The organism is Variovorax sp. P1_G12, assembly GCF_056405555.1.
In genome coordinates, this window is the sequence record NZ_JBFUBW010000015.1 from 110,079 (window position 1) to 163,812 (window position 53,734).

Annotated in this window: 59 protein-coding genes and 2 pseudogenes (1 of these 61 running past the window's edge); 44 read left to right on the forward strand and 17 right to left on the reverse strand. The window is 68.0% G+C overall.

The genetic code is table 11. The annotated features are described in order from the left end of the window. The 3 genes from AC1D2O_RS18720 to AC1D2O_RS18730 all read left to right on the forward strand — a co-directional run. Positions 1-172, forward strand: partial view of an RBBP9/YdeN family alpha/beta hydrolase gene (locus AC1D2O_RS18720; RefSeq protein WP_478089591.1) — the 3' end only. 371 nt of this gene lie to the left of the window's left edge; 172 of the gene's 543 nt are visible here — the last part of the coding sequence; its start codon lies off the left edge, out of view; it ends in the stop codon at positions 170-172. Positions 173-177: 5 nt separating this feature from the next. Next, positions 178-1,119: a ParB/RepB/Spo0J family partition protein gene (locus AC1D2O_RS18725; protein ID WP_478089586.1), complete on the forward strand. Its 942-nt coding sequence runs from the start codon at positions 178-180 to the stop codon at positions 1,117-1,119. 105 nt (positions 1,120-1,224) lie between these two features. Next, a complete protein-coding gene (locus AC1D2O_RS18730) occupies positions 1,225-2,097 on the forward strand; it encodes a CsgG/HfaB family protein (protein WP_478089585.1) in 873 nt (290 codons plus the stop codon). A gap of 271 nt (positions 2,098-2,368) precedes the next feature. On the opposite strand, the gene AC1D2O_RS18735 is transcribed toward AC1D2O_RS18730, so the two are convergent. Beyond that, complete coding sequence (locus AC1D2O_RS18735) at positions 2,369-3,793, reverse strand: FAD-binding oxidoreductase (RefSeq protein WP_478157691.1); 1,425 nt, start codon at positions 3,791-3,793, stop codon at positions 2,369-2,371. A 68-nt stretch (positions 3,794-3,861) separates the two neighbouring features. Between AC1D2O_RS18735 and AC1D2O_RS18740 the strand changes: the two genes are divergently transcribed. The 3 genes from AC1D2O_RS18740 to AC1D2O_RS18750 all read left to right on the forward strand — a co-directional run bounded on the left by AC1D2O_RS18740 (position 3,862) and on the right by AC1D2O_RS18750 (position 5,396). Next, a complete protein-coding gene (locus tag AC1D2O_RS18740) occupies positions 3,862-4,443 on the forward strand; it encodes a cob(I)yrinic acid a,c-diamide adenosyltransferase (RefSeq protein ID WP_478089583.1) in 582 nt (193 codons plus the stop codon). Positions 4,444-4,464: 21 nt separating this feature from the next. Beyond that, positions 4,465-4,824 carry a hypothetical protein gene (locus AC1D2O_RS18745; protein ID WP_478089582.1) on the forward strand — a complete coding sequence of 120 codons (360 nt, stop codon included), beginning with the start codon at positions 4,465-4,467 and terminating at the stop codon, positions 4,822-4,824. 113 nt (positions 4,825-4,937) lie between these two features. Continuing rightward, a complete protein-coding gene (locus tag AC1D2O_RS18750) occupies positions 4,938-5,396 on the forward strand; it encodes an RcnB family protein (protein ID WP_478089581.1) in 459 nt (152 codons plus the stop codon). 6 nt (positions 5,397-5,402) lie between these two features. On the opposite strand, the gene AC1D2O_RS18755 is transcribed toward AC1D2O_RS18750, so the two are convergent. The 3 genes from AC1D2O_RS18755 to azu form a co-directional block, all read right to left on the reverse strand. Continuing rightward, positions 5,403-5,648 (reverse strand): hypothetical protein, encoded by a 246-nt coding sequence (locus AC1D2O_RS18755; RefSeq protein ID WP_478089580.1) that lies wholly within the window; start codon positions 5,646-5,648, stop codon positions 5,403-5,405. Between the two features lie 123 nt (positions 5,649-5,771). After that, on the reverse strand, positions 5,772-6,263 hold the full coding sequence (gene phaP / locus AC1D2O_RS18760; protein ID WP_478157692.1) for a TIGR01841 family phasin: 492 nt from the start codon (positions 6,261-6,263) through the stop codon (positions 5,772-5,774). Between the two features lie 73 nt (positions 6,264-6,336). Continuing rightward, the gene (gene azu / locus AC1D2O_RS18765) at positions 6,337-6,789 is read right to left on the reverse strand and encodes an azurin (protein WP_478089578.1); all 453 of its coding nucleotides are present in this window, start codon (positions 6,787-6,789) and stop codon (positions 6,337-6,339) included. A gap of 245 nt (positions 6,790-7,034) precedes the next feature. Between azu and AC1D2O_RS18770 the strand changes: the two genes are divergently transcribed. From AC1D2O_RS18770 to AC1D2O_RS18815, 10 genes are all read left to right on the forward strand, one after another. Beyond that, entirely contained in the window at positions 7,035-7,694 is a 660-nt protein-coding gene (locus tag AC1D2O_RS18770) for an OmpW/AlkL family protein (protein WP_478089577.1), read from the forward strand. 157 nt (positions 7,695-7,851) lie between these two features. Then, positions 7,852-10,158, forward strand: coding sequence for a heavy metal translocating P-type ATPase (locus AC1D2O_RS18775; protein ID WP_478089576.1), 2,307 nt, complete (start codon positions 7,852-7,854; stop codon positions 10,156-10,158). Further along, positions 10,158-10,295 (forward strand): cbb3-type cytochrome oxidase assembly protein CcoS, encoded by a 138-nt coding sequence (ccoS, locus tag AC1D2O_RS18780; protein WP_478089575.1) that lies wholly within the window; start codon positions 10,158-10,160, stop codon positions 10,293-10,295. The genes AC1D2O_RS18775 and ccoS overlap by 1 nt, the downstream gene beginning before the upstream one ends. 67 nt (positions 10,296-10,362) lie before the next feature. Beyond that, positions 10,363-11,802 (forward strand): cytochrome-c oxidase, cbb3-type subunit I, encoded by a 1,440-nt coding sequence (gene ccoN, locus AC1D2O_RS18785; protein WP_478157693.1) that lies wholly within the window; start codon positions 10,363-10,365, stop codon positions 11,800-11,802. 9 nt (positions 11,803-11,811) lie between these two features. Continuing rightward, complete coding sequence (gene ccoO, locus AC1D2O_RS18790; protein WP_478093653.1) at positions 11,812-12,438, forward strand: cytochrome-c oxidase, cbb3-type subunit II; 627 nt, start codon at positions 11,812-11,814, stop codon at positions 12,436-12,438. An 11-nt stretch (positions 12,439-12,449) separates the two neighbouring features. Beyond that, positions 12,450-12,596, forward strand: a complete 147-nt coding sequence (locus tag AC1D2O_RS18795) for a cbb3-type cytochrome oxidase subunit 3 (RefSeq protein WP_478093655.1) — start codon at positions 12,450-12,452, stop codon at positions 12,594-12,596. Beyond that, positions 12,593-13,510, forward strand: coding sequence for a cytochrome-c oxidase, cbb3-type subunit III (gene ccoP, locus AC1D2O_RS18800; RefSeq protein WP_478157694.1), 918 nt, complete (start codon positions 12,593-12,595; stop codon positions 13,508-13,510). The genes AC1D2O_RS18795 and ccoP overlap by 4 nt, the downstream gene beginning before the upstream one ends. A 10-nt stretch (positions 13,511-13,520) precedes the next feature. Continuing rightward, complete coding sequence (gene ccoG / locus AC1D2O_RS18805) at positions 13,521-14,960, forward strand: cytochrome c oxidase accessory protein CcoG (protein ID WP_478093658.1); 1,440 nt, start codon at positions 13,521-13,523, stop codon at positions 14,958-14,960. A gap of 17 nt (positions 14,961-14,977) precedes the next feature. Continuing rightward, positions 14,978-15,253: a FixH family protein gene (locus AC1D2O_RS18810; RefSeq protein ID WP_478093660.1), complete on the forward strand. Its 276-nt coding sequence runs from the start codon at positions 14,978-14,980 to the stop codon at positions 15,251-15,253. A gap of 4 nt (positions 15,254-15,257) precedes the next feature. Beyond that, entirely contained in the window at positions 15,258-15,503 is a 246-nt protein-coding gene (locus tag AC1D2O_RS18815; RefSeq protein WP_478093661.1) for a hypothetical protein, read from the forward strand. Here the strand turns inward: AC1D2O_RS18815 and fnr are convergent. After that, complete coding sequence (gene fnr, locus AC1D2O_RS18820; protein WP_478157695.1) at positions 15,484-16,200, reverse strand: fumarate/nitrate reduction transcriptional regulator Fnr; 717 nt, start codon at positions 16,198-16,200, stop codon at positions 15,484-15,486. The two genes, AC1D2O_RS18815 and fnr, sit on opposite strands and share 20 nt — an antisense overlap. Positions 16,201-16,324: 124 nt before the next feature. Here fnr and hemN point away from each other — a divergent pair, with 124 nt between their 5' ends. The 6 genes from hemN (at position 16,325) to ubiM (ending at position 22,641) form a co-directional block, all read left to right on the forward strand. Further along, a complete protein-coding gene (hemN, locus tag AC1D2O_RS18825) occupies positions 16,325-17,737 on the forward strand; it encodes an oxygen-independent coproporphyrinogen III oxidase (RefSeq protein ID WP_478094596.1) in 1,413 nt (470 codons plus the stop codon). A 91-nt stretch (positions 17,738-17,828) separates the two neighbouring features. Next, the gene (locus AC1D2O_RS18830; protein ID WP_478157696.1) at positions 17,829-18,539 is read left to right on the forward strand and encodes a sulfite exporter TauE/SafE family protein; all 711 of its coding nucleotides are present in this window, start codon (positions 17,829-17,831) and stop codon (positions 18,537-18,539) included. 304 nt (positions 18,540-18,843) lie between these two features. Continuing rightward, positions 18,844-19,287 carry a universal stress protein gene (locus AC1D2O_RS18835; RefSeq protein ID WP_478090187.1) on the forward strand — a complete coding sequence of 148 codons (444 nt, stop codon included), beginning with the start codon at positions 18,844-18,846 and terminating at the stop codon, positions 19,285-19,287. Between the two features lie 6 nt (positions 19,288-19,293). Then, positions 19,294-20,550: an NAD(P)H-dependent flavin oxidoreductase gene (locus AC1D2O_RS18840; protein WP_478090186.1), complete on the forward strand. Its 1,257-nt coding sequence runs from the start codon at positions 19,294-19,296 to the stop codon at positions 20,548-20,550. Then, the gene (locus AC1D2O_RS18845; protein ID WP_478090185.1) at positions 20,532-21,431 is read left to right on the forward strand and encodes an acyltransferase; all 900 of its coding nucleotides are present in this window, start codon (positions 20,532-20,534) and stop codon (positions 21,429-21,431) included. Before AC1D2O_RS18840 ends, AC1D2O_RS18845 begins: the two co-directional genes overlap by 19 nt. Then, positions 21,415-22,641 (forward strand): 5-demethoxyubiquinol-8 5-hydroxylase UbiM, encoded by a 1,227-nt coding sequence (gene ubiM, locus AC1D2O_RS18850; RefSeq protein WP_478157697.1) that lies wholly within the window; start codon positions 21,415-21,417, stop codon positions 22,639-22,641. The genes AC1D2O_RS18845 and ubiM overlap by 17 nt, the downstream gene beginning before the upstream one ends. On the opposite strand, the gene AC1D2O_RS18855 is transcribed toward ubiM, so the two are convergent. Both AC1D2O_RS18855 and AC1D2O_RS18860 read right to left on the reverse strand, forming a co-directional pair. Further along, positions 22,616-23,818, reverse strand: a complete 1,203-nt coding sequence (locus tag AC1D2O_RS18855) for an acyl-CoA dehydrogenase family protein (RefSeq protein WP_478090183.1) — start codon at positions 23,816-23,818, stop codon at positions 22,616-22,618. The genes ubiM and AC1D2O_RS18855 overlap by 26 nt on opposite strands. 40 nt (positions 23,819-23,858) lie before the next feature. After that, the gene (locus AC1D2O_RS18860) at positions 23,859-24,641 is read right to left on the reverse strand and encodes an enoyl-CoA hydratase/isomerase family protein (protein ID WP_478157698.1); all 783 of its coding nucleotides are present in this window, start codon (positions 24,639-24,641) and stop codon (positions 23,859-23,861) included. Between the two features lie 309 nt (positions 24,642-24,950). On the opposite strand from AC1D2O_RS18860, the gene AC1D2O_RS18865 reads away from it, so the two are divergent. The 16 genes from AC1D2O_RS18865 to AC1D2O_RS18940 are packed head-to-tail and all read left to right on the forward strand — an operon-like array spanning position 24,951 to position 42,691. Next, positions 24,951-25,742 (forward strand): ABC transporter ATP-binding protein, encoded by a 792-nt coding sequence (locus AC1D2O_RS18865; protein ID WP_478090181.1) that lies wholly within the window; start codon positions 24,951-24,953, stop codon positions 25,740-25,742. Next, on the forward strand, positions 25,739-26,521 hold the full coding sequence (locus tag AC1D2O_RS18870) for an ABC transporter ATP-binding protein (protein WP_478157699.1): 783 nt from the start codon (positions 25,739-25,741) through the stop codon (positions 26,519-26,521). Before AC1D2O_RS18865 ends, AC1D2O_RS18870 begins: the two co-directional genes overlap by 4 nt. Next, the gene (locus AC1D2O_RS18875) at positions 26,518-28,431 is read left to right on the forward strand and encodes an AMP-dependent synthetase/ligase (RefSeq protein WP_478157700.1); all 1,914 of its coding nucleotides are present in this window, start codon (positions 26,518-26,520) and stop codon (positions 28,429-28,431) included. Before AC1D2O_RS18870 ends, AC1D2O_RS18875 begins: the two co-directional genes overlap by 4 nt. Further along, complete coding sequence (locus tag AC1D2O_RS18880) at positions 28,431-29,303, forward strand: branched-chain amino acid ABC transporter permease (protein ID WP_478090178.1); 873 nt, start codon at positions 28,431-28,433, stop codon at positions 29,301-29,303. Before AC1D2O_RS18875 ends, AC1D2O_RS18880 begins: the two co-directional genes overlap by 1 nt. Further along, the gene (locus AC1D2O_RS18885) at positions 29,303-30,349 is read left to right on the forward strand and encodes a branched-chain amino acid ABC transporter permease (RefSeq protein WP_478090177.1); all 1,047 of its coding nucleotides are present in this window, start codon (positions 29,303-29,305) and stop codon (positions 30,347-30,349) included. The genes AC1D2O_RS18880 and AC1D2O_RS18885 overlap by 1 nt, the downstream gene beginning before the upstream one ends. 26 nt (positions 30,350-30,375) lie before the next feature. Beyond that, on the forward strand, positions 30,376-31,572 hold the full coding sequence (locus tag AC1D2O_RS18890; protein WP_478157701.1) for an ABC transporter substrate-binding protein: 1,197 nt from the start codon (positions 30,376-30,378) through the stop codon (positions 31,570-31,572). Positions 31,573-31,583: 11 nt separating this feature from the next. Continuing rightward, a complete protein-coding gene (locus tag AC1D2O_RS18895; RefSeq protein WP_478157702.1) occupies positions 31,584-32,519 on the forward strand; it encodes an SDR family oxidoreductase in 936 nt (311 codons plus the stop codon). A 2-nt stretch (positions 32,520-32,521) separates the two neighbouring features. Then, on the forward strand, positions 32,522-33,319 hold the full coding sequence (locus AC1D2O_RS18900) for an enoyl-CoA hydratase-related protein (protein WP_478089619.1): 798 nt from the start codon (positions 32,522-32,524) through the stop codon (positions 33,317-33,319). Beyond that, positions 33,316-35,121 (forward strand): acyclic terpene utilization AtuA family protein, encoded by a 1,806-nt coding sequence (locus AC1D2O_RS18905; RefSeq protein ID WP_478089616.1) that lies wholly within the window; start codon positions 33,316-33,318, stop codon positions 35,119-35,121. The genes AC1D2O_RS18900 and AC1D2O_RS18905 overlap by 4 nt, the downstream gene beginning before the upstream one ends. Further along, positions 35,118-35,981 (forward strand): TetR/AcrR family transcriptional regulator, encoded by an 864-nt coding sequence (locus AC1D2O_RS18910; RefSeq protein ID WP_478089615.1) that lies wholly within the window; start codon positions 35,118-35,120, stop codon positions 35,979-35,981. Before AC1D2O_RS18905 ends, AC1D2O_RS18910 begins: the two co-directional genes overlap by 4 nt. Further along, positions 35,978-37,450, forward strand: a complete 1,473-nt coding sequence (locus AC1D2O_RS18915; protein WP_478089614.1) for an acetyl-CoA carboxylase biotin carboxylase subunit — start codon at positions 35,978-35,980, stop codon at positions 37,448-37,450. The genes AC1D2O_RS18910 and AC1D2O_RS18915 overlap by 4 nt, the downstream gene beginning before the upstream one ends. 19 nt (positions 37,451-37,469) lie before the next feature. After that, positions 37,470-37,955, forward strand: coding sequence for an acyl-CoA carboxylase biotin carboxyl carrier protein subunit (locus tag AC1D2O_RS18920; protein WP_478089613.1), 486 nt, complete (start codon positions 37,470-37,472; stop codon positions 37,953-37,955). Next, complete coding sequence (locus AC1D2O_RS18925) at positions 37,952-39,562, forward strand: acyl-CoA carboxylase subunit beta (RefSeq protein ID WP_478089612.1); 1,611 nt, start codon at positions 37,952-37,954, stop codon at positions 39,560-39,562. Before AC1D2O_RS18920 ends, AC1D2O_RS18925 begins: the two co-directional genes overlap by 4 nt. Positions 39,563-39,595: 33 nt before the next feature. Next, positions 39,596-41,266, forward strand: coding sequence for an AMP-binding protein (locus AC1D2O_RS18930; protein WP_478157703.1), 1,671 nt, complete (start codon positions 39,596-39,598; stop codon positions 41,264-41,266). Further along, a complete protein-coding gene (locus AC1D2O_RS18935; protein WP_478089610.1) occupies positions 41,263-41,904 on the forward strand; it encodes a DsbA family protein in 642 nt (213 codons plus the stop codon). The genes AC1D2O_RS18930 and AC1D2O_RS18935 overlap by 4 nt, the downstream gene beginning before the upstream one ends. Positions 41,905-41,908: 4 nt before the next feature. Next, a complete protein-coding gene (locus tag AC1D2O_RS18940; protein WP_478089609.1) occupies positions 41,909-42,691 on the forward strand; it encodes an enoyl-CoA hydratase/isomerase family protein in 783 nt (260 codons plus the stop codon). Between the two features lie 6 nt (positions 42,692-42,697). Here the strand turns inward: AC1D2O_RS18940 and AC1D2O_RS18945 are convergent, their stop codons facing one another. From AC1D2O_RS18945 to AC1D2O_RS18955, 3 genes are all read right to left on the reverse strand, one after another. After that, positions 42,698-43,141, reverse strand: coding sequence for a bacteriohemerythrin (locus AC1D2O_RS18945; RefSeq protein WP_478089608.1), 444 nt, complete (start codon positions 43,139-43,141; stop codon positions 42,698-42,700). A gap of 107 nt (positions 43,142-43,248) precedes the next feature. After that, positions 43,249-43,560 carry a helix-turn-helix domain-containing protein gene (locus tag AC1D2O_RS18950; RefSeq protein ID WP_478089607.1) on the reverse strand — a complete coding sequence of 104 codons (312 nt, stop codon included), beginning with the start codon at positions 43,558-43,560 and terminating at the stop codon, positions 43,249-43,251. Positions 43,561-43,751: 191 nt separating this feature from the next. After that, on the reverse strand, positions 43,752-44,858 hold the full coding sequence (locus tag AC1D2O_RS18955) for a hypothetical protein (protein WP_478089606.1): 1,107 nt from the start codon (positions 44,856-44,858) through the stop codon (positions 43,752-43,754). Here AC1D2O_RS18955 and AC1D2O_RS18960 point away from each other — a divergent pair. After that, positions 44,857-45,240: a hypothetical protein gene (locus AC1D2O_RS18960; RefSeq protein ID WP_478157704.1), complete on the forward strand. Its 384-nt coding sequence runs from the start codon at positions 44,857-44,859 to the stop codon at positions 45,238-45,240. The two genes, AC1D2O_RS18955 and AC1D2O_RS18960, sit on opposite strands and share 2 nt — an antisense overlap. Before the next feature lie 52 nt (positions 45,241-45,292). Here AC1D2O_RS18960 and AC1D2O_RS18965 read toward each other — a convergent pair whose 3' ends face one another. Continuing rightward, the gene (locus AC1D2O_RS18965; protein ID WP_478089605.1) at positions 45,293-45,727 is read right to left on the reverse strand and encodes a bacteriohemerythrin; all 435 of its coding nucleotides are present in this window, start codon (positions 45,725-45,727) and stop codon (positions 45,293-45,295) included. A 95-nt stretch (positions 45,728-45,822) separates the two neighbouring features. Continuing rightward, positions 45,823-46,359, reverse strand: a complete 537-nt coding sequence (locus tag AC1D2O_RS18970) for a helix-turn-helix domain-containing protein (RefSeq protein ID WP_478157710.1) — start codon at positions 46,357-46,359, stop codon at positions 45,823-45,825. Between the two features lie 334 nt (positions 46,360-46,693). Between AC1D2O_RS18970 and AC1D2O_RS18975 the strand changes: the two genes are divergently transcribed. Beyond that, positions 46,694-47,089 (forward strand): hypothetical protein, encoded by a 396-nt coding sequence (locus tag AC1D2O_RS18975; RefSeq protein WP_478157705.1) that lies wholly within the window; start codon positions 46,694-46,696, stop codon positions 47,087-47,089. 308 nt (positions 47,090-47,397) lie between these two features. Beyond that, positions 47,398-48,063, forward strand: a complete 666-nt coding sequence (locus tag AC1D2O_RS18980) for a hypothetical protein (protein WP_477650683.1) — start codon at positions 47,398-47,400, stop codon at positions 48,061-48,063. On the opposite strand, the gene AC1D2O_RS18985 is transcribed toward AC1D2O_RS18980, so the two are convergent. Next, positions 48,041-48,964 carry a hypothetical protein gene (locus AC1D2O_RS18985; RefSeq protein ID WP_478157706.1) on the reverse strand — a complete coding sequence of 308 codons (924 nt, stop codon included), beginning with the start codon at positions 48,962-48,964 and terminating at the stop codon, positions 48,041-48,043. The two genes, AC1D2O_RS18980 and AC1D2O_RS18985, sit on opposite strands and share 23 nt — an antisense overlap. Positions 48,965-49,266: 302 nt before the next feature. On the opposite strand from AC1D2O_RS18985, the gene AC1D2O_RS18990 reads away from it, so the two are divergent. Then, positions 49,267-49,986, forward strand: a complete 720-nt coding sequence (locus AC1D2O_RS18990; RefSeq protein WP_478092442.1) for a hypothetical protein — start codon at positions 49,267-49,269, stop codon at positions 49,984-49,986. A 127-nt stretch (positions 49,987-50,113) separates the two neighbouring features. Beyond that, positions 50,114-50,420: pseudogene (locus AC1D2O_RS18995) on the forward strand (IS5/IS1182 family transposase); the annotation flags it as partial. 42 nt (positions 50,421-50,462) lie between these two features. Here AC1D2O_RS18995 and AC1D2O_RS19000 read toward each other — a convergent pair. Then, positions 50,463-50,972, reverse strand: coding sequence for a DUF1993 domain-containing protein (locus tag AC1D2O_RS19000; protein ID WP_478157711.1), 510 nt, complete (start codon positions 50,970-50,972; stop codon positions 50,463-50,465). A gap of 93 nt (positions 50,973-51,065) precedes the next feature. On the opposite strand from AC1D2O_RS19000, the pseudogene AC1D2O_RS19005 reads away from it, so the two are divergent. Then, positions 51,066-51,410, forward strand: a pseudogene (locus AC1D2O_RS19005) (transposase); the annotation flags it as partial. A gap of 192 nt (positions 51,411-51,602) precedes the next feature. Here AC1D2O_RS19005 and minE read toward each other — a convergent pair. The 3 genes from minE to minC are packed head-to-tail and all read right to left on the reverse strand — an operon-like array spanning position 51,603 to position 53,509. Further along, positions 51,603-51,875, reverse strand: coding sequence for a cell division topological specificity factor MinE (gene minE / locus AC1D2O_RS19010; RefSeq protein WP_478092445.1), 273 nt, complete (start codon positions 51,873-51,875; stop codon positions 51,603-51,605). A gap of 2 nt (positions 51,876-51,877) precedes the next feature. Next, positions 51,878-52,690, reverse strand: a complete 813-nt coding sequence (minD, locus tag AC1D2O_RS19015; protein WP_478092447.1) for a septum site-determining protein MinD — start codon at positions 52,688-52,690, stop codon at positions 51,878-51,880. A gap of 57 nt (positions 52,691-52,747) precedes the next feature. Then, entirely contained in the window at positions 52,748-53,509 is a 762-nt protein-coding gene (gene minC, locus AC1D2O_RS19020) for a septum site-determining protein MinC (protein ID WP_478092449.1), read from the reverse strand. Positions 53,510-53,734: the final 225 nt, after the last annotated feature.

A 53,734-nucleotide genomic window follows, 5' to 3' on the forward strand; every position in this document is an offset into this window, starting at 1 on the left:
CGCGGCCCAGGACGATCCCTACTGCGAGGCCACGCGCTCTCGCGAGATGGCGCGGAACTGGGGTGCCCGGTTCGTCGATGCCGGCGCCCGCGGACATCTCAACAGCGAATCCGGGCTGGGCGACTGGCCCGAAGGCCGGAATCTGCTGAATGACCTACTGAAAGAAGAATGACTTCCATGGCCACCAAAAAACCGAAGGGCCTCGGCCGCGGACTCGAAGCCCTCCTGGGCCCGACCTTCAACGGCTCGGACAGCGCGGTTCTCGATGATGCGATGCCGCCGAACCCGACCACGCTCCAGCTCGACCAGATGGTGCCCGGCGTCTACCAGCCGCGCACGCGCATGGACGAAGGCGCGCTCTACGAGTTGGCCGAGAGCATCAAGGCGCAAGGCATCATGCAGCCGATCCTGGTGCGCCGGCTGGATGCCGACGGGGCGCGCGACAAGAAGGCCGAGTTCGAGATCATCGCGGGCGAACGGCGCTTCCGGGCGGCCGGCCTGGCCGGCCTCGAAAGCGTGCCGGTGCTGGTGCGCGACGTGCCCGACGAGGCCGCCGCGGCCATGTCGCTGATCGAGAACATCCAGCGCGAGGACCTCAATCCGCTTGAAGAAGCCCAGGGCCTGCAACGATTGGTGCAAGAGTTCGGGCTCACTCACGAATCGGCTGCGCAGGCCGTCGGACGCTCCCGCAGCGCCGCCAGCAACTTGCTGCGCCTGCTGAACCTGGCCGAACCGGCCCAGGCCATGCTGATGGCGGGCGACATCGACATGGGCCATGCGCGGGCCCTGCTGTCGCTCGACAAGGGGACGCAGATCACCGCCGCCAACCAGATCGCGGCCAGGAAGATGTCGGTCCGCGAGGCCGAGGCCCTGGTCAAGAAGCTGGCGGCCGAGTTCAGCCTCACGCCCTCGCCGCGGCGCGGCGCGGCGGAAAAATCCCGCGACCTGCTGCGGGTCGAGGAGGAACTCGCCGACCTGCTGGCGGCCGAGGTCGAGGTCCGGGTCAAGAAGCGCACCAAGCGCGGCGGCAAGATCGAGGAGACCGGCGAACTCGCGATTCACTTCGGCTCGCTGGACGCGCTCAACGGCCTGATCGACCGCATCCGCCAAACGGCCTAGCGCAGCGCCGAAGCCATCCCGCTTCCGGTCGATTGATTCAACCGGTTACGGGTCCTATTCTCCTGATGCAACTTTTTAATATTAAAGTTCTAAGGGGAAATCCAAATGGGACTCTACAGACGGCCGTTGGCGGCGGTTGCCGCGGCGGCGCTGCTGCTGGCCGGGTGCGAAACCACCGACATGCAGATGGGCAGCCAGGGTGCGAAGACGGTCGCCACCGGCAGCGCGGCGGGCAGCGCCAGCGCCAACACCAGCGGCGCGCTCGAGAAATGCGCCTCGCCGCTGGGCACCGTGTCGCTGGTCGAGAACCAATCGGCCGGCTGGTACACCATCCTGCGCAATGAATACAAGCTGCCACCCACCGCCAACCTGCTGAAGCTGCTGGTCCAGCAATCGAACTGCTTCGTGGTGGTCGAGCGGGGCGCCGCCGGCATGAACGCCATGTCGCGCGAGCGCCAGCTGTCGCAATCGGGCGAGATGCGCCAGGGCAGCAACTTCGGCGCCGGCCAGATGGTGGCGTCCGACTACGGCCTCTCGCCCGAAATCGTCTTCAGCAACCAGAACGCGGGCGGCGTCGGCGGCGCCCTGGGCGGACTTGTCGGCGGCCGCTACAGCGGCGTGCTGTCCGCGGTCGGCGGCAGCATGCAGACCAAGGAGGCCAGCGCATTGCTGACGCTGATCGACAACCGTTCGGGCGTGCAGGTCGCGGCCTCCGAAGGCAGCGCCTCGAAGACCGATTTCGGCGCCTTCGGCTCGGTCTTCGGCGGCAGCGCCGGGGGCGCCCTGGGCGGCTACACCAACACGGCCCAGGGCAAGGTGATCAGCGCCGCCTTCATGGACGCCTTCAACCAGATGGTCATCTCGCTGCGCAACTACAAGGCGCAGGCGGTCCAGGGCCAGGGCCTGGGCGGCGGCGGCCGCCTGGGGGTGGATGGCGGCGCCGCGCCGTCGCAGACCTCAGCGCCGAAAAAGAAGTAGTAGCTCGCCCCCAGGTTGCCCGGCACTTCGTGTCCGGGCGCCCATCCCCTACCGGGGGCGCAGTCAGCAGCCCGGCGAAGCCGGTTCCGCGACTGCCCACGAGCAGGTGCGCTGCGCGCAGCCGAAGAACAAGGACAGCCTCTTTGCGGCCGGCCGGCGCAGCCAGGCCCGTTGGTGGAACACCGCGGAACCGGCTTCGCCGGGCCGCTGGTGTTGCCCCCGGTAGGGGGTGGGCGCCCCGACACGAAGTGCGGGGCAACCTGGGGGCGAGTCAGAGACTAAATATCTTGCCGGGGTTCATGATGTTCTTCGGGTCCAGCGCGCGCTTGATCGTGCGCATCATGTCGACCGCGCCGACACCGGCCTCGGTCACCAGGAAGTCCATCTTGTGCAGGCCGACGCCGTGCTCGCCGGTGCAGGTGCCTTCGAGGGCGAGCGCCCGGCTCACGAGGGCGTGGTTCAGCTGCTCGGCGGTCACGCGCTCCTCGGGCACGTTGGGGTCGAGCAGGTAGCCGAAGTGGAAGTTGCCGTCGCCCACATGGCCGACCAGGAAGTAAGGGATGCCGCTGGCGTCGGCCTCGGCCACGGACTCGAGCAGGCAATCGGCCAGCCGCGAAATCGGCACGCAGGTGTCGGTCGAGATCACGCGGCAGCCCGGGCGCGACTGCACCGCCGCGAAGTAGCTGTTGTGGCGCGCGGTCCAGAGGCGGGTGCGCTCCTCGGGCGTGCTGGCCCATTCGAAGGCCTTGCCGCCATGGCCGCTGGCCAACTCCTGCACCGTCTCGGCCTGCTCCTTGACGCCGGCCGGGGAGCCGTGGAACTCCATCAGCAGCATCGGTTCCTCGCGCAGGCCGAGCTTGGCGTAGGCATTGACCATGCGCACCGTGTTGACGTCGATCAGCTCGACGCGCGCGATCGGGACGCCGAGCTGGATGATCTCGATCGTGGTGCGCACCGCCGCCTCGATGCTCGGGAACGAGCAGATCGCGGCCGACACCGCCTCGGGCAGCGGGTAGATGCGAAGGGTGACCTCGGTGATCACGCCCAGCGTGCCTTCGCTGCCGACGAACAAGCGCGTCAGGTCGTAGCCGGCGGATGACTTCTTGGCCCGCGTGCCGGTGCGGATCACCTCGCCGCTGGCCGTGACCAGTTCGAGCGCCAGCACGTTCTCGCGCATGGTGCCGTAGCGCACCGCGTTCGTCCCGCTGGCGCGCGTGGCCGCCATGCCGCCGATCGAGGCGTCGGCGCCAGGGTCGATCGGGAAGAACAGGCCGGTGCTCTTGATCTCCTCGTTGAGCTGCTTGCGCGTGACGCCGGGCTGCACCGTCACCGTCAGGTCGTCGGCGTTGACGGAGAGCACGCGGTTCATGCGGCTGACGTCGATGCTGATGCCGCCCTGGACCGCGAGCAGGTGGCCTTCGAGCGAGGAGCCGACACCGAAGGGGATCACCGGCACGCTGTGCTCGCTCGCGAGCTTCACCGCGTCGGCGACCTCCTGGGTGCTCTCGGCGAAGACCACTGCGGAGGGCGGCGGCGCATCGAAGGACGATTCGTCGCGGCCATGCTGCGTGCGCACCGCCAGCGCGGTCGAGCAGCGGTCGCCGAAGCGGGCCTTCAGGGCGGCGATCAGCGCGTCAGGCACCTCGCGCAGCGCGATCTCCGGGGTCAGGTGGGAGGGGGCGGTGGGAGCATTCATGGGGCGCGGTCTCCTGAAGGGTCTAATATTCTAAGAACCCCATTCTCAACCGAACCCGAAAGCACCTCATGGGCAACCGCCTGACACAGATCGCGACGCGCACCGGCGACGACGGCAGCACCGGCCTTGGCGACAACACGCGCGTCCCCAAGGACCACCTGCGCGTGCACGCGATGGGCGACGTGGACGAGCTCAACTCGCACATCGGCGTGCTGCTCTGCGAGCCGATGCCGGCCGCCGTGCGCGAGCTGCTGGTCGATGTGCAGCACCAGCTCTTCAACCTCGGCGGCGAGCTCTCGATGCCGGGCTACACGCTGCTCAAGGCCGAGGCGCTGCTGCAGCTGGACAACGCGCTGGCCGAACACAACGCGGCGCTGCCGCGGCTGGCCGAGTTCATCCTGCCCGCGGGCACCCGCGCCGCCTCGCAGGCGCATGTCTGCCGCACGGTGGCCCGGCGCGCCGAGCGCGCGGTGGTGGCCCTGGGCGCGCAGACCGAGATCAACGCCGCGCTGCGGCACTACCTGAACCGCCTGAGCGACCTGCTGTTCGTGCTCGCGCGCGTGCTCAACCGTGTCGATGGCGGCGACGACGTCTACTGGAAGAGCGAGCGCATGGCCCGGGCCGCAGGCGAGGGCGGTCCCGCCGCCTGAAACGACAAGGAGATTCGACGAATGCCCCCGATCCGGACACGAACCACCCGCCTTGGCGCCGCCTGCGCCGTTCTGGGAGCGGCCGCCTTCTTGCTGCCCTGGGCCGCGCACGGCGCGCAGAGCCCCCCGGCGAAGCAGCAACCGGCCGGGGCGCCCGCCCACGACAGCAAGGTGCTGGGCGGCATCGAACGCGGCGCCGACGCCACAGGCCGCGGGATCGCGCGCGGTGCCGATGCGACCCGGCGCGGCGTGGACCACACGGCCGAGCGCGCCAGCGCGCCGGTGCGTCGCTGGGGCGAGGCCCTGGGCCGCAAGATCACGCCGCACGGCGGCAGCAGGCCGGCCGCCCCGGCGGTCGGCCCGCAAGGCAACTCGCCCTGACCGGCGCCGGGCCGGCTTTACCTTGCTTCACTTCGCCTCTACATGGGCGAGGGGTGCGCGACACACGCGCCTTCCACACTGGACTCCTCATCAACGCAGAAGGAGTTCCGACAATGATCAAGTCAAAGCGCATGGCCGTTGCCGCCGCAGCGCTCGCGATGGGCATGGTGGGAAGCGCCTTCGCGCAGGACACCCGTTTCGATCGCGGATCCGACCGCAATGACCGTTTCGGGCCGCAGCAACAGCAGCCGCGCCATGACGGCCCGGGCTACGACCGTGGTCGCCCCGATGACCGCTCCGACTACCGCCCCGACGACCGCCCCGACGACCGCCCCGACGACCTCCCGGGTCGCCGCTTCGACCACCGGGGCCATCCCCACCCGCAGGCCGAATGGCGCCACGGCGGCCGCGTGCCAAGCGAATACCGGGGCCGCCAGTACGTCGTGGACGACTGGCGCGGGCGCCGGCTGCAGCAGCCGCCGCGCGGCTACCAGTGGGTCGGCGTGGGCGGGGACTTCGTGCTGGCCGCGGCGGCCACCGGCCTGATCGCCCAGATCATCATCGGCCGATAGACAGGCTCAGGCGGCGGAGGGTGCGAGCTGCGCGCAGACGTTGCGGCCGGTGATCGTGAGCCGCAGCCCGCCACCGTGCCATTCGAGCCAGTTCAGTCTCACGTAGGCCTCGATGTCGCTGTCGTCGATCCGGCCGGCCTGGTGCTGCTGGAGGTGGTCGACCGTGGCGGGCAGTGCCTGCCGCAGCCGTTCGCGGGCCGCAGCTTCGCTGGCCTCCCTGGCTGAAATGCGCGTCTGAGAATTCGATGCCATGGCTGATTCGATCCAATCGCTGAGGAAACCGTACCAATGTACGCTTCCTGTCGATCGAGTCACGGACCTTTTTCTCGTTATCGCGCAGGACAAACACCGATCCCGCCGGGCGGCGTCTTCGCCCTACTTGCGCGGCTGCAGCAGCTTGCTGACCTCGTCCACGTTGTCCCGGATCCGCTGGCGCACCACGTCGAAGGCATCGGCCTGCGACTTCGCCGCCATCTCCGACAGCTCGCGGATGTCGTCCAGCGCCTGCTTGAAGGCGGCCTTGCCCATGGCATCGAGCTTGGCGAGCCCTTCGCGCGGATCGGTGCCGGGCAGACCCTTGACGGTACCCTGCCACTCCTCGATCGACGTCTTGAGCATCTCGGTCTGGCGCTGCACCACGGCCTGCAGTCCCTGGTAGGACTTCTCGTTGGCCTTCACCAGCGCCTGCAGGTCCTTGCGTCCGCTCTCGACGATCGCGCCTGCGGCGCCCGCCAGCGGAAGGTTCTGCAACCGCTCGGCCATGCCCTTGAGCGGCTTGACGAAAGCCTCCTGGACGTCGGCCGGCGTGGGGATGCCCCCCGAGCGCGTCTTCTTGGCGGCGGTGGTGCTCGACTTGCTGGTGGCCATGTGCGGTATCTCCAGATTTGAGGTTGGGGTTGCCACGATACGCCCAGTGGGGCGTTTCATGAAAGCCCTTCGCTCACTTGACGAGCTTGAGCGTGCCCTTCATGAGCGAGGAGTGCCCGGGGAAGGAGCAGAAGTAGGTGTAGCTGCCGCCGGCGGCGAGCTTCGCCGGCGAGAAGGTCACGCTGTCGCTTTCGCCGCCGCCGACGATCTTCGTGTGGGCCACGACGCGCGCATCGCCGGCCTTGACGTAGTCCTGCGGCAGGCCGGCGGCGATGCCGTCGGTGGCGACGGCCTGCACGTCGGCGGTCTTGGCCAGCACCCAGTTGTGCCCCATGGCCTGCTTGGGCATCTTGCCGCTGTGCTTGAGCTTGACCGTGAACTCCTTGCAGCTCTGGCTCACCTCGATCGCGGGCTTGTTGAATTGCATGGCGTCGTTGCCTTCGATCTCGACCGTGCATTCGGCGGCAAGCACGGGGGCGGAAGCGAAGGCCAGAACGGCGATGGCGGCGAGACGGTGACGAAGCATGGAAAGAACCTCAAGGAAAGAAACACACACACGCCGCGCACCTTGCGCAGCGCCGGCCTCATTGTCGAGCGTGGTCGACAGCGCTTGTTGACCAGGGTCAATCTCGCCGCGATGGGCCTGCACTTCGGCGCCGCGCCGCGGCGCGTGTGTTGCCCTGGGTCAAGGACACGGGGAGCGAGGCCCGCCCACACTGCCTCCAGTGCCGACACCCATGCGTCGGCCATCACAGGAGAAGCAGAAAAAACATGGTTAGCAGCAGAAATCTCACGCGCACACTGATCGGTGCCATCCTCGGCACCTTGTGCGTCTTGCCCGCGGCGGCGCAGGAGGCGCAGGGCAACTGGCTCGTCCGAGCCCGCGCAGTGCGCATCGACACGGCCAACAAGTCCGATCCGATTCCGTCGCTGGCCGTGCCGGCCGATGCGATCACGGTGAGCGACAAGACCATTCCCGAAGTCGACATCACCTACTTCTTCACGCCGAATATCGCCGCGGAGCTGGTGCTGACGGTGCCGCAAAAGCATACCGTGACCGTGCAGCAGAGCGCGCTGGGCGGGCCGGTCGACATCGGCACCTTCAAGCAACTGCCGCCGACGCTGATGGTCCAGTACCACTTCAGGCCGAACGCGACGATTCGCCCCTATGTCGGCGCCGGCCTGAACTACACGCGCATCAGCTCGGTGCGGCTGGCCGTGCCCACCGTGGGCCGCCTGGACCTCGAGAACGACAGCTTCGGGCTCGCCGTGGGCGCCGGCTTCGACATCGCGCTGGCGGAGAACGTGTTCCTGAACTTCGACGTCAAGAAGCTGCAGATCCGCTCCGACGTGAGCCATCTGGGCCAGACGCTGTCGACGGTGAAGGTCGATCCGTGGTTGTTCGGCGTGGGCGTGGGGTATCGTTTCTAACCCCCAGGTTGGCTCACTTCGTGTAGCCGCCCACCCCCTTGAAAGGGGGCGTTGCCGGCGGATCGGCGCAGCCGGATCCGCGGCAACCCACGAAGAGACCGGGCCTCCTCTTGATCTGGGTCAACTCTCGCCCGGCTGCGCTCGCTAGGCTCGGGGCATGGAAGCTGCGCTCTCTTTCGCCCCCGGCTTGCCCGCCGCGCCGCAGTCGGCCTGGTCGCTGCTGGACGATCCGGTCGAATGGCCGGCCTTCGGGCGGCCCCTGGGCGAGGGCGACGCGGCGCGCTGGGAGTCCCAGGTCGTGGTCGAGGGCATGCATTGCGCGGCCTGCGCGTTCACGGTGGAGGCGGCGCTGATGCAGGTGCCGGGCGTCGTCTCGGCCGAGGTCAATGCGGCCAGCCGCCGCGCGCGCGTGGTCTGGTCGTCGGCGGCCGTGAAACCGTCGCGCTGGTTCGAGGCCTCCGAAGCCGCGGGCTACCGCCTGGTGCCGGCCGGCGACATGCTGGCGAGCGCGCGGCGCAAGCGCGAGTCGCGCCTGGCGCTCTGGCGCTGGCTGGTGGCGGGTTTCTGCATGATGCAGGTCATGATGTATGCCTACCCGGCGTACATCGCACAGCCCGGCGACATGACGCCCGATGCCGCGCAGTTGCTGCGCTGGGCCTCGTGGGTCCTGACGCTGCCGGTGATGCTGTTTTCCTGCGGCCCCTTCTTTCGCAGCGCCTGGCGCGACCTGCGGCAGCGCCGCATCGGGATGGACCTGCCGGTCGCGCTCGGCATGGCGATCACCTTCGTGGTCAGCAGCGCGGCCACTTTCGATCCGGAGGGGCCGCTCGGCCACGAGCTGTACTTCGACTCCCTCACGATGTTCGTGTTCTTCCTGCTGACCGGCCGCTGGCTGGAGGCACGGCTGCGCGACCGCACCGCCGGCGCCCTCGATGCCCTGATGAACCGCCTGCCCGACAGCGTGCTGCGGCGCAACGCCGGCGGCTCGTTCGAGCGCGTCGCGGTCCGGCGGCTGGCGGTCGGCGACCTGCTCCGCGTGCTGCCCGGCGAGGCCTTTCCGGCCGATGGCACGGTGATGGCGGGCGACACCTCGGCCGACGAGGCGCTGATCACGGGCGAGTCCCGGCCGGTGCCGCGCCCTTGCGGCGCGGGGGTGCTGGCGGGCAGCCACAACGTCGGCGCGGTGGTGGAGGTGCGGGTCGAGGCGCTGGGGCCGGACACGCGCTTCGCCCAGATCGTGGCGCTGATGGAAAGCGCCTCGCTGCAGAAGCCCCGGCTCGCGCAACTGGCCGATCGCGCGGCCCGGCCGTTCCTGCTCGCGGTGCTGGTCGCGGCGGCCGCGGCGGCGGCCTACTGGTGGCCGGTGGATTCGGGCAAGGCGCTGATGGTCGCGGTGGCGGTGCTGATCGTGACCTGTCCCTGCGCGCTGTCGCTGGCGACGCCGGCCGCGATGCTCGCGAGCGCCGGCACGCTGGCGCGCGGCGGGGTGCTGGTGCGCAACCTGCAGGCGCTGGAGGCGCTGGCTGCGGTCGACACCGTGGTGTTCGACAAGACCGGCACGCTGACGCGCGACACGCCGCGGCTCGACCGGGTCTACAGCCGAAAGGGCGTGCGGCCGGGCGATGCGGTGGAGCTGGCGGCCGCGCTCGCCGCACAGTCGCTGCATCCGGCGTCGCGGGCGCTCGTGAAGGCCTGGCGCGAGCAGCACCGCGTGGCGCCGGACTGGCGGGTGTCGAGCCTGGCCGAACGCGCGGGGCAGGGGCTCGAAGGCCGGGTTGGTCGCGGCGCCGGTGCACCCGAGCGTGGCCTGCGCCTGGGCTCGGCCGCATTCTGCGGCGTCCAGCCGCTGCCGGTCGAGGCGGCCCAGGTGCATCTCAGCGACGACCAGGGGTGGATCGCCAGTTTCGTGCTGGCGGAGGATCTGCGCGAGGACGCCGCCGCCGCCGTCTCCGCGCTGGGTGTGCAGGGCGTGGCGGTGTGGCTGCTGTCGGGCGACAGTGCCGGCGCCGCGCGCGAGGTCGCGGCACGCGCCGGCATTGCCATGGCCTTGGGCGACTGCACGCCCGAAGACAAGCTGCGGCGGCTGAAGGATCTGCAGGCCCAGGGCCAGGCGGTCGCGATGGTGGGCGACGGCCTCAACGACGGGCCCGTGCTCGCCTATGCCCATGCCTCCTTCGCCTTCGGCCGCGCGGTGCCGCTGGCGCAGGCCCAGGCCGACTTCGTGGTGCTCGGCGATGCGCTCGGCGTCGTGCCGCGCGCCATCGCGCAGGCCCGGCGCACGCTGCGGGTGGTGCGGCAGAACCTCTGGTGGGCGGCCGGCTACAACGCGGTCTGCGTGCCGCTCGCGATCGCCGGCTGGCTGCCGCCGTGGCTCGCGGGGCTGGGCATGGCGGCGAGCTCGCTGGCGGTGGTGCTCAATGCCGCGCGGCTGGCCCGCCAGCCACTGCACCTCGAGGCGGCCTGATGGACATCCTCTTCCTGCTGATCCCGTTCTCGGTGGTGCTGGTCCTGTTCATCCTCGCCGGCCTCTGGTGGGCGGTCGACCGTGGGCAATTCGACGACATCGACAACGAGGGCGAGCGCATTCTTAAGAACGATTGATCTGAATCAACCTCGATCGCACGCCGCGCCGGGACACTGGGCCAGTTTCATAAATGAAGGCTCTGCGATGCATGCTCCGAATACTTCCGCGCCGGTCTACAGCGACACGGTGGTGCGGCAATTCGCTCTCATGTCGGTGGTCTGGGGCGTGGTCGGCATGTTGGTGGGGGTCATCATCGCCTCGCAGCTGGCCTGGCCCGAGCTCAACCTCGGCATCCCGTGGCTCAGCTACGGACGGTTGCGGCCGCTGCACACCAATGCGGTGATCTTCGCCTTCGGCGGCTGTGCGCTGATGGCGACCAGCTTCCACGTGGTGCAGCGCACCTGCCAGGTCCGGCTGTTCGCACCGGCGCTGGCCTCGTTCGTGTTCTGGGGCTGGCAGGCCGTGATCGTGGCCGCCGCCATCAGCCTGCCGATGGGCTACACCAGCGGCAAGGAATACGCCGAACTCGAATGGCCGATCGACATCCTGATCGCGCTGGTCTGGGTGGCCTACGCGATCGTGTTCTTCGGCACCGTCGGCATGCGCAAGGTTCGCCACATCTATGTCGCCAACTGGTTCTACGGCGCCTTCATCATCGCGGTGGCGCTGCTGCACATCGTCAACAGCGCGGCCATCCCCGCGGGCTGGATGAAGAGCTACTCGGCCTACGCCGGCGTGCAGGACGCGATGGTGCAGTGGTGGTACGGCCACAACGCGGTCGGCTTCTTCCTCACGGCCGGCTTCCTCGGGATGATGTACTACTACGTGCCGAAGCAGGCGGGCCGGCCGGTGTACTCGTACCGGCTGTCGATCGTGCACTTCTGGGCCCTGATCTTCACCTACATGTGGGCTGGCCCGCACCACCTGCACTACACGGCGCTGCCCGACTGGACCCAGTCGATCGGCATGGTGTTCTCGCTGATCCTGCTGGCGCCCAGCTGGGGCGGCATGATCAACGGCGTGATGACGCTGTCGGGCGCCTGGCACAAGCTGCGCACCGACCCGATCCTGCGCTTCCTGATCGTCTCGCTGTCCTTCTACGGCATGTCGACCTTCGAAGGTCCGATGATGTCGATCAAGACCGTCAACGCGCTGTCGCACTACACCGACTGGACCGTCGGCCACGTGCACGCGGGCGCGCTCGGCTGGGTCGGGCTGATCTCGATGGGCTCGCTCTACTACCTGATCCCGCGCGTGTACGGGCGCACCGAGATGTTCAGCGTGAAGGCGATCGAGCTGCACTTCTGGATGTCGACCATCGGCATCGTGCTGTACATCGCCGCGATGTGGATCGCCGGCGTGATGCAGGGCCTCATGTGGCGCGCGGTCAATCCCGACGGCACGCTGACCTACACCTTCGTCGAGAGCGTGAAGGCCACCTATCCCTACTACGTGGTGCGCATGATCGGCGGCCTGCTGTACCTGGGCGGCATGCTGGTGATGGCCTGGAACGTCTGGATGACGGTGATCTCGGGCTTCAGCAAGCCGTCGCCGATCCCGCAGACCGCCATTGCCCACGCCTGAGGAAACGCCATGAGTTCGAATACCCCCGAATCCGGCTTCTCGCACCAGAAGATCGAGACCAACAACTTCCTGATGATCGTGCTGATCCTGCTGGTGATCGCGGTCGGCGGCCTGGTCGAGATCGTGCCGCTGTTCTTCCAGAAGTCGACCACAGAGGCGGTCAAAGGCGTGGAGCCGCTGACGCCGCTGCAACTGGCGGGCCGCGACATCTACGTGCGCGAGGGCTGCTACAACTGCCACTCGCAGATGATCCGCCCGTTCCGCGCCGAGACGCTGCGCTACGGCCACTACTCGGTGGCCGGCGAATTCGTCTACGACCATCCGTTCCAGTGGGGCAGCAAGCGCACCGGCCCCGACCTGCACCGCGTGGGCGGCAAGTACAGCGACGAGTGGCATCGCATCCACCTGAACAATCCGCGCGACCTGGTGCCCGAGTCGAACATGCCGGCCTACACGTGGCTCGAGAAGGCGCCGCTCGACGGCGCCGAGTCCGCCGCCCACATGACGGCATTGCGCCGGGTCGGCGTGCCCTACACCGACGCCCAGATCGCGGCCGCGCCGGCCGAGGTCAAGGGCAAGACCGAGATGGACGCGATCGTCGCGTACCTGCAGTCGCTCGGCCTGGCACTCAAGTAAGGAGCGCAGCGATGGACACCGTCACCACCCTGCGGATCGCCGCCACGCTGGCGTCGTTCGCCACTTTCATCGGCATCCTGGTTTGGGTCTATTCGCGCCGCAACGCGAAGGCCTTCGAAGAGGCCGCAAGACTCCCCTTCGAAGAGGACCCCTCATGAGCGACTTCACCACCAACTTCTGGTCGCACTTCGTGACCGCCATCGCGCTGGGCGGCATCCTGGCCTGCGCGCTGCTGCTGTGGTGGACCGCGCGCTTCCGCGGTCCGGCCGGCGACGACAACACCACCGGCCACGTCTGGGACGAGGACCTGCGCGAAATGAACAACCCGCTGCCGCGCTGGTGGATGGGCCTGTTCGTGCTGACCATCGTTTTCGGGATCGGCTACCTGGTCGTCTTCCCGGGCCTGGGCAGCTACCGCGGCACGCTGGCCTGGACCACCGAGGGCGAGTACACGAAGGAGGTCGACAAGGCCAACGCCGAACTGGCCCCGGTCTATGCCGCCTATTCGGCGCAGCCGGTCGAGCGGCTGGCGGGCGACGCGGGCGCCATGGCGATCGGCGAGCGCCTGTTCCTCAACAACTGCGCGCAGTGCCACGGCTCGGACGCGCGCGGCAGCAAGGGATTCCCGAACCTGGCCGACGGCGATTGGCTGCATGGCGGCACGCCCGAGAAGATCCACGAGACCATCGCGCTCGGCCGCATCGGCACGATGCCGCCGATGGCCGAGGCGGTCGGCTCGGCCGAGGACGTCAAGAATCTCGCCAACTATGTGCTGAGCCTGTCGGGCAGCCCGCACGACTCGGTCCGCGCCGGCCTCGGCAAGAGCAAGTTCACGACCTGCGCGGCCTGCCACGGCATCGGCGGCGTGGGCAACACCGCGGTCGGCGCGCCGAACCTGTCCGACAAGATCTGGCTGCACGGCTACGGGCAGGAATCGATCATCGCGATGATCAACGGCGGCAAGGTCAACCAGATGCCGGCGCAGCAGGGCCGCCTGACCGAGGCCCAGATCCACGTGCTCACGGCCTACGTCTGGGGACTGTCGAACAAGCCCGCCACAGGGGCCCAGTGAGCCTGACGCCATGACCGATCGCATGCCCGCGCCGAAGCAGGCCCCTCGCACGGTGATTCCGATCGTGGCGGCCGAGAAGAGCGTCGGCCTCTACGCGGCACACGAGAAGATCTATGCGCGCAGCGTCAGCGGCTACTTCGCGCGCTGGCGCTGGGCGCTGGTGTTCGCGACGCAGCTCGTGTTCTACGGACTGCCCTGGCTCGAGTGGGGCCAGCGCCAGGCGGTGCTGTTCGACCTCGGCGCGCGGCGCTTCTTCATCTTCGGCCTGGTGCTCTATCCGCAGGACCTGATCTACCTCACGGGCCTGCTGGTGATCTCGGCCCTGTCGCTGTTCCTGTTCACCGCGGTGGCGGGCCGGCTGTGGTGCGGCTATGCCTGCCCGCAGACGGTCTACACCGAGATCTTCATGTGGGTCGAAGAGAAGATCGAAGGCAGCCGCATCGCGCGCATGCGCCTGGATCGCGGCGGCATGTCGGCCGAGAAGCTGGTCAAGAAGTGGTTCAAGCACGTGGTCTGGATCTCCATCGGCCTGTGGACCGGCTTTACCTTCGTCGGCTACTTCACGCCGATCCGCGAGCTGGGGATGTCGTTCCTGCACACGACGATGGGTTCCTGGGAAATCTTCTGGGTGCTGTTCTACGGCTTCGCGACCTACGGCAACGCCGGCTTCATGCGCGAGCAGGTGTGCAAGTACATGTGCCCCTATGCGCGCTTCCAGAGCGCGATGTTCGATCGCGACACGCTGATCGTGAGCTATGACGCCGCGCGCGGCGAGCCTCGCGGCGTGCCGGCGAAAGGGCGCGCATCGACCGCGGCGCCGCTGGGCCACTGCATCGACTGCCATCTGTGCGTGCAGGTCTGTCCGACCGGCATCGACATCCGCGAAGGCCTCCAGTACGAGTGCATCGGTTGCGGCCTCTGCGTGGATGCCTGCAACATCGTGATGGACAAGATGGACACGCCGCGCGGCCTGATCCGCTACGCCACGCAGAACGGCATGGCTGGCCGCTGGACGCCGCGGCAGGTGCTGCGGCGCGTGCTGCGGCCGCGGGTGCTGATCTACACCGGGGTGCTGGCGGCGCTGTGCATCGGCCTGCTCGCCAGCCTGGTGACGCGCACGCCGCTGAAGGTCGACGTGGTGCGCGACCGCGCGTCGCTGGCCCGCATCGTCGAAGGCGGCCAGCTCGAGAACGTCTACCGCCTGCAGATCATGAATGCCACCGAACAGGTGCAGCGCTACCGGATCGCCGCGGGCGGCCTCGAGGGGCTGAAGGTGTCCTCGGAGCCCGTGGTCGAGGTCGCGCCGGCGGAGTCGCGCTGGGTCGCGGTCCGGTTGCAGCTACCCTATGGGGCGGCAGCGGCGGGTTCGCACAAGGTGCATTTCGACGTCCGCGCCGAAAGCGGCAACGCCAGTGTCTCGGAGCCCGCGGTGTTCCTGGTACCGCGCTGATCAACCCAAGGACCAAGATGACGCACGACAACGACGCGATGAAACCCTGCCCTCCGTGGTACCGCTTCCCCCTGGTGTGGATGGTGATCGGCGGGCCGGGCGTGGTGGTGGTCGCGAGCTTCTTCACCCTGTGGCTGGCGATCTCCACGCCCGACCCGGTGGTGGACCAGGACTACTACCGCAAGGGCGTGGAGATCAACCGCACCCTGGCCGACAAGAAGCTGATGCCGGCCGTGGCCGGGCGCAACCACGCGGCGACACCGGGCAGCGCCGTGCCGCTGCCGAAGGAGTGAGTGCATGCAGACGCGCCGCTGGATGTGGATTCTCTGGCCGGCCTTCCTCCTGGCCTGCGCGCTCGAGGTGCTGGTGTTCGCCCTGGTCGACCCGGGCGACCTGAACTGGCGCGGCGAGGCGCTCGGTGCTTCGCGCCAGGCCGTCTACACGGTCGGTTTTTTCGTCTTCTGGCTGCTGGCCATGGGGGCGGGCGCACTGACCCTGCTGCTGACCCTGCCGGCGCGCGAGATCAACAGCCCGGCGGATTGACGATGCGGCGCAGCGCCTCGGGATCGACGATGCGCACGTTGCGTTGCTCGACCTCGACCATGCCGTCGGCCGCGAACTTCGACAGGGTCCGGCTCACGGTCTCGAGCTTGAGCCCGAGGTAGCTGCCGATTTCCTCGCGGGTCATGCGAAGCACCAGCTCGGAACGCGAGAAGCCGCGCGCGTGCAGGCGCTGGACCAGGTTCAGCAGGAAGGCGGCGAGCCGCTCTTCGGCCCGCATGCTGCCCAGCAGCAGCATCACGCCGTGTTCGCGCACGATCTCGCGGCTCATGATCTGGTGCACGTGGCGCTGCAGCGCGGTGATCTCGCGCGACAGCTCCTCGATGCGTTCGAAAGGCATCACGCAGACCTCGGAGTCCTCCAGCGCCACGGCGTCGCAGGTGTGCTGGTCGTTGACGATGCCGTCGAGCCCGATGATCTCTCCCGCCATCTGGAAGCCCGTGACCTGGTCGCGGCCGTCCTCGCTGGTGACGCGGGTCTTGAACACCCCGGTGCGGATCGCATAGAGCGAGGTGAAGGCCTCGCCGTTGCGAAACAGCGTCTCGCGCCGCTTGATCTTGCGCCGCGTCGCGACGATGTCGTCGATGCGCTGCAGCTCGCCCGGATTCAGGCCCACCGGCATGCAGAGCTCGCGCAGATTGCAGTTGGAACAGGCGACCTTGATATTTTCGGGTTTCATTGATGCAGTCGAGGTCATGGAGGGATTGTCCGACGGGGAGTGGGGTGGATGCTTGATGCAGGTCAATGATTGCAGATCGTGACGGCGGCATAGTGACACACCACAGCCCTTGCCGCCGCCCGCGATGCACCCCCCCTCCGCTCCCGTCCTCACGCCGGCCCTGGCGCCGCCGTCCACCGTACTGCGCCGTTTCGACTGCGCCGGCCCGCGCTACACGTCCTATCCCACGGCCGATCGCTTCGTCGACGCCTTCACGGCGGACGACTACGCGCAGGCCCTCGAGCAGCGCGGCGGGGCCGGCGCGAGCGCGCGGGCGCTGTCGCTGTACGTGCACATCCCGTTCTGCGAATCGCTCTGCTACTACTGCGCCTGCAACAAGATCGTGACCCGGCACAAGAGCAAGGGGCGCGAGTACCTGGACTACCTGTCCCGCGAGATTTCGCTGCAGGTGGAGAAGCTCGGCCGCGGCGCGGTCGTCCGCCAGCTGCACCTGGGCGGCGGCACGCCGACCTTCCTCGACGATGCCGGCCTGCGGGAACTCATGGCCATGCTTCGCGGCGCCTTCACGCTGTCGCCGGACGGGGAGCATTCGATCGAGATCGACCCGCGCACCGTCGACCGCGAGCGCCTCGTGACGCTGGCCGAACTGGGCTTCAACCGGCTGAGCTTCGGCGTCCAGGACTTCGACCCGGAAGTGCAGAAGGCGGTGCACCGGATCCAGCCCGCCCGGCAGGTGTTCGACCTGATGGCGGTGGCCCGCGGGCTGGGCTTCGATTCGGTCAACGTCGACCTGATCTACGGACTGCCGCGCCAGAGCCCCGCGTCCTTCGACCGCACGCTGGAGCAGGTCTGCGCGCTCCGGCCGGACCGGATCGCGCTCTATGCCTACGCCCACCTGCCCGAGCGCTTCAAGGCCCAGCGCCGCATCGCGACCGAAGCCCTGCCCGATGCCGGCGCCAAGGTCGAGATGCTGTCGCGCTCGATCGCCGCGCTCACCGCCGCGGGCTATGTCTACATCGGGATGGACCATTTCGCGCTGCCTGGCGATGCGCTGGCGGTCGCCCGGCGGCAGGGCCGGCTGCATCGCAACTTCCAGGGCTACAGCACGCAGCCGGACTGCGACCTGGTGGCCCTGGGCGTGTCGGCGATCGGCCGCATCGGCGCCACCTACAGCCAGAACGCGAAGACGCTCGAGGAATACTACGACCTCCTCGACCAGGGCCGCCTGCCGGTGGTGCGCGGCCTGGCGCTGACGCGCGACGACGTGCTGCGGCGCGCCGTGATCATGGCGATCATGTGCCAGGGACGGGTGGACTTCGAGGCTGTCGGCGCGGCCCACCTGATCGACTTCGAGCACCTCTTCGCGGCCGAACTGGCCGCGCTCGAACCGCTCGCGGCGCAGGGCCTGGTGACCCTGGGCGACCGCTCCATCGAGGTCACGCCCCTGGGCTGGTTCTTCGTGCGCGCGATCGCCATGGTGTTCGACCGCTACCTGCAGGCCGACCGCAATCGAACGCGCTTCTCGCGCATCGTCTGACATGAGAAGCCCCCACGCGCATCGCTTCGCGTATCGCTGCCCCCCAAGGGGGTGCTCAGCGCCCTTCGGGCGGCCGGGCGGACACTGAGCCATGCAGGCTGCGCTGGCCGCCACCGCGCTTGTGATGGGGCTGGCCGGCGGGCCGCACTGCGTCGCGATGTGCGGCGCCGCGTGTGCGGGGGTGATCCGCATCGTGCGCGCGCCCGCCGGCGGCGTCGCCGCGCTGGCGCCGGCGGGCCGCTCGCTGCCGGCCGGCGCGCTGTTCCACGCCGGGCGCGTGGCGGGCTACGCGGCGGCCGGGGCCGTGGCGGCCGCCACGGTGCAAGGCCTGGCGCTGGCGAGCGAACAGGTGGCCGCACTGCGCCCCGCTTGGATCCTGCTGCACGTGGTCGTGCTCGCCTGGGGCGTGCTGCTCGCGGCCTCGGGCCGGCAGCCGCTGTGGGCCCACCGCATCGGACGCTGGGCCTCGGCTCGCCTGCAGCCCATGACCCGCAGCGCCTTCGGGGTGCTGGCCACCGGGGCGCTCTGGGTCGCGATGCCCTGCGGCCTGCTGTATTCGGCGTTGATGCTGGCGGCCTTGAGCAACGGCGTGCTCGAGGGCGCGGCCGTGATGGCGCTGTTCGCCTCGGGCAGCGCGCTTTCGCTGCTGCTGGCGCCGTGGCTGTGGCGCCGCCTGCGCTCGGGTGCGGGCGTGGTGTCGCAGCAATGGGGCACGCGCCTGGCCGGCGCGCTGCTGGCCGCGGTCGCGTTGCAGGCGCTCTGGATGGATCTTGCGCACCAGATCGAGATCTGGTGCGCATGAATGTGGCCCCCACGCTCCCCCACTGCGTGTGGGTCGCTGCCCCCCGAGGGGGCCGCAGGCCGGCTTGGGGCGGCCCGGCGCCGGCCTGAATGGCCCCCACGCTCCCCCACTGCGTGTGAGTCGCTGCCCCCCGAGGGGGAGGTCGCAGGCCGCCCGTCTGCGCGAAGCGCGGACTTCGCCGCGCCAGCGGCCCGGCGCCGGCCTGGGCCCGCACGCCGGACATCCGACGCAAGCTTGATCCCAGTCAATCCGCGCCGCGCGGGTCTGGCCGAGACTGGAGGCCTTCCCATCTGGAGACCTCATCATGTTCAAGCGAATCCTGGTCGCGACCGACGGCTCGCCCCTTTCGGAGAAGGCGGTCGAGACCGCCATCGGCCTGGCCCGGCAGCATGGCGCCGAGCTGGTCGCCTTCACTGTGGCCCGCAGGCAACCCAAGAGCTACATGGAGGGCACGACGGTCCTTGAGGCGACCGAGAGCGAAAGCATCGAGAAGAAGCGCTTCGAACATGCCCAGGCCATGGTCGACGCGATCGGCGAGCGCGCGGGCGCGAGCGGCGTGCGCTGCGAAGCGCTCGTGGCCCATTCCAGCCAGGTTGCCGAATCGATCATCGCGGCCGCGCAGAAGCATGAGAGCGACCTGATCGTCATGGCCTCGCATGGCCGCCGGGGCATCGGACGCCTGCTGCTGGGCAGCGAGACCCAGCATGTGCTCACGCATTCCGCCTTGCCGGTGCTGGTGCTCCGATAGCGCCGCATGAGGGAAGAAGTCAACCAGGCGGATGCGGCCGCCATGGCCGATGCGTTGCGGGCGCTTGCCGCCGGATCGGGCCTGAGAAGCTGGCAACTGGCCGGCCGTGAGCTGTTGCCGGTGGTGCAGGGCGGGATGGGGGTCGGCGTCTCGGCCGGCGGCCTGGCCGGCACGGTCGCCGGCCTCGGCGGCATCGGCACCGTGTCGTCGGTCGACCTGCGGCGCCTGCACCCGGACCTGTGGGCGCAGACCTCGCACCTCGAGGCCGAGCCCGATGCCGGCCAGCGCATCGACGCCGCCAACCTCGAGGCGCTGGGCCGCGAGATCGCGCGGGCGCGCCGGCTCGCCGGCGGACGCGGCCTGATCGCCGTCAACGTGATGAAAGCCCTGACGGCCTATGAGTCGCAGGTGCGGCACGCGCTGGCTTGCGGGGCCGATGCGCTGGTGGTCGGCGCCGGCCTCCCGCTGGACCTGCCGGACCTGGCGCGAGAGCACCCGCAGGTCGCGCTGATCCCGATCCTGTCGGACGCGCGCGGCGTCCAGCTGGTCGTGCGCAAGTGGGAGAAGAAGGGGCGCCTGCCCGATGCCATCGTGATCGAGCATCCGCGCCTTGCGGGCGGCCATCTCGGCGCCGCCAAGGTGGGCGACCTGAACGACCCGCGCTTCGAATTCGATGTCGTGCTGCCGCAGGTGCAGGCCTTCTTCAAGACCGCGGGCATCGAAGGCCGCATTCCGCTCATCGCCGCTGGCGGCGTCGAGAGCCTCGACGACATCCGCCGGCTGCAGTCGCTCGGCGCCTCGGCGGTCCAGCTCGGCACCGCCTTCGCGGTCACCGCCGAATGCGATGCCGACCTGGCGTTCAAGCGCGTGCTCGCCGACGCCAGGCCCGAGGACCTGGTCGAATTCACCAGCGTGGCGGGCCTGCCTGCGCGCGCCGTGCGCACGCCCTGGCTGGCCAAGTACCTGCGGCTCGAGCCGCGGCTGATGGCCAAGGCGCACCGCGAGACCGAGTGCACCATGCGCTTCGACTGCCTGGCCCATTGCGGCCTGCGCGACGCCACGCCGGGCTGGGGCAAGTTCTGCATCGACAAGATGCTGGGCCACGCGCTCGCGGGACACACCGAGCAGGGGCTCTTCTTCCGCGGTGCGGGCCGGTTGCCCTTCGGCGACCAGATCCGGCCGGTGCGGGACCTGATGCGATGGCTTCTGGGCGGGCTGCTGCCCGCCGCCGAGCCCGGCACGCCTTGCGCGGCGGCGGCCTGATTCCGTTCTGGCGCGGGGCCTTCAACGGCCTGCTGCTCGGCCTCAACACGCTGGTGGGTGTCGCCCTCATGCTGCCGCTCGCCGCCGTCAAGCTGGCCGTGCCGGCAGCCCCGGTGCGCACGGCGTGCGACCGGGCGCTGAACGCGCTGGCCACGGGCTGGGTCGCGCTCAACAACCGCTGGATCGCGGCTGCCTGCCCGGCACCGTGGACCTTGCACGGCCTCGACGGGCTGAAGCCGGGTGGCTGGTACCTGGTGTCCTGCAATCACCAGAGCTGGGTCGATATCCTGGTGCTGCAGCGGGTCTTCCACGGCCGCATTCCCTTCCTCAAGTTCTTCCTGAAGCGCGAGCTCATCTGGGTGCCGGTGATCGGCCTGGCCTGGTGGGCGCTCGATTTCCCGTTCATGAAGCGCGGCCGAGGCCGGGGCGCGCGGCGTGGCGACCTTGCGGCCACCCGCAAGGCCTGCGAGAAATTCAGGCGCATTCCCACGGCGGTCATCAATTTCATCGAGGGCACGCGCTTCACGGCGGCCAAGCATGCCGGCCAGAACAGCCGCTACCGGCACCTGCTCGAACCGAAGATCGGCGGCCTCGGCGTGGCGCTGGAGACCATGGGCGAGCAGTTCGAATCGATGCTCGACGTCACCATCGTCTACCCCCAGGGGCCGCCCAGCTTCTGGACGCTGCTGTCCGGCCGGCTGGAGGCGGTGACCGTCGACGTGCGGCGGCGCGAGATTCCGCCGGCGCTGCTCGAAGCCGATGCCCTGGGCGACAAGGCGCATCGGCAGCGCCTGCGCCAATGGACCGAAGGGCAGTGGGCGGAGAAGGATCGGCTCATCGCCGCATTGTTGAAGGAGCAGATGCATGTCGCTGGACCCTGAAGTCCTGATCGTCGGCGCGGGCCCGACCGGCCTGGCCATGGCCATCGCGCTGGCCGATGCCGGCTTCGCTGCGACCGTGCTCGACCAGCAGTCGCGCGACGCGCTGGCCGCACCCGCGGAGGACGGCCGCGAGATCGCGCTGACGCATTCCAGCGTCGAGACCTTGCGTGCACTGGGCCTCTGGCAGCGGCTGCGGCCCGAGGAGATCGGGCGCATCCGCGAGGCCCGGGTGACCGATGGCGGCGGGCATGACGCCGCCCTGCATTTCAAGGCCCGCGACCCGCTCGGCTGGATCGTCCCCAACCATGCGCTGCGACGCGTCAGCTTCGAGGCCGCGACCGAACGGCCCGGACTGAATCTGCGCACCCGGTCGCGGCTGCTGCGCGTCATCACCTCGGCCGCGCAGGTCGAGCTGGAGCTCGAGCACGGCGAGGCGGCGCTGCCGGAGTCATTGCACGGGCAACTCCTCATCGCTGCCGACAGCCGCTTCTCGTGGGCCCGCCGCCAGCTCGGCATCGCTGCCGACATGCAGGACCTCGGCCGCACCATGATCGTCTGCCGGATGCGCCACACGCTGCCGCACCGCGACGTGGCCCATGAGTGCTTCGGCTACGAGCGCACGCTGGCCATCCTGCCGCTGGCCGGCGACATCTGCTCCGCGGTGCTGACCACCGACACTGCGGCCGCGGCGCGGCTGATGGACTTGCCCGGCGGCGAATTCGCTGCGCTTGTCGAGGCGCAGTTCGGTGGCCGGCTGGGCTCTATGAGCCTGCTCGGCGATCGCTATCCCTATCCGCTGGTCACGGCCTTCGCGCGCCGATTCAGCGCCACGCGCAGCGCGCTGATCGGCGACGCCGCGGTCGGCATGCATCCGGTCACGGCGCATGGCTACAACCTCGGGTTGCAGAGCGTCGCAACGCTGGCCCACGCGCTGTGCGATGCGCGCGCGGCCGGGCTGGACATCGGCGACGCCGGCGTGCTGGCCGGCTACGGCCGCAAGCACCGTCGCGATGCCGCCGTGATGTACCACGGCACCAACGCCGTGGCGAAGCTCTTTGCGAACGACGGCGCGCCGCAGCGGCTGGCGCGCCAGCTGATCCTGCGCGGCGCGCAGCACCTGCCGCCGCTGAAGGCCGCGATCACGGCACGGCTCACCGGACGTGGCGGGCTCCGGCTGCCGACGCTCAACGGCGCAGCAGTTCGTCGCTGATGATGATCTTGCGGACCTCCGTGGTGCCGGCGCCGATTTCGAGCAGCTTGATGGCGCGATAGAGCCGGTTGACTTCGGATTCCCAGATGTAGCCCGTGCCGCCGTGGATCTGCATCGCCTCGTTGAGCACCTTGTTCATGGTCTCCGAGGCAAACATCACGGAGGCGGCGGTGATCATGTGGATGTCGCCGCGCCCGCCGCCGCCGATCTCGAGATCGTTGGCCGCGCGCAGCGCCTGGTAGGTGAAGACGCGCATCGATTCGATCCACACGTACATGTCGGCCAGCTTGGCCCGGATCATCTGGAAGTTCGAGATCGGCTGGCCGAACTGCTGCCGGGTGCGCGCATAGTCGAGCGCCAGTTCGAGCGCGCGCTCGCAGATGCCCAGGCAGATCGGCGCGATCATGGCGCGCTCCAGGTCGAGCCCGCTCATCACCACCTGCACGCCGCGGTCCTCCTCGCCGACCCGGTTGCGCGCCGGAACGCGGCAATTCTCGAACACCAGCTCGGCCGTCTGGCTGCCGCGAAAACCCATCTTGGTGAGCTTCTGGGCCACCTTGAAGCCGGCGCTGCGGGTGTCGACGATGAAGGCCGAGATGCCCTTGGCGCCGCGCTCCTTGTTGGTCTTGGCGTAGACCAGCACCACATCGGCCACCGCGCCGTTGGTGATGAAGATCTTGCTGCCGTTGAGCAGGTAGTCGTCGCCGTCGCGCGTGGCCGTGGTGCGCATCGAGCCCAGCGCATCGGAGCCCGCGCCGGGCTCGGTCAGGCCCAGTGCGCCGATGGTCTTGCCGCTGCACAGGCCCGGCAGGTAGGCCTTGCGCTGCGCCTCGTCGGCGTTGCGGTAGATGTTGTAGAGGCACAGGTTCTCGTGCGCCACCCAGCTGAGCGCAAGCGCGTGGTTCCAGCGCGAGAACGCCTGCACCACCAGCCCGCTGGCGAAGAGATCGAGGCCGGCGCCGCCATAGACCTCGGGCACCGGGATGCCGAAGTAGCCCGTGGCGCCGATCTGCGCGAAGGCCTCGGGCGGCCACCACTCCTCGTTGTCCATGCGGCTGGACAGGGGGTAGAGCTCGTTGCGCGCGAAGCGATCGGCCTGGTCGAGGATCTGCTGCTCGTCGTCGGACAGGCCCGAGAAGCGCTGGGCGGCGCCTGGAGCGGAAGCGGTGGTGTTCATGGGTCTCCGGGGGATGGAAAGAAAAAGGACGGAAGGCGGTTCAGGCGGCGTGGCCGCCACGCTCGGCGAATGCGGCGACACGGGCGGCGAAATCGGCGCTGGCGGCGCAGCGCAGGAAGGCGGCCTTCTCGCGCGCCAGCTGCGCCTGCAGGCCTTCACGCGACTGGACGGCGGTCAGTTCCTTCAGCTCGCGCACCGATTGCGCCGGCAGGGCCGCGAGCTCGCGCGCGCAGCGCTGCGCCTGGGCGTCGGCACGCTCGGCGTCGACGATGCGGCTGATCAGCCCGAGCGCCAGCGCTTCTTCCGCATCCATCGTGCTGCGCAGCGTGAGCAGATCGAAGGCGCGCGCGGCGCCCAGGCGCTGCGTCAGGCGGAAGCTCAGGCCGCCATCGGCGGGCGCGCCGAGCTGCGCGTAGGCCGTGACGAAGCGCGTGCCGCGCGCCGCCAGCACCATGTCGCAGGCCAGCGCCAGCGAGATGCCGCCGCCGGCCACCGCGCCATGGACGCTGGCGATCACCGGGACCGCGAGGCGATTCAATGCCATCACGCTGGCGTGGAAGCTGTCGATCATGCGGGCGATGAACGCAGGCAGCTCGGACCGGTGCGCATGCATCGCGGCCACGTCGCCGCCACCGCAGAACGACCGGCCTTCGCCACGCAGCACCAGCGCCCGCACGCCCGGCGCGGCAGCCACCGTCTCGATCGCGCGATGCAGCGCCTCGGCGGCTGGATAGTCCAGCGCATTGAGCGCATCGGAGCGGTTCAGCGCGATCGTCGCGACTTCGTCGTGGAAGTCGATGCAGACGGGGTCTTGCGTGTCCATGGGTCTCCGGAGGTGTTCCACATCAAGTTGACCTTGACTCAATAAAGTCCGTTGATGCGGTGCCAATGAGACACCGGTTGGCTTCGTTTGAGAAGGGATGAAATGCTAGGTTTAACCCTAAGACAGTGAAGAGAGACGGGAGATGTTCCGGCGGAGGAATTCAAAGAACAATAAATTGAGTCAGGGTCAGAAAACTGTTGACAGGTGGAAATCGACGCCGCAATATCCGCCCCATAACCAGACGCCATGACCGGCGCGGAGACAAGCCTTGGAATCTCACCATCCCTCGTTCGGCCGGGGCCGTTGCCCATGTTGAGCATCACCAACCTGCAGGTGTTCTACGACCGTGCAGTCGAGGCCGTGCGCGACGTCTCGCTCGAACTCGACCAGGGCCGCATCGTCGCCTTGCTGGGCAGCAACGGTGCGGGCAAGTCGACCGTGCTCAAGGCGATCAGCGGCGTGCTCTATCCGGAAGACGGCGAGATCACGGGCGGTGCGATCCGCTACGACAACGCCTCGCTCGAACGCTGCGCGCCGCACGAGATCGTTCGGCGCGGGCTGGTCCAGGTGCCCGAAGGCCGAAGGCTGTTCGACACGCTCACCGTCGAGGAGAACCTGCGCATGGGCGGCTACCTGCGGCCCGGCACCGACGAATCCCAGGCGCTGGCCAACATCTACGCCCTGTTCCCTGCGATCGAAGCCCATCGGCATCGCGTGGCCGGCTACCTGTCCGGCGGACAGCAGCAGATGGTGGCGATCGGGCGCGCCCTCATGGGCGAGCCGAAGCTGCTGCTGCTCGACGAGCCGTCGCTCGGACTCGCGCCGCAGGTCATCGCGGAGATCTTCGACATCATCCGCCGCCTGCGCGACGAGCGCGGCCTGACGGTGCTGCTGGTGGAGCAGAACGCACAGCTGGCGCTCTCGCTCGCCGACTACGGCTACATCATGGAGCGCGGCCGGATCGTGCTCGACGACACGCCCGCCAAGCTGCTCGCGAACGACGACGTGAAGGAGTTCTATCTGGGCGTGCAGGCCGGCGGCCAGCGCCGCAGCATGCGCGAGATCAAGCACTACAAGCGGCGCAAGAGGTGGCTCTCGTGAGCGCGGCATTGCTCGAGCTGCAGGGCGTGGGCAAGCGCTTCGGCGGCCTCGAGGCCTTGTCGGGCATCGACCTGCGGGTGCAGCGCGGCCACATCTTCAGCGTCATCGGGCCCAACGGCGCCGGCAAGACCACGCTGTTCAACCTGATCTCGTGCCTGCTCGCGCCCAGCGCGGGGCGGATCGTCTTCGACGGCGAGGACATCGCGGGCGCGCCGGCCCACAGCCTCTCGAAGCGCGGCATCGCGCGCACCTTCCAGAACCTCGCCGTCTTCAAGCACGAGACCGTGATCGACAACATCCTGACCGGGCTGCATGCGCGGCTCACCACCGGCGTGCTGGGCGCGGCCGTGTTCTGGGGCTCCGCGCGGCGCGCCGAGATCGCCGCCCGCGAGACCGCGGAGGAGATCGTCGAGTTCCTCGAGATCGAGACCATCCGCGACCTGCCGGTCGGCACGCTGTCCTACGGCCTGCAGAAGCGGGTCGAGCTGGGCCGCGCGCTGGCGATGCAGCCGCGCCTGCTGCTGCTCGACGAAATGGTGTCGGGCATGAACCAGGAGGAGACCGAGGACATCGCCCGCTTCATCCTCGACATCCGCGAGGAGCGCAACGTCACGGTGATGATGATCGAGCACGAGATGGGCATCGTGATGGACATCTCCGACCACGTGTGCGTGCTGAACTTCGGCCGCAAGATCGCCGATGGCACCCCCGCCGAGGTGGCGGCCGACCCGGCCGTCATCGCGGCCTACCTGGGCGTTGCCGCGCCCGTCGCAGCATGAAGCCGGCGCAGACCTCCGACCACCGCGTGCTGGCCGATGCCGCACTGCCGCCCGGCGTGGCCGAGGGCCGGGCGACGATGCCGGGCCTGCTGCGCCATCGCGCGCGCCAGACGCCCGAGCGCATCGCCTTCCGCGAGAAGACGCGCGGCATCTGGCAGGGCACGACCTGGTCCGGCTACTTCGAGCACGTGCGCGCCTTCGCGCTGTTCCTGCAGCAGGCCGGCTTCGGTGCCGGCGACAAACTGGCCATTGCCTCCGACGGCACGCCCGAGTGGTTCATCGCCGATCTGGCGGCGCAATCGCTGGGTGGCGTGACGGTCGGCATCTATCCGACCAACCCCTGGCCCGAGCTGCAGTACATCGTTCGCCATTGCCGCGCCAAGGTGGCGGTGTGCGGCGACCAGGAGCAGACCGACAAGGTGCTCGAGGCGATGCGCCGCGACGGCGGCCTGCCGGACCTCGAGCGCGTGATCACGGTCGACTGGAAGGGCTTGCGCCACTACGACGAGCCGATGCTGATGCCGTTCGCGCAGGCGCTCGCCGAAGGCCGCGCACTGGCGCAGCAGGAGGGCCGCAGCGCCGCCTGGGAGGCCGTGCTCGATGCGCTCGATGCCGGCCAGGATGCGCTGATCGTCTACACCTCGGGCACCACCGGCATGCCCAAGGGCGCGCGCCTCTCGCACGCCGGCATCGTGTCCGACGCGGCGGCGCTGGGTGCGGTGCAGGGCTTCGCCGGCAGGCCGCTCACGGTGGTCTGCTACCTGCCGCTGTGCCATGTCGCCGAGCGCCTGATGTCGCCGGTGATGCAGCTGGTCTACGGCTCGATCGTCAACTTCGCCGAGTCGATCGACGCCGTCACCCACAACCTGCGCGAGATCGGCCCGAGCTTCTTCTTCGGCGTGCCGCGCATCTGGGAAAAGCTGCAGTACGAGATCCTCATCAAGTCGCGCGATGCGCGGCCGATCGCGCGGCGCGCCTTCACGAAGGCGATGGCCATCGCCACGCCGATCGCCGAACGCAGCATCGCCAACGGCGGCCGCGCGGTCAGCCGGCGCGACGCCTTCGTCGCCTGGCTGCTGCGGGTGACGGTGTTCAGCAACCTGCTGGCCGGCGTGGGGCTCGACCGCACCTGGGTCGCGATGACCGGCGGCGCGTCGATCTCGCCCTCGGTGATCCTGTTCTTCCGCGCGCTGGGCGTGCCGATCTACCAGATCTACGGCATGACCGAGACCAGCGGCGCCAGCCATTCGCAATCCGTCGCGCTGTCGCGCCTCGGCTGGTGCGGCCCGCTGCTGCCGGGGGTGGTCGAGCAGCGCGTCGCCGCCGACGGCGAGCTGCAGCTGCGCGGCGCGATCGTCTTCAACGGCTATCTGCACGACGAGGCGGCCACCCGTGCCGCCTTCGACGACGGCTGGCTGCGCACCGGCGACATCGTCGAGCTCGACGAGGCCACCGGGCAGGTGCAGATCGTGGACCGCAAGAAGGCCATCCTGATCACCAGCGGCGGCAAGAACATCACGCCCTCGCTGATCGAGAACGCCTTGAAGGAAAGCCTCTACATCAGCGAGGCCGTGCTGCTCGGCGACGGCAGGCACTTCGTCTCGGCCCTGATCCAGATCGACCTCGACACGGTCGGCAAGTGGGCGCAGGAGCGCGGCATGGCCTACACCACCTACGAGACGCTGGCGCAGCTCGAGGCGGTGCGCGAGCTCATCGCCGACGACGTCAAGCGCGTCAACGAGCGCTTCTCGCGCGTCGAGAGCATCCGCAAGTTCGCGCTGCTGAAAAAGCAGCTCGACCATGACGACGGCGAGCTCACGGCCACGATGAAGGTGCGCCGGCGGGTCATCGAGCAGAAGTTCGCGGCCGAGGTCGCGCACATCTACGGCGTCGAGAAAGTGACGGCCTGATGAACTACTTCCTGAACCTCGTCACCTCGGGCCTGGTGATCGGCGCGCTCTACGGCCTGGTCGCGATGGGCTTCGCCATTGTTTACCGCGCGACCGGCATGGTGAACTTCGCGCAGGGCGAGGTGATGATGCTGGTCGCCTACATCAGCTTCAGCCTGGCCACCATCCCGGGCATCGGCTTCGGCCCGCTGCTGGTGGCGGTGCTCGCGGTGTCGGTGCTGCTGGGCCTGGCGATCGAGCGCATCTTCATCCGCCCGATGCTCGGCGAGCCGATGTTCTCGCGCGTGATGGTGACCATCGGCCTCGCGGTCGTGATCCGCTCCACCGTGATCCTGATCTGGGGCGTCGAACCCACCGCGTTCCCGCGCCCCTTCGGCAACGCCGTGATCCGGTTCGCGGGCCTCGCGCTCTATCCGGGCCAGATCTTCGCGCTGGTCTCGCTGGCCGTGCTGTGCGGCCTGATGTGGCTCTTCTTCTCGCGCTCGCGCATCGGCATCGCGATGCGGGCGACTTCCAACAACGAGACCACCGCGCTCCTGATGGGCATCAACGTGAAACGCATCAGCGCCGTCGCCTGGGCGCTGTCGGCGGTGTTCGCGGCCTTCGCCGGCCTGGCCTTCTGCCTGATGTTCAGCCTCGAGCCCGAGATCTCGCAGATGGGCCTGCGCGGCTTTCCGGCGACCATCCTCGGCGGCCTCGACTCGGTGGTCGGCGGCGCCTTCGGCGGGCTGGTGATCGGCGTGTTCGAGAACCTCGCCGGCGGCTACCTGGGGCGCGGCCTCAAGGAGATCGCCGGCTTCGTGCTGATCATCGTGGTGCTGATGGTCAAGCCCTACGGCCTGTTCGGCCAACGTGAAATCGAAAGAGTCTGATGCGCAGCAGAACCTACCAGACCTCCTATGCCGGCCTGGTCGCCCTGGCTCCCCAGCGCGTCACCTGGTGCTGGGCGCTGGCCGGGCTCGGCCTGCTGCTGATCGCACCGGCCTGGTTCGGCGCCCACGGGCTCAACATGCTGACCAGCATCTTCGTGGTTTCGGTCGGCGTGCTCGGGCTCAACCTGCTGTCGGGCGTGGCCGGCCAGATCTCGCTCGGCCATGCCGGCTTCCTGCTGATCGGCGCCTACGCGCAGGCGATCCTGACGACCGACTACGGCGTGCCGTCGCTGCTGGCGATTCCGCTGGCGGGGCTGGTCGCGGCCCTCGCCAGCCTGATCGTCGGCGTGCCCTCGCTGCGGCTCAAGGGCCTGTACCTGGCGATCACCACGCTGGCCTTCACCTTCATCGTGCGCCACGTGGTGCTGTTCGCCGAGGGCATCACGCGCGGTTCGGCGGGCATGCCGGTCGAGCCGCTCAGCGTGCTGGGCGTGTCGTTCAAGGGCGACCAGCGCTTCTACTACGCGGCGCTGTTCTTCCTGGTGCTGGCGGTGTTCGCGACGCTGAACCTGATGCGCTCGCGGATCGGCCGCGCCTGGCTGGCCTTGCGCGACCACGACATCGCGGCGCGCGCGATGGGCATCGACCTGATGCGCTACAAGCTGCTGGCCTTCATGGTGAGCGCCTTCTACACCGGCGTCGCGGGCGCGCTGGTGGCCTTGCAGACGCGCTTCGTCAATGTCGACACCTTCAGCGTCCTGATCAGCATCGAGGCGCTGGCGATGGTGATCGTCGGCGGCATGGGCCGCATCCATGGCGCGATCCTCGGCGCGGCGCTGATCCTGCTCTTGCCCGAATTGCTGAACTTCGGCTTCGAAGCGGCGGGCGACGGCGTGCGCATGCTCATGGCCGACCGCATCTACGAGGTCAAGGGCTTGATGTACGGCGTGGTGATCCTGCTGTTCCTGCGGCTCGAGCCCGAGGGACTGGCCGGCATCTGGCGCAAGGCCAAGCGCTTCTGGGTGCAGTGGCCGCTGTCCCAATGACAACCGAATCACAACAGGAGACGACGATGGGCAAGCATGAAGGCAAGGCGATGGTGGTGCGTGCGTTGGCGGTGTTGGGCATGCTCGCGGCCGCGGCCGGCGCGCAGGCGCAGGACGTCGGCGTCACGGCCAGCGAGATCCTGATCGGCGAGGTGCAGCCGATGTCGGGCCCGGCCTCGCTGATCGGCAAGGCCGGCGCGGCGGGCTCCAAGCTCGCCATCGCCGAGATCAACGCCGCCGGCGGCATCAACGGCCGCAAGCTGCGCGCGATCTACGAAGACGACGGCTACGTGCCGGCGCGCTCGGTGTCGGCGGTCAAGAAGCTGATCGACACCGACAAGGTGTTCGGCATCACCGGCACCACCGGCAGCTCGCACATGGTGGCGATGCTGCCGGCGATCGAGGAGGCGAAGATCCCGACCATCGTCCACATGGCGCCGAATCCGGCCGTGGTGACGCCGCGGCGGCCCAGCGTCTTCATGATCGGGCCCGACTACGACTATGCGGGCTACGTGCCGGTGCGCTACATGGTCGAGAAGATGAACAAGAAGGGCGCCAAGTTCGGCATCCTCTACCAGGACGACGACTTCGGCAAAGCCCTGCTGTCGGGCTACCAGAAGGCGGTCAAGGAGTTCGGCCTCTCGAGCGTGGCCGAGATCTCGTTCAAGCGCGGCGCCAAGGACTTCTCGGCCGAGGTCCTGACACTCAAGGACAAGGGCGTCAATGCGCTCTACCTCGGCACGCTGACCACCGAGTCGGCCTCGATCATGTCGGAGCTGCGCCGCCTCGACATGGACGTGACGCTGGGGACGCTGTGGGCCGGCCAGCTGCCGGCCGCCGTCAAGCTGGCGGCGCCGTCGGGCTACCAGTACCTGATCCCCGACTACTACGCCTCCAACTACGACCCGGCGGGCGCGGCGCTGATGGGCTCGGCCAAGAAGTACCTGAGCGCCGACGACTACGCCAACTTCAACCGCTACACCGTGAGCGGCTACGTCGGCACGATGGTCTTCGCCGAGGGCGTGCGCCGCTGCGGCGCCAACGTGACGCGCGCCTGCGTGATCGCGCAGCTCGACAAGCTGCACGACTACAAGGTCGGCGGCCTGAGCGGCCCGGTCTCCTTCGACAACCCGAAGGGCCAGGCCGTGATGCCGATCAAGCTGTTCCAGACCGATCCGCAGAGCGGCACCGTGAAGTCGCTGACCGACTTCGTCGCCTACTGAGCCTTCATCCGATGCCGACTGCAGCCTCTTCTTCCGCCAGCACCGAGCGCTACCGTTCGGCCTTTCGTCCCGGCCTGTTCGACGGCCGCACGGTGGTCGTCACCGGTGGCGGCAGCGGGCTCGGCCGCTGCACCGCGCACGAGCTCGCGAGCCTCGGCGCGCACCTCGCGCTGGTCGGGCGGCAGTCGGGCAAGCTCGAGGCGGTGGCGGCCGAGATCGCCGCCATCTACCCCGAGCGCGCAGGCGACGTCACGACGCATGTCTGCGACATCCGCGACGAGGCGGCGGTCCAGGCGACGGTGGCCGAGGTCATTGCGGCGCACGGCCGGCTCGACGGGCTCTTCAATTGCGCCGGCGGGCAGTTTCCGGCCCGGCTGCGCGACATCTCGCTCAAGGGCTGGGATGCGGTGGTGCGCAACAACCTGCACGGCACCTTCCTGTTCTCGCGCGAATGCTTCGTGCAGTGGATGGAGGCGAACGGCGGCAGCATCGTCAACATGCTGGCCGACATCTGGGGCGGGCTGCCGGGCATGGGCCATTCGGGCGCGGCGCGCGGCGGCGTGTTCACGCTGACCGAGACCGCGGCCTGCGAGTGGGGGCATGCCGGCGTGCGGGTCAACGCGGTGGCGCCGGGCTGGATCGCCTCGGCCGGCATCGACACCTACGACGAGGACTACCGCAACGTGCTGCGCGGGCTCCGCAACAAGGTGCCGCTGCAGCGCTTCGGCACCGAGGCCGAACTGTCCTCGGCCGTCGTCTATCTGCTGTCGGAGGCCGCGGGCTTCATCAGCGGCGCCGTGATCCGCGTCGATGGCGGCGTGCCGACGGCACGGCCGACCTGGAAGCTGGAACCGGCGGCGCGCAGCTTCGCCTACGACGGCTTCCCGCAGTACCAGCCGCCGGCCACCTTCGACGACCTGCCGGGCGGGCACAAGGAAACCTCGTGAGCATGAGCACGAATCCGACGCCGGCACAGGTCAGGGTCGAACGGCAAGGCGCCGCCTGCCGCATCACCATCGACCGTGCCGAGGCGCACAACACGATGACCGACACGGTGATGGTCGCGCTGACCGAGGCGCTGCGCCAGGCCGAGGCGATGGAAGGCGTGCGCGCCATCGTGCTCACCGGCGCCGGCGACAAGACCTTCTGTGCCGGCGGCCAGCTCAAGCCGACTGCCGACGGCTCGCCGTTCGCGCTGGAGCCCGGCCGCTTCGACAATCCGGTGGCCGAGCTGTTCCGTGCGCTCGATCGCTGCAACCTGCCGATCATCGCGCGCGTCAATGGCGGCGCCTTCGGCGGCGGGCTGGGCCTGGTCTGCGCCTGCGACTTCGCGATCGCCGCCGAGGGCGCGATGTTCGGCACCACCGAGGCCCGCGTCGGCGTATTCCCGATGATGATCCTGCCGCTGCTGATGCGCGTGATCCCGCGCCGGCGGCTGCTCGAGATGTGCTTTCTCGCGCATCGCTTTCCGGCCGGCGATGCCGAGCGCTTCGACATCGTGAACCGCGTGGTGCCGGCCGCGGAGCTCGATGCCGCGGTCGACGAACTGGTGGCCAAGCTCGCGGCCAATTCGCCGGTCGCGCTGCGCATCGGCCGCCGCGCCATCGGCGCGGTCACCGACCTGTCGTTCAACGACGCCTTGAATCTCGCGCAGGCCATCCTGCCCGTGCTGTCGCAGAGCGAGGACACGCGCGAGGGCATGAAGGCCTTCGCCGAACGCCGCGCGCCGGAGTGGCCCGGACGATGAACACCTTGCCTGAACGCCGAACCCGCCCGCTGCGCATCGGCTGCGCCAGCGGCTTCTGGGGCGACTCCGAGAGCGGTGCCTCGCAGCTCGTGCGGCTTGGCGAGATCGACTACCTGGTCTTCGACTTCCTGGCCGAGATCACGATGTCGCTGCTGGCCCGTGCCAAGGCCAAGTCGGCCGACGCCGGCTATGCGCCGGATTTCGTGCGGGTGGTGGCGGCGCTTGCGCCCGAGCTGAAGGCGCGCGGCATCCGCGTGGTGTCGAACGCCGGCGGCGTCGATCCGGCCGCCTGCCGGCTGGCGCTGCAAAAGGAACTCGAAGCCCAGGGGATCGCGTTGCGGATCGCGGTGGTGGAGGGCGACGACCTGTCCGGCCAGGCCGATGCGCTGCGCGCGGCCGGCACGCGCGAGATGTTCAGCGGCGCACCGATGCCGGCCGAGCTGCTCAGCATCAATGCCTACCTTGGCGCGCAGCCGATCGTCGCCGCGCTGGCGGCCGGGGCCGACATCGTGATCACCGGCCGTGTGGTCGACAGCGCGGTCACGCTGGCGCCGCTGGTGCATGAATTCGGCTGGGGCTGGCAGGACTGGGACCGGCTCGCGACCGGCAGCCTGGCCGGCCATCTGATCGAATGCGGCGCCCAGGCCACCGGCGGCCTCTTCACCGACTGGGAGCGGGTGCCCGGCTGGGACGACATGGGCTTCCCGATCGTCGAATGCCCGGCCGACGGCCGGAGCTTCGTGCTGACCAAGCCGCCCGGCACGGGCGGGCTGGTGATTCCCGCCACCGCGGCCGAGCAGATCGTCTACGAGATCGGCGACCCGCGCGCCTACCTGCTGCCCGACGTGTGCTGCGACTTCTCCGAGGTGCGGCTCGAACAGGACGGGCCCGATCGCGTGCGCGTCAGCGGCGCGCAAGGCCGGCCGGCGCCGCTCAGCTACAAGGCCAGCGCCACCCATGCCGACGGCTGGCGCCTGCTGGGCACGCTGATGATCGGCGGGCCGGAAGCGGCACGCAAGGCGCAGCGCGTGGGCGAGGCGATCCTGGCGCGCTGCCGGCGGCTGCTGGCCGAGCGCGGACTGGCCGATTTCGGCGAAGCCCACATCGAGGTGCTGGGTGCGGAGAGCACCTACGGCCCGCATGCGCGCACGCGGCACAGCCGCGAGGTGGTGCTGAAGCTGGCCGCGCGGCATGCATCGCGCGCCGCGCTCGAACTGCTGGCGCGCGAAATCGCGCCGTCGGCGACTGCCATGGCACAAGGCATCACGGGCTTCGCCGCGGGCCGGCCGTCGCCTTCGCCGGTGGTGCGGCTGTTCTCGCTGCAGGTGGACCGTGCGGCGGTGCCGGCGCGCGTTTCGATCGACGGGCAGGCGCTGCCGTTCGACGAACTGCAGGTCGGCCAGCCGATCGCCGCGCTCGATGGCGCGCAAGAGCAGCCGGCCGCCGCGTCGGCGGCCGACACCGTGCGCGTCCCGTTGATCCGCATCGCCCATGCGCGCAGCGGCGACAAGGGCGACATGGCCAACATCGGCGTGATCGCACGCTCGCCCGAAGCCTATGCATGGCTGCTGCGCGCGCTCGACGCCGACACCGTCGCGGCCTACTTCGCGCACGTGGCCAAGGGCCGCGTCAGGCGCTACCCGCTGCCCGGCTTTCACGCGCTGAACTTCACGCTCGAGAACGCGCTCGGCGGCGGCGGCATCGCCTCGCTGCGCTACGACCCGCAGGGCAAGGCGCTGGCGCAGATGCTGCTCGACCTGGAACTCGACGTGCCGGCCGACTTGGTACAAAGCCTTTCATGAAAACCACTGCCACAAAGTCCAAAGCACCTGCCAGAAAAGGCAGCTCGAACGCGGCCGGTTCGCCCGGCGCAATCCCGGGCGAAGCCCTTGCACCCATCGCCGCCGGCAAGCAGACGCCACGCCGGCTGCGCCGCGCGGCCGAGATCCTGGCTGCGGCGCGCGAAGTGTTCCTCGAGAAGAGCTTCGAGCGTTCCTCGGTGGCCGAGATCGCGGCCCGCGTCGGCGTCGTCGAAGGGCTGGTCTACACCTATTTCCCGACCAAACGCGACCTGCTCAACGAGGTGCTGCGCGGCATGTACGAGCCGCTGATCCAGGACATCGCCGATGGCTTCGCGCGTATCCACGGCTTCCGCAGCCGGCTGCGTTTCCTGGTCTGGCGGCACCTGCGCGTGTACGTCGAGGAGCCCGGGCTCTCGCGCATCGTGCTGCACGAGGTGCGCACCAGCCCGGACTACTTCCAGTCGGTGCTGCACGACCTGCAAGTGCGCTACACCGCCTTCCTGGTGCGCACCGTGCGCGAGGCGGTGGAGGAGGGCGAACTGCCCGCCGACACCGACGTCGAGCTGATCCGCAGCATGCTCTACGGGGGCATCGAGCACCGCATGTGGTCGCAGCTGTACGGCCGCGGCAGCATCGACATCGAAGCCACCGCGGACCGCTGCACGGCCATGCTGCTGGGCGGCATGCTGATGGCGCGCGAAGCCGCGCTCGACGCCGGGCCCGGCACCACCACTGCGGCGCCGCGCTCGGGCGGCGACATCGAGGCCCGTCTCGCGCGGCTCGAACGGATCGTGGCCGGCGGCGTGCTGCCGCCGGCTCCCGCAGCCCCTGCAGCAAAGCGACGCAAAGACCTCCCATGACGCCGATCCGAAAGCTCTTCATCGCCAACCGCGCCGAGATCGCGCTGCGCATCGTGCGCACGGCCAGCCGTCTCGGCATCGAGACCGTGGTGCCCTGGCACCGGCAGGACCGCGCCGGCCCCGCGCTGCTCGCCGCCACCGGGTCGGTGGAAGTCTTCGGCGAGCCGCCGGTCGCGGCCTGGCTCGATGCCCAGGCCATGATCCGCGCCGCGCGCCAGAGCGGCTGCGACGCCATCCATCCGGGCTACGGCTTCCTGTCGGAGAACGCGGCCTTCGCGCAGGCCGTGGCGGATGCCGGGCTGGTCTTCGTCGGTCCACCCGCGGGCGTGATCGAGCTGATGGGCGACAAGATCAGCGCGCGCCGCTTCGCGGTGCAGCACGACGTGCCGGTCACGCCCTCGGCCGACGAGGCCGACGACCCTGCGAGCTTTGCCGAGCGCGCGCGCGGCATCGGCTTTCCGCTCCTGATCAAGGGCGCCGCGGGCGGTGGCGGCAAGGGCATGCAGATCGTGCGGCGCGAGCAGGAGCTGGCCGCCGCCATCGACATCGCGCGCGCCGAGAGCCAGCGCTATTTCGGCGACGGCCGCCTGTTCGCCGAGCGCTTCGTCGAGCGGCCGCGCCACATCGAGGTGCAGGTCTTCGGCGACAGCCACGGCCACGTGATCCATCTGGGCGAGCGCGAGTGCTCGATCCAGCGCCGCTTCCAGAAGTTGATCGAGGAGTCGCCGGCGCCCGGGCTGCCGGCGGCGCTGCGCGAGCGCATCTGCGCCGCGGCCGTGCGCCTGGCATCGGCGGCAGGCTACGTCAACGCGGGCACGGTCGAATGCATCGTCTCGCCCGAGGGCGAGTTCTTCTTCCTCGAGATGAACACGCGGCTGCAGGTGGAGCATCCGGTGACCGAGATGGTCACCGGCCTGGATCTCGTCGAGCTGCAGCTGCGCGTGGCGCAGGGCGAGGCGCTGGGCATCGCGCAGGCGCAGGTGACCAGCGCCGGCCACGCCATCGAATGCCGCATCCTGGCGGAAGACGCGGACGCCGGCTTCGTGCCGGACACCGGCCGCGTGCTGCTGCTGCACGCGCCGCAGGGGCCGGGCGTGCGCTTCGACGTCGGCGTCACCGAAGGCGCGCCCGTGACCGCCGATTTCGACTCGATGCTCGCCAAGCTCGTGGTGCACGGCGCCGACCGCCGCCTCGCGATCTCCCGCATGCGCACGGCGCTGGCCGAGACCACGATGCTGGGCGTCACGATCAACAACGACTTCCTGGCGCGGGTGCTGCGGCATCCGGCCTTCGCGCAGGGCGAGACCGACACCGGCTTCCTCGAACGGCATCGCGAGGCGCTGGCACCGGCCGCGCTGACCGATGGCGAGCGCCACGCGCTGCTGGCAGTCGCCGCATCAGCGGCGCCCGACCGCGCCGCCCGCACCGTCCCCGAGCCCTACGCCTCGATGGGTGCCTGGCGCAACTGATCTTCACTAGGCCTCATTCATGACCACCTTCCTGTTCAGCCATGCGCCCGCGGTGCGGCACCGCGTCCACGCCCACGCCGAAGCGGTGCAAGTCGACGATGTCCGGCTCGCGGTGCGCGCCGCCGGCGGCGGCAGCTTCGTCACCACGGTCGACGGCCGCAGCGAGCGCCTGAATGCCGTCGCGCACGGCGACTCGGTCTACGTGCAGCTCAAGGGACGGGCCTGGCGCATGGACCGCGTCGACCCCGCCCGCTCGAGCAACGGTGCCGCGGCCGGCGTTGCGGGCGCCTCGCTGGCACCGATGCCGGGCGTCGTCGTCTCGCTGCAGGCCACGCTCGGACAGGCGGTGCGCCAAGGCGATGCGCTGCTGGTGATCGAGAGCATGAAGCTGCAGATGACCATCGGCGCCGCGGCCGACGGCGTGGTGGCCGAACTGCCGCTGGCGGTCGGCCAGACCTTCCAGCGCGGCGCGGTGCTGGTGCGCACGGAGGAACCATCGCAATGAGCCGCATCCAGAGCCAGATCGACACCGGCAGCGCGAGCTTCCGGCAGAACCACGCGGCGATGGCCGAACGCGTCGATGCGCTGCGCCGCAAGCTGCACAGCGCGCGCTACGAGCGACCGGAACGCGACATCGAGCGCCTGCACCGGCAGAAGAAGCTGACCGTGCGCGAGCGGCTCGATCTGCTGCTCGACCCGGGCACGCCGTTCCTGGAGATCGGCGCACTCGCCGCCAACCGCTCGTACGAGGGCGAGGTGCATGGTGCAGGGCAGGTCTCGGGCATCGGCATCGTCCAGGGCCGCGAGGTGATGATCCATGCGGACGATCCGAGCATCAAGGGCGGCGCCTGGTATCCGCTGTCGATCAAGAAGATCGTCCGCACGCTCGACATCGCGATCGAGAACCGGCTGCCGGTGATCCACCTCTGCGACAGCGCGGGCGGCTTCCTGCCGCTGCAGTCGGAGCTGTTCCCCGACCGCCATGCGGCCGGCCGCATCTTCCGCAACCAGTGCACGCTGTCGAAGATGGGCGTGCCGCAGATCGCCGTGGTGCTCGGCCACTGCACCGCGGGCGGCGCCTACATCCCGGCGCTGTGCGACTACAGCGTGATCGTGCGCGGCAACGGCGGCGTGTTCCTCGGCGGCCCGCCGCTGGTCAAGGCGGCGACCGGCGAGGTGGTCACGGCCGAGGCGCTGGGCGGCGCGCAGATGCACACCACGGTCTCGGGCACCTGCGACTACGCGGCCGACGACGAGCCGCATGCGCTGTCGATCGCGCGCGACATCCTGGCCCAGACCACGCCCGGCCGCAAGCAGGCGATCGACCGCATCGAGGCCGAGCCGCCGCACTACGATCCGCAGGAGCTCTACGGGATCATCCCGACCGACTGGAAGACCGGCTTCGACATGCGCGAGGTGATCGCGCGCATCGTCGACGGCAGCCAGTTCCACGAGTACCAGCCGGACTACGGCACCACCATGGTCTGCGGCTATGCGCGCATCTGGGGCTGCAAGGTCGGCATCCTGGCCAACAACGGCGTGCTTTTCAACGACAGCTCGCTCAAGGCCGCGCACTTCATGCGGCTGTGCGACCGCGACCGCACGCCGCTGGTCTTCCTGCAGAACATCACGGGCTACATGGTCGGTCGCGAGTACGAGGAGCGCGGCATCACCAAGGACGGCGCCAAGATGATCATGACGCAGGTCGGCTGCACGGTGCCCAAGTTCACCGTGATCGTCGGCGGCTCGTTCGGCGCCGGCAACTACGGCATGTGCGGGCGCGCCTTCGACGGCCGCTTCCTCTGGATGTGGCCGCAGTCGCAGATCGCGGTGATGGGCGCCGAGCAGGCAGCCAACACGCTGGCCGATGTGAAGGTGCGCCAGCTGCAGCGCAACGGCCATGCGCTGTCGGACGAGGAGATCGCGGCGATCCGCGACCCGGTGCTCAAGAGCTTCGAGGCCGAGAGCGATGCCTACCACTCGACCTCCGAGCTGTGGGACGACGGCATCCTCGATCCGGTCGACACGCGCAATGCGCTCGGCATGGCGATCGCGGCCTCGCTGAACGCGCCGTTCAGCGACGACGTGGGCTACGGCGTGCTCAGGCTCTGAGCCGCCGCGCGGCGAAGAAGGAGACGACGGAACATGATCGCGATCGACGACAACAGCACCATCGGCGACACCTTCTCAAGGGCCGCGGACATGTATGCGGACAAGGTCTTCCTGGCCGTGCCCGCCAACCCGGCGCGCGCCTACGCGGCCGAAGGTGTCGAGATCAGCTACCGCGCCGCGGCGCAGGCCGTGCAGGCGTTGACGCGAACCTATGCCGCCGCGGGCTACGGCGTCGGCCACCGCATCGGCCTGCTGCTGGAGAACCGGCCCGAGCACCTGCTGCACAAGCTCGCGATGAACGCGCTGGGCGTGTGCTGCGTCCCGCTCAATCCCGACCATCGGGCGGGCGAGCTGGCCTTCGTGATCGACCATGCGAAGGTCGAGCTGGTGGTCGTCGTCGCGGCGCTCGACGCGCTGCTGCAGGCCGCGCTGGCCGAGGCCGCGCAGCGGCCGGGCGTGGTGCGCCTCGATGCCTTCGAGCAAGGCCTGCCGCGCGCGGCGCGAGCCGCCGCATCCACCACGCCCGATGGCCAGACCCCGGCCAGCGTGCTCTACACCAGCGGCACCACGGGCCGGCCCAAGGGCTGCGTGCTGTCGCACCGCAGCGAGCTCGCGTTCGGCGCCTGGTACGCGACGCGCGGCGGCCTGGCCGGCTTCGGCGAGGGCTGCGAGCGGATCTACAACCCGCTGCCGCTGTTCCACGTGAACGCGTCGATCTTCTCCTTCTACTGCGCGATGCTCAAGGGCAACTGCCAGGTGCAGACCGACCGCTTCCATGTCTCGCGCTGGTGGACCGAGGTGCGCGAATCGCGCGCGACGGTCGTGCACTACCTGGGCGTGGTGGTGCCGATGCTGCTGGGCCAGCCGGCGAGCCCGCTGGACCGCGAGCACGCCGTGCGTTTCGCCATCGGCGCCGGCGTCGAGCCGCAGCGGCATGCGAGCTTCGAGCAGCGCTTCGGCTTCCCGCTGATCGAGATCTGGGGCATGACCGAGATCGCGCGCGCGCTGATCGACAACCAGGCGCCGCGCCGGGTCGGCACACGGGCCTTCGGCCGCGCGCAGCCCGGGCTCGAGGTCCGGGTGGTCGACGATGCCGACATCGACGTGGCCGACGGCACCGACGGCGAGATGCTGATCCGCCATTCGGCCGCGACGCCGCGCAAGGACTTCTTCAGCGGCTACCTCGACGATCCGAAAGCCACCGAGGCGGCGTGGCGTGGCGGCTGGTTCCATACCGGCGACATCGTCCGGCGTGCGCCCGACGGCATGCTGCACTTCGTCGACCGGCGCAAGAACATCATCCGGCGCTCGGGCGAGAACATCGCCGCGGCCGAGGTCGAGGCGCTGCTGCAGACGCATCCGTGGGTCGACCAGGTGGCGGTGCTGGCATTGCCGGACGACGTCCGGGAGGAGGAGGTGCTCGCCTGCGTCGTGCTGCGCCCGGAGGCCGGCGCGGATGTCGATGCCGCGGTGCGCGCGCTGTTCGATCTCTGCCACGCGAAGCTGGCCTACTACAAGGCGCCGGGATGGGTCTGGGTGACCGACCGCATCCCGACCACCGCCACGCAGAAGATCCAGAAGCACCAGATCTTCCCGCCGGGCATCGATCCGCGCGGCCTGGCCGGCATGCGCGACCTGCGGGCCCTGAAGAAGCGCGGCGCCACCCCCGGCCCGAGTCCGGCGCTGGCCGGGACACCGACATGAGCGCGCAGGCACCGATCGACTTCTGGTTCGACTTCGTGTCGCCCTATGGCTACCTGATGTCGGAGAAGATCGATGCGCTGGCCGCGCGGCACGGGCGCAGCGTCCGCTGGCGGCCGGTGCTGCTGTTCGCGGTGTTGCGGGCGCTCGATCTGCCGGCGCCGCTGGCCAGCGAGACCAAGCGCGCCTACATGTGGCGCGACTTCGAACGCTCGGCGCGCTTTCTCGGTGTGCCCTTCCGTTTGCCCGATGGTTTCCCGGCGATCGCGCCGCATGCTGCGCGCGCATTCCATCTTCTCGACCGCAGCGAACCCGCGGCCGCCATGCGTTTCGCCCGGGTGGCCATGCGCGGCTACTTCCGCGACGGGGCGGCACTCGACGACGCCGGCCAGGTGGCGCGCTGGGCCTGCGAGGCAGCGCCTGCCCTCGGTGATGCGAAGGGTTTCGAGCACCGGCTCGGAGGCACGGAAGCGAGGGAGCTGCTTCGCCAGGAGGTCGAAGAGGCCGTGCGCCAGCGTGTCTTCGGCTCGCCCTTCATCGTGATCGATGGCGAAGCCTTCTTCGGCGTCGATCGCTTGCCGCAGATCGACGCCTGGCTGGACGGCCGCCTGTTGCCGGCCCCCCACGCACGAGGAGCCTGATCGCATGTCCGATCCCGTACTGATCCATGTCGAAGGCGCCGTCGGCGTCATGCGCTTCAACCGCGGCCAGTCGCTGAACACCCTGGACCTGCCGATGTTGCTCGCCATGGAGGCGGCCTTGACGGCGCTGGAGGCCGACGATGCGGTGCGCGCCATCGTTGTCACCGGGGCCGACGACCGGGCCTTCGTCGCCGGCGGCGACATCAAGGACTTGAACAGCCGGCGTGGGCTGGCGCACTACCAGGCGTTCGGCGCCGTGGTGCAACGCGTGTTCCGCCGCTTCGAGAGCTGCCCGAAGCCGACGCTCGCGGCCGTCAACGGATGGGCGCTCGGCGGGGGCATGGAGCTGATGCTGTGCATCGACATCCGCCTGATCGGCGAGGGCGTGCGCATCGGCTTGCCGGAGATCAAGCTCGGCCTGTTCCCGGGCGGCGGCGGCTCGCAGCGCCTGATGCGCCAGCTGCCCCTGTGCCAGGCCAAGCTGCTGATGTTCGCGGGCGACCCGATCGAGGCGCGCGAGGCGCTGGCGCTGGGACTGGTCAACGCGGTGGTGGCGCCCGAGCGGCTGCAGGCCGAGACGATGGCGCTGGCCCGGCGCATTGCCGAGCAATCCCCCGTGGCCTTGCGCCTGCTCAAGAAGTCGATGCTGCACGGGGCCGACATGCCGATCGACGCGGCGCTCGAATACGAGCGCGCCATGATCAGCCTGGTGTTCGACAGCGACGATGCGCACGAGGGCTGCGAAGCCTTCATCGGCAAGCGCAAGCCGGTCTTCAACGGGTCCTAGCCGCCCTCAGGCGCGCGCCGCCGCCGCCAGGCTGCCCGGCCCCCGATCCCCGTTCGCGGGGTCGAAGCGCACGCCGCGCAGGTGGAGCGCCAGCGCGGCGTCCATGGTCTGCACGTGCTTGCTGTGCCAGTCGCGCAGCTGCCACACCATCTGCCGGACCTGGAGCAGGCGGCCCTCGTCGGCCTGCACGATGCCTTCGCGCATCACCTCCAGCACCACCCGGTGCTGCAGCATGTGGTCCTTGCGCTGTGAAAAACCGGTGGACTGCATCCAGAGATCCTCGCGGGCGAAGTTCTCGGCGGTGCAGGCGACCACCTCGCGCCAGGCCGCCGGCAGTTGCGCGTCGTCGGCGGCGTCGGCGATCGCCAGCCGCGCGACGAAGGCCTCGCGGGCCCGGTCCATGAAAGGCAAGTCGAGCGACAGTGCGCCGGACCGATCCGAGGCTGACATGTGTTTTCTCCTGGATAGAAAGACACAAGGCTAGCCCTCCCGCGCGAGGGATTCATTGACCTGCGACAAGCATCGCGGCAGGTCGCGGATGAAGGCTTAGGGCCTGTTCACGCTACTTCCGGGTCGCGAAGGTATGCCAGGACGGGCCAATCAAGGCGCGCGACGGCGCCCAGGCGTTCCACCCGAAGGCCCTTGCTCGAAGGCACATGGCTGAAATCGGTGCGGCAGCGCTGCTCGGCGAAGAGGCGCGAGAGCATGGAGCGCGAGACGCCGGAGCGTTGTGTGAGCTCCAGGGGCGAGATGCCTGCGGCCTGGCGCAGGCGATTGATCTGGGTTCCGACGAGCGCGGCGGCTTCGCTGCGGGCCGGCTTGGCCTTGGGAGTCGGCAGGTAGAGCGCAGTTCCGCGAGCGGATCGCATCGCATTGATTGCGAAGCTGCTCCTCAGAGAGCGGAGTGGCGATACGGGCCCGTTAGGGTCATTCGGCGCCTTCGCACGCGCACGTTGGTGCGATGCGAAAAGCCGCGCGCAATTGGACCTCGGGCGGACGGAACCGGCGACGAGGCAACGGTTAGGGTCAGCGACGCGGGCGTGCCTTCTTGCGCGCGCGTTCAGTTCGCGGGAACGGTCAACACTGGGGCCTGCTGCGCGGGGCCCGTCTCGGCCAGCGACATCAGCAGCAGCATGAAGCTGAAGATGGCCTTGGATCTGATGTCGCGGTTGTCGACCCAGAACCAGCGGCCCTGGTAACGCACCGACACGAAGGGCTCCGCTGGTGTTTCGTTGCCGGCCCGGATCCTGACCAGCGGCTGGTCGCGTGGGTGGCCGTTCGTTGCGGCCGCGGGGACGTTGCTGCTGCGGCCCTCGGCGATGTCTTGCGCCGGCACCTCGACCGAGCCAGAGATCTCGGTCAGGATCTCGAGGATCGAGCGTGAGAGGATCGCCACCTCGCGATTGTCGCGAGGAAGATCACCGAAAGTCAGCCTGAGCTCCTGTGCTCCGGGATCGATGGCGAGTGTTTCACGCAGGAGGCGGATGTCGTCGACCACCGCTCGTGGCAGCCTGTGAGCGCTGAAGGTGATCAGCGCGGTCTCGTCGGCTCCGCGGCGCTCGAGCCTGAAACCTATCGCCTCGGACACCTGCACGCGTCGCAGTGCGTCGAGGGCCTGGTAGAACTCCGGGTCAGCTTCGCGGATGCCGAGGGCGCGGTTGCTGCGGTTGTATACGCCGTTGATCGCGCGGGTCGTCAACTGGAACACCAGGTCGATCGGGAAGCCGGCCTGTACGAGCTGGAACAGCGCGGTCGGCTGGATCGGCCGCAACAGGCTGCGCGTGAACTTCTCGCCCAGCAACGGCGCATAGCTGATCGTGGGCTTGTCGATGTAGAGCGCACCCGCGCCGAGCGTGAGGCCCTTGCCGGTTCCGTCCGGCACGCCCGGTGTCAGACCCGAGGAGAACACGCTGCTCAAGCTTACCTGGCTCTGTACCTGGTACGAGGCGATCACCGAAGAGACATCGAGGAACATCGGTGTGTCGCCATAGCGCAGCTTGACGATGTTGAGCAGCATCTGCTCCTTCCACGAACTGGCCAAGGCCTCCGAGTACACGAGGCGATCGCGATTCACCGAGCCCGCACCGATGCTCGCGCACGCCGACAGCAGCACCAACAGCGCCACCATCGGCAGCACGAGCGCAAGACGATGCAGTCGATTCGGCATGAATCCTGTCTCCCGTGAGGTGCCACCCGCCGAGCGCCGCGCGCCGGGCTGCGTCCAGCCCGCCCCCCGCCAGGGTCAAGGAAGCACCTACAAGCTGCGCAGCTACCCAGCCGCGAAGGCCGAGATCGCGCAGCTTGCGACCGTCCAGCACGATGTCAGCACCGCAAGCGCCAAGCCCTTCTGCCACCGGAAACTCATGATGGCACGAATGACCTTTCACGGGAACCTCAGGACGTTGCAACCCGGCACGCGAGTCCTGCGGCTTCACATCCCTCTCTCCCAGACAACTGAGATCGCGCTGGGCGATGTTCTAGACGGGCACCGGCCCTTGGCGCCGATTCGCAACATGCGGGTCAGCTGTTCACACGCGATTTCGTCCTGATCGCTCGGTGCCATGCGCGACCCAGGTCAAAGGTGCAGTCGAGCCACTGTTCTCAGCTGGACACCAGCACCAGCGCCCCGCCGCGCACACCCTCATCCCCCCTGTTCGCCGGCTCGAACCGCGCCCCCCGCAGATGCAGCGCCAGCGCCGCATCCATCGACTGCACGTGCTTGTGATACCAGTCGCGGAACTGCCAGGCCATCTGCCGGACCTGCAGAAGCTGGCCCTCATGGGCCTGCACGACGCCTTCGCGCATGACCTCCAGCACCACCCGGTGCTGCAATGTGTGGTCCTTGCGGCAGGAGAAGCGGGTGGCGTGCATCCACTCGTCCTCGCGCGCGAAGCTCTCGGCCGCCAGGTCGACCACCCGCTGCCAGGCGGCCGGCAGCTCGGCATCGCCGGCTTCGTCGACGCGCTTCAACAGGACCGTGAACTGCTCGTGCGCCCGGTCCATGAAGGGCAATTCGAGCGAAAGCGAGGCTGCCATGTCAGATCTCCGCATTGAAAGACACAAGGCTAGCCCTGCCGCGCGCGGGGTTCATTGACCTGCGACAAGCATCGCGGCAGGCCGCGAGCAAAGGCCTAGCTGCGCAAGGTGAAGACGATGGAGAGGTACGACACCGGCTGCGTGCCGAGGTCCTCGATGCCGTGCAGCGCGGTGGCATCGAAGAGCAGCGAATCACCGACGCGGAGTTTCACGCGCCTCGGGCCATAGCGATAGGTCACGGCGCCCGATAGAAGATATAGAAATTTCAGGCCCGGATGCTGAAAAGTCACTTGGGGTTTGGCGTCGTCTTCCAGGATGACCAGGTAAGGCTCGACGAACAGGTTGCCCGAGAGCACATGGCCGAGCAGCTCGTAGCGGTAGTCCGCGACGGCGCCGAGGCGCTCCACCCTGAGGCCCTTGCCGGAGGGCACGTGGCTGAAGTCGGTGCGGTATCGGTGCTCGGCGAAGAAGCGCGACAGCGGAACGTCCAGGGCGTTGGCCAGCCGATCCAGAGTCTCGACGGAGGGCGATACCTGGCCGTTCTCGATGCGCGAGAGCATGGAGCGCGACACGCCCGAGCGCTTTGTGAGCTCCACGGCCGAGACGCCGGCAGCCACGCGCAGGCGGTGCACTTGGGCTCCGACAAGGGCGGCGGGTTGGCTGCGCGTGGGCTTGGCCTTGGGCGTCGGCAGGTAGAGCGTCGGCCTCAGCCTGAGGGGGCGCGCGGTCGGGAAGGGGGAGGGGACTTGTCGGGTCTTCATGGCTCGGGCGTCCCTGTCCGAGCCTTGTCGTTGCAAGGCATTTGATCTCCTCCCTCTAGCACCATTGGCAAGTCGCTTCGACGGTCCACCAAGAAGCCGATGTTCGCCTGAGCGTCAACGCATTCGACTTCACTCTAGCATATGAATGGGAAACTTACTAATCAATTGGGAATGATAAAAATCAAGTGCTCGTGACAATCGTTCGGTGCGATCCCGAGTCAAAGAAGCAGAATCATTTTCCGAGCGCTTGCGGGTTGCAATGGCCAAGCGCGGGTACAAGGAATTCGGGGCGACGGCTCTCGCCGAGGCGCTGACGCCGGTCTTTCCGTCAGGGCTCAGCGTACAGACCACGCACAACTGGGCATCGGGCAAGTCGGTCCCGCGAGCGGACCGCATCGCATTGATCGCGAAGCTGCTTGATGTGTCGCCGCATTGGCTCCAGCACGGGCCAGATCCGCAAGGTGAACGAAAAAATCCCAAGACGCTGGATGGGGAGATCAGCGGGAAGGCGTTCGCCGAGCGGTTTCATGCGCTGACGGCGGAGCAGCGGCGGATCATGTTGGCGTTGTTGCATGAATTTGAGCGTGGGCGGTCTAGGTGAACTACGGTGAGAGCGTGGGGTCCCGGGAGGCGATGGGATCGTTAGCCGATCGATTCATTGCCTCGGACTTCTGCTGAACACCAATTGCCGCCTTTCGCGCGGCGACGGCCAAAGACTCAGTTCGGCCAGAAGCAGCCGGTCGACCGCGCCGCAGAATTCATGAGGTAGCGGACGTTCGCTGTGCGCGTACAACGTTTTCCCTTCGGAACCGCCCCTCGTCCGCTGCGCATGCCCCCGGGGACTCGTTGCGTCGCCGCTCGCCGAGCTAAACCACAATTCGACGTCACTTTTGGAACCCGCAACTCAGCATGAACTCGTGGCAAATCCCCGGTCGATACGATTTCTCGATTCCTGAAGCTCAGTGGCTTTCGGACCTATCCGGCATCGATTCGGACCTAGATGCTGTCATTCGAATCTGCGCTTGGTGCGTGGCGAAGGGGAAGGAGGTGTCGCACTTGCCGAAGGAGGGCAATGAGGCGGCGCAGTGGTACGACGAGGTCCAAGCAATCGGCGACCTAAGCTTTGCGGCCGTTGTTCGCTACGGTCGCACTTTTGGTAGTGGCGCGCGCAACGGCATTCCCTCTGAGTGGATATCAATGCTTCCGGAAAACTTGCGCGAAAGTCATGCCTATTTCAAAGCCCTTCGCGACAAGTACATCGCTCATTCGGTTAACGAACTAGAAGACAACCAAGTTTTTGTTCTGCTCAAGCCCCAGTTTGGCGAACATCAAGAACCAACGCACATTACTGTTGATAGAGGGCACTTGGTCGGGCTCAGTCTGCAGAACCTCAATACCCTCTCTCAACTTGTCGGTGCCCTAAAGGGGATGGTGTCGGAAGCGATTAAATCGGAGATGGATAAGCTGCTCACCATTTCGCGCAGCATGCGGGTAGACGAAATTCGGGCTCGTAGTACGGCCGTCGTCCCCATTCCGGGAAAGGCAGAGACCTTCAAGGTTCGGAAGAAGTTCTAGCAGCGAGAGTCGCTAGAAAATCGTCCCAGCCGTGCTGTCCAAAGTTGCCGTAGGGGTGGAAGTCAAACCATCCATCCCAGTTCCGAAGCGCATCTTCGAACCCGACGACTTTCATGACCGTAAAGCAGACGAGCATCTGCAGGTGCAGAAGGTAGTCTTCACCGTTCACCGTGACGCTGTTGCTATGGCCTAGGTCTATCTTCTTCGTCAACTCTCCGTTGTGAAAGATGGCGTTGCGGAGGTGCACGTAAGTGGATATCGCACGCGGGAGGTTCTTCGGGTTGTCCTCACTCACCTTGAAACCATAGCCGGCGAGCGTGCGTGCGATGGTCGCTTGTGCTGACGAGCGTGTGTCCTTCTGCATCGCACGCGCAAACGCTTCCAGACCCGACATCAGCAGGAAGTAGGAAACCTCCAAAAATGGGCTGCGTTGCCGACAGGTTTCGGCCGCCTTGATGAGAAGCAATCGAAACTTGGTCTCCTCGCAGAACTTGTCATCTGCGAGATGGGCCATGGCGCGTTCAATGAAGTCACGGCGTGCCTCGCGGTGCGGGTTGTAGTGGTCAGCGGCAATCACTTCACCGCCATTCGGAGAACGTTCTCCAAGGCGCATGACTTCGCCGAAGTGCGTAACCGGCTCGGAGGTCGCAGCCCCATCCTCCGTGGGTTCGCTCAGACGTACGTCTAAGCGCTCCATGAACGACAGGACAGCACCTAGTCGGTGGGGGACCGCGCTGTCCTGCAAGCGGGTGCCCGAAACCGTACCGGTAAGCTGGTGCACCTCTCGGTCATGGGCGCGCTTCCTCGCTTCGACGGGGTCCCTATAGAGCGGCTGGAACTTGAGTCCATGAGCCTCGAACGCTCGTGTGAAATTGAACCCGAAGATTCCGCATGTGGTCATCGAATAGCTCCTCCGGTGGCAGGCCTTGCCACGCGGCGAGCATACCTGCGCGATGGCAAACCGATAGCAAACGGCATGGCAAACGCATAGCAAATGCGATTTTGGGGGGCATAGGGGTTCGCCATACCGAGCATCATTGCTCCGCCGACGAATCACGCCTTAGACTTCCGCAGTCGGCCACAGGCAGCCGGTCGCTTACGCCGCAGAAATCGCGGGATAGCGGTCGATCGCAGCGCGCGCAAAACGCTTTGATTGCGGGTCGGGGACACATCGCTGAAGCGCGTGCACACAAACTGAAGGCCATGAACAATTGGCCGCCATCTCTCATCCACACACCACCCCAACTAAAAATGATGATGCTCAGATCTTTTCGCGATCGATTAAATCGCATGGGCTGCGTCGGCCGCAGCCTCTCATTGGCAGTCTTCCTCGCCGCTCTTTCTGGTTGCGCGACTAGCACGAAGTATCCATATGACGATGCATGGAAAGATCAGGCTTCGACCTTCCGAATCATCGATCAACGACCAGAGGTCGAGAAAACTCCAGAGGTCATTAGCTTGTCACTTCAGAGCGAGAGATACGGGGAGTATCGGCTCGGGGACGCACAGCTCGTCCCGGAGCGCATCGCGTACATCAGAGGCCAGCTACTCGCCATAAATGCTGACCAATTTGATCAGACAACTGCCTATCTCAAACATTTCGAAATCTTCAACAAACTTGGCAGTGCTCATAGAAATGCCGCCGCTAACTTTGCGTTCAGCGCTGCTGCTGCCTCAGCAGGCATTCCGGACGGCGGCCCTGGCATTTTGAGCGTCAGCGCAGACGGCACGCCCATAGCCCAATGGCCTCGAATTGAGCTATTCGTTGAAATCGAGCTGAATGGAAAAACGTACAGCTCCACTCAGCGCATTCCCTACCACGGGCTCAACAAGAGCATAAACATGCGATACCCCGTTCAAGCGCTCAAGGTGGCGATGCGAGATGCCGCTCAAGATATCGCGGCCAAGGCATCGAACAAGTAGTGATCGGCAGGCCACGAGGCTGCCATGTGTGATTTCCTCAAGGAAAGTCACAAGGCTAGCCCTCCCGCGCGAGGGACTCATTGACCCGCGACAAGCATCGCGGCAGGTCGCGAACGAAGGCCTAGGCGATGCCGCCAGTCAGGGCAAGGCTCGCAAGCCCCATGAGTTCGGCGGGAAGGTCCGCGTGGCGGTCTCGCACAAGCAGGGCTTGATGGTTGGAGCGCGCAGCTTCACGGGCAATCCGTATGACGGGCATACGCTGGCCGAGCATTCACCGGGGCCGGATCAAGACGATGGCCGATCAACAAAGACGCTGGCTCAAACGAAGACAGGCGGTCGAGCCCGCCATCGGGCACCTCAAGCACGACAACGGAATGGATCGGAGCTGGCTCAAGGGGCAAACGGGCGATGCGCTGCACGCGGTGCTGTGCGCCATGCCATCGCGCGGCAGTGGCCCGAGTGGCTGAACGCTTGTGTTAGTAGGCACCCATATAGTCGCGCTTACCGATCTCAATACCGTTGTGGCGCAAGATGGCATAGACGGTGGTCACGTGGAAGAAGAACTGCGGCAGACCATAGTGCAGAAGATATGCGCTGGCTGTCAGCTTCTTTTCCTTGGGCGTGCCGGGGCGCAGTACGATCTCGCGGCTCTCGCTTGAATCAAATTGCTCGGACTTGAAGGATTCGATATGGGCTAGAGCCTTGGCAATCAACGCTTGCAGGTCGGCGAAGCTGACCTCGGTGTCGGGCCAGGATGGCACCTCGGCACCAGCCAGTCGGGAGGCAATGCCTTTGGAGAAGTCCGAGGCGATCTGTACCTGACGTATTAGCGGAAACATGTCGGGGAATAGTCGCGCATGCAGCAGAGCATTCGGATCGATATTTTTTTGTGTCGCGTGGTCTTCGGCCTTCTTGAGTACATCGGACAGGGCGCGCAGCATCTGCTGCATGACGGGAACGGAGGCGTTGTACAGCGGGCTGGTCATGGTGAATTCACTTTTCAATTGGGCACGATGGCCGGGGCCGGTATGGCAGAAGCCCTGCCAACCATGCAAGGCTAACAGCAAAAAGGCAATCCGAAATTCGAGGGCAAATGGGACGCATCCTTCGCGCCGATTGGTCAATCCTGGCGGCGCAACTGGATGCGCCTGTCGCCGTTCTTCGATTACCCGGCCGACATCCGCAAGATGATTGACACGACCAACGCCATTGAATCGGTGAACATGAGCCTGAGGAAGATAACCAAGACCCGAGGCTCATTTCCAACCGATGAGGCAGTCTTCAAATTTTTCTACCTGGCACTGAACAACATCAGCCAGAAATGGACGATGCCGATACGGGATTGGAAGGCAGCTCGCATCCATCGACTGCACGTGGTTGTGAGACGAGTCGCGGAACTGCCAGGCCATCTGCCGGACCTGTAGCAACTGGCCCTCGTCGGCCTGCACCACGCCTTCGCGCATGACCTCGAGCGCCACCCGGTGCTGGAGCGTGTGGTCCTTTCGGCAGCGAGGCCGCCATGTGTGATCTCCTCAAGGAAAGACACAAGGCTAGCCCTCCCGCGCGAGGGACTCATTAACCTGCGACAAGCATCGCGGCAGGTCGCGAACGAATGCCTAGCTGCGTGCCGCCAGTGCGTCCGGCAGCTCGATCTTGACCTCGAGTACCTCGAGGTCGTCCTGCTTCTCCAGGTGCACCTTGATGTCCTCGGCCTTGATCGACACGTATTTCGAGATCACCGCGATCAGCTCGCGCTGCAGTTCCGGCAGGTAGTTGGGCCGCTTGGTGCCCAGGCCGCTGCGCTCGTGCGCGAGGATGATCTGCAGCCGTTCCTTGGCGACGCTCGCCGTCTTCTTCTTCTCGCCGAGCAGAAAGGAAAAAAGAGACATGGCTACCTTCCGAAGATTCGTTTGAAGAAGCCCGGCTTCTCGGCGTCGACGAAGCGCATTGCCTTGTCTTCGCCCAGGAAGCGCGCGACCACGTCGCTGTAGGCCTGCGCGACGTCGGTGTCGGTGTCGTGGATCGCGGGCACGCCCTGGTTGGAGGCCTGCAGCACGGTTTCGGACTCGGGAATCACGCCGATCAGCTTGATGCGCAGGATGTCCTGGATGTCTTCGAGCGACAGCATCTGGCCGCCGGCCACGCGGTTCGGGTTGTAGCGCGTGATCAGCAGGTGCTCCTTGATCGGCTCGCTGCCTTCCTTGGCGCGCTTGGTCTTGGAGCCCAGCATGCCCAGGATGCGGTCCGAGTCGCGCACCGAGGAGACCTCGGGGTTGGTCACGATCAGCGCTTCGTCGGCGAAGTGCATCGCCATCATCGCGCCGGTCTCGATGCCCGCGGGCGAGTCGCAGACGATGTAGTCGAAGCCCTGTTCGGCCAGTTCCTTGAGGATCTTCTCGACGCCATCCTGGGTCAGCGCCTCCTTGTCGCGGGTCTGCGAGGCGGCCAGCACGAACAGGTTTTCGCACTGCTTGTCCTTGATCAGCGCCTGGTGCAGGTTGGCCTCGCCCTGGATCACGTTGACCAGGTCGTACACCACGCGCCGCTCGCAGCCCATGATCAGGTCGAGGTTGCGCAGGCCGATGTCGAAATCGATCACGGCCGTCTTCTTGCCTGCCAATGCCAGTCCCGATGCGAAGCTCGCGCTCGTGGTCGTCTTGCCGACGCCGCCCTTGCCCGAGGTCACCACCACAATTTTGGCCATGCCATTCCTTCTTCGTTCGTATGTTTCAGTTGTTCGGTTGCCGAGCGCGCCCATCGATCAGAGGATCGGCTCCATGACGATCTTCTTGCCGTCAAGCGAGATCCGGGCCGGCTTGCCGGCGATCTCCGCCGGCAGCGCCACCTCCGAGGTGCGGTAGATGCCCGCGATGGCCACCAGCTGCGCCTCCATGCAGGTCGTGTAGATGCGCGCCGCAGTATCGCCGCGGGCACCGGCGATCGCCTTGCCGCGCAGCGGCGCGTAGACGTGGACATTGCCGTCGGCAATGACTTCGGCGCCGAAGCTCACCACCGCGGTCACGATCACGTCGCCACCGCGCGCGTAGACCTGCTGGCCCGAGCGCAGCGGCTTGTCGATCACCAGCGTGCCGTTGGCCGGCACCGGCACTTCGCGCACGATCTGGGGCGCTTCGGCGACAGCTTCGGCGGGCGGGGCGGCGGGGCGCGGGGCCGGCGCCACCGGCATCGCGGTGATCGACAGGCCGGCGGCGCGGGCCGCGGCGTGCTGCGCATCGCTGCCGCCACGCACCGCCACCGGCTGGGTCTGGTGGCGCGCCAGCAGGCTGCGCAGCGCGGCGAAGTCGAGCGTATCCCCGGCGTCGGACTCTTCGTCCTGCAGTTGCGAGAGGTCGATGACCACCGGCTCCTGTTCGAAGAAGTCGGGCGAGTCCGCCAACTGGGCGTCGAGCGCTTGCGCCAGCACCTCGAGATCGGCCGTCTTGAGGATGACTGCGATCAGCGGCAGCGTGGCGCTCTTGAATTCGAATACCGCCCTGGTGCGCGCGGCGGATGCATCTGCCATGGAAAAGCTTGTGCGAAAAGCGTTGGAGTCTAACGGGCATGGGGCCGGACGTTGCAAAAGGTCGCAACGATTGGCCGGCCGGACAACACTTCTTGCACCAGGTTGCACTTCGCGCGCGCCGCGCCGTGACTTCGCTCACGGTCGCGAGCCCGCGCCGGCGCTCGCTTAGTGCAATTGCACTATTCATCGCGCCCCGGCCCGCGGAGAGACTCCTTTCACCGCTGT

Coding starts and splice junctions, on each gene's coding strand:
- ccoP (WP_478157694.1), top strand. CDS start 12,593: ATGAGCGACTTCACCACCAACTTCTGGTCGCACTTCGTGACCGCCATC.
- ubiM (WP_478157697.1), top strand. CDS start 21,415: ATGTCGCTGGACCCTGAAGTCCTGATCGTCGGCGCGGGCCCGACCGGC.
- fnr (WP_478157695.1), bottom strand. CDS start 16,200: ATGAAACCCGAAAATATCAAGGTCGCCTGTTCCAACTGCAATCTGCGC.
- AC1D2O_RS18910 (WP_478089615.1), top strand. CDS start 35,118: ATGAAAACCACTGCCACAAAGTCCAAAGCACCTGCCAGAAAAGGCAGC.
- AC1D2O_RS18890 (WP_478157701.1), top strand. CDS start 30,376: ATGGGCAAGCATGAAGGCAAGGCGATGGTGGTGCGTGCGTTGGCGGTG.
- AC1D2O_RS18795 (WP_478093655.1), top strand. CDS start 12,450: ATGGACACCGTCACCACCCTGCGGATCGCCGCCACGCTGGCGTCGTTC.
- AC1D2O_RS18960 (WP_478157704.1), top strand. CDS start 44,857: ATGAATCCTGTCTCCCGTGAGGTGCCACCCGCCGAGCGCCGCGCGCCG.
- AC1D2O_RS18730 (WP_478089585.1), top strand. CDS start 1,225: ATGGGACTCTACAGACGGCCGTTGGCGGCGGTTGCCGCGGCGGCGCTG.
- ccoO (WP_478093653.1), top strand. CDS start 11,812: ATGAGTTCGAATACCCCCGAATCCGGCTTCTCGCACCAGAAGATCGAG.
- ccoN (WP_478157693.1), top strand. CDS start 10,363: ATGCATGCTCCGAATACTTCCGCGCCGGTCTACAGCGACACGGTGGTG.
- AC1D2O_RS18885 (WP_478090177.1), top strand. CDS start 29,303: ATGCGCAGCAGAACCTACCAGACCTCCTATGCCGGCCTGGTCGCCCTG.
- AC1D2O_RS18745 (WP_478089582.1), top strand. CDS start 4,465: ATGCCCCCGATCCGGACACGAACCACCCGCCTTGGCGCCGCCTGCGCC.
- AC1D2O_RS18990 (WP_478092442.1), top strand. CDS start 49,267: ATGAACAATTGGCCGCCATCTCTCATCCACACACCACCCCAACTAAAA.
- AC1D2O_RS18740 (WP_478089583.1), top strand. CDS start 3,862: ATGGGCAACCGCCTGACACAGATCGCGACGCGCACCGGCGACGACGGC.
- minC (WP_478092449.1), bottom strand. CDS start 53,509: ATGGCAGATGCATCCGCCGCGCGCACCAGGGCGGTATTCGAATTCAAG.
- AC1D2O_RS18815 (WP_478093661.1), top strand. CDS start 15,258: ATGCAGACGCGCCGCTGGATGTGGATTCTCTGGCCGGCCTTCCTCCTG.
- AC1D2O_RS18835 (WP_478090187.1), top strand. CDS start 18,844: ATGTTCAAGCGAATCCTGGTCGCGACCGACGGCTCGCCCCTTTCGGAG.
- AC1D2O_RS18920 (WP_478089613.1), top strand. CDS start 37,470: ATGACCACCTTCCTGTTCAGCCATGCGCCCGCGGTGCGGCACCGCGTC.
- hemN (WP_478094596.1), top strand. CDS start 16,325: ATGCACCCCCCCTCCGCTCCCGTCCTCACGCCGGCCCTGGCGCCGCCG.
- AC1D2O_RS18775 (WP_478089576.1), top strand. CDS start 7,852: ATGGAAGCTGCGCTCTCTTTCGCCCCCGGCTTGCCCGCCGCGCCGCAG.
- AC1D2O_RS18755 (WP_478089580.1), bottom strand. CDS start 5,648: ATGGCATCGAATTCTCAGACGCGCATTTCAGCCAGGGAGGCCAGCGAA.
- AC1D2O_RS18935 (WP_478089610.1), top strand. CDS start 41,263: ATGAGCGCGCAGGCACCGATCGACTTCTGGTTCGACTTCGTGTCGCCC.
- AC1D2O_RS18860 (WP_478157698.1), bottom strand. CDS start 24,641: ATGGACACGCAAGACCCCGTCTGCATCGACTTCCACGACGAAGTCGCG.
- AC1D2O_RS18855 (WP_478090183.1), bottom strand. CDS start 23,818: ATGAACACCACCGCTTCCGCTCCAGGCGCCGCCCAGCGCTTCTCGGGC.
- AC1D2O_RS18875 (WP_478157700.1), top strand. CDS start 26,518: ATGAAGCCGGCGCAGACCTCCGACCACCGCGTGCTGGCCGATGCCGCA.
- AC1D2O_RS18950 (WP_478089607.1), bottom strand. CDS start 43,560: ATGCGATCCGCTCGCGGAACTGCGCTCTACCTGCCGACTCCCAAGGCC.
- AC1D2O_RS18915 (WP_478089614.1), top strand. CDS start 35,978: ATGACGCCGATCCGAAAGCTCTTCATCGCCAACCGCGCCGAGATCGCG.
- AC1D2O_RS18925 (WP_478089612.1), top strand. CDS start 37,952: ATGAGCCGCATCCAGAGCCAGATCGACACCGGCAGCGCGAGCTTCCGG.
- AC1D2O_RS18735 (WP_478157691.1), bottom strand. CDS start 3,793: ATGAATGCTCCCACCGCCCCCTCCCACCTGACCCCGGAGATCGCGCTG.
- AC1D2O_RS18965 (WP_478089605.1), bottom strand. CDS start 45,727: ATGGCAGCCTCGCTTTCGCTCGAATTGCCCTTCATGGACCGGGCGCAC.
- AC1D2O_RS18810 (WP_478093660.1), top strand. CDS start 14,978: ATGACGCACGACAACGACGCGATGAAACCCTGCCCTCCGTGGTACCGC.
- ccoG (WP_478093658.1), top strand. CDS start 13,521: ATGACCGATCGCATGCCCGCGCCGAAGCAGGCCCCTCGCACGGTGATT.
- phaP (WP_478157692.1), bottom strand. CDS start 6,263: ATGGCCACCAGCAAGTCGAGCACCACCGCCGCCAAGAAGACGCGCTCG.
- AC1D2O_RS18750 (WP_478089581.1), top strand. CDS start 4,938: ATGATCAAGTCAAAGCGCATGGCCGTTGCCGCCGCAGCGCTCGCGATG.
- AC1D2O_RS18905 (WP_478089616.1), top strand. CDS start 33,316: ATGAACACCTTGCCTGAACGCCGAACCCGCCCGCTGCGCATCGGCTGC.
- AC1D2O_RS18840 (WP_478090186.1), top strand. CDS start 19,294: ATGAGGGAAGAAGTCAACCAGGCGGATGCGGCCGCCATGGCCGATGCG.
- azu (WP_478089578.1), bottom strand. CDS start 6,789: ATGCTTCGTCACCGTCTCGCCGCCATCGCCGTTCTGGCCTTCGCTTCC.
- AC1D2O_RS18880 (WP_478090178.1), top strand. CDS start 28,431: ATGAACTACTTCCTGAACCTCGTCACCTCGGGCCTGGTGATCGGCGCG.
- AC1D2O_RS18985 (WP_478157706.1), bottom strand. CDS start 48,964: ATGACCACATGCGGAATCTTCGGGTTCAATTTCACACGAGCGTTCGAG.
- AC1D2O_RS18830 (WP_478157696.1), top strand. CDS start 17,829: ATGCAGGCTGCGCTGGCCGCCACCGCGCTTGTGATGGGGCTGGCCGGC.
- AC1D2O_RS19000 (WP_478157711.1), bottom strand. CDS start 50,972: ATGACCAGCCCGCTGTACAACGCCTCCGTTCCCGTCATGCAGCAGATG.
- minE (WP_478092445.1), bottom strand. CDS start 51,875: ATGTCTCTTTTTTCCTTTCTGCTCGGCGAGAAGAAGAAGACGGCGAGC.
- AC1D2O_RS18770 (WP_478089577.1), top strand. CDS start 7,035: ATGGTTAGCAGCAGAAATCTCACGCGCACACTGATCGGTGCCATCCTC.
- AC1D2O_RS18895 (WP_478157702.1), top strand. CDS start 31,584: ATGCCGACTGCAGCCTCTTCTTCCGCCAGCACCGAGCGCTACCGTTCG.
- AC1D2O_RS18955 (WP_478089606.1), bottom strand. CDS start 44,858: ATGCCGAATCGACTGCATCGTCTTGCGCTCGTGCTGCCGATGGTGGCG.
- AC1D2O_RS18980 (WP_477650683.1), top strand. CDS start 47,398: ATGAACTCGTGGCAAATCCCCGGTCGATACGATTTCTCGATTCCTGAA.
- AC1D2O_RS18865 (WP_478090181.1), top strand. CDS start 24,951: ATGTTGAGCATCACCAACCTGCAGGTGTTCTACGACCGTGCAGTCGAG.
- minD (WP_478092447.1), bottom strand. CDS start 52,690: ATGGCCAAAATTGTGGTGGTGACCTCGGGCAAGGGCGGCGTCGGCAAG.
- AC1D2O_RS18725 (WP_478089586.1), top strand. CDS start 178: ATGGCCACCAAAAAACCGAAGGGCCTCGGCCGCGGACTCGAAGCCCTC.
- ccoS (WP_478089575.1), top strand. CDS start 10,158: ATGGACATCCTCTTCCTGCTGATCCCGTTCTCGGTGGTGCTGGTCCTG.
- AC1D2O_RS18940 (WP_478089609.1), top strand. CDS start 41,909: ATGTCCGATCCCGTACTGATCCATGTCGAAGGCGCCGTCGGCGTCATG.
- AC1D2O_RS18930 (WP_478157703.1), top strand. CDS start 39,596: ATGATCGCGATCGACGACAACAGCACCATCGGCGACACCTTCTCAAGG.
- AC1D2O_RS18945 (WP_478089608.1), bottom strand. CDS start 43,141: ATGTCAGCCTCGGATCGGTCCGGCGCACTGTCGCTCGACTTGCCTTTC.
- AC1D2O_RS18900 (WP_478089619.1), top strand. CDS start 32,522: ATGAGCACGAATCCGACGCCGGCACAGGTCAGGGTCGAACGGCAAGGC.